This is a genomic window from Nocardia sp. NPDC049526, from assembly GCF_044465765.1.
Lineage (GTDB): Bacteria > Actinomycetota > Actinomycetes > Mycobacteriales > Mycobacteriaceae > Nocardia.
Genome location: NZ_JBITMA010000012.1, coordinates 197007 through 241684 on the forward strand (window position 1 = coordinate 197007; position 44678 = coordinate 241684).

Genomic DNA, 44678 nt, shown 5'->3' on the forward strand with positions numbered 1-44678 from the left:
CGGCGCTGGTTCGATGTTGGGCGGGCTCGCCCTATTACTCGCGTCTTCCTGGGATGACCTGCAGCGGATCGGCCGCATCGTCATCTTCGGGCTGGTGTCGGTCGGTCTCGCTCTCGGCGGGATCGCGCTGGCCGGTGGCATCGCCGGATTGTTCACGCGTACAACGGTTGCGCGCACATCCCGCTCGCGGCTCGCCACGGTGCTCTTCGCGCTCGCATCCGTATCGGTTGCCGTGACGGTGGGGTCGATCTTCGAAGGCGGCAACTCCGACAATGCCTTCGTCTGCGCATGTATCGCGGGTCTTGTGGTGGCCGTACTCGGTTACTCGGCCTTGCCATCGGTCATCGGCATCTTCGCCGCGGCCTGGTACAGCGTTGTTCTGGTCCTGGTGGTGCTCGACGAGGTCTTCGATGTCGAGGAGGTCTGGGTCGGCGTCGGCCTGCTCGCCCTCGGCGGGATCTGGTTCGCGCTCACCGGGTTCGGCTTGATCGTCGAAAACTGGTCGGGATATGTCGTCGCGATCCTCATCGCGGACGCGGGTGCGGTGACCCTCGACACCAGTCCGGGGCACTGGGGGTTCGTACCGACCGCGCTGGTAGCCGTCGTTTGTTTTGTCCTGTATGCGACCCAACGTTCGACGATCCTGGTGATCGGCGGCAGCGCGACGTTCGCGCTCGCCGTCGGCATGGCGGTCGCCACTCGGTTCGATGGCGAAGTCGGGGTAATGGTCGCGATCGTGATTGGTGGCGCGGTGGTGCTCGCCGTCGGCGCACTACTGCTCACCCGCTCCTCGAAGCCCTCCGCCTGACATGCCGTCCATCGCTGGACCCGCAGGCTGGTGCGTACCAAGGGCTGAGCTGCATGAATTGCGCCCGCCGCATCGCGCCGTCGGTGACTGCCCACTGCTCACGGAGTCCTCCGCCTGACCGCAGCCGGTCCGGCTGATTGCTCGGTGGTTGCCGTGGGATGAGTCACACTGCCTATATTTACTTGGACATCCAACTATAGGATGTCTATAGATCGCGCGATGCGCGGCGTCCACTACAAGAACAGGACTGGCATGGTTCGCGAACTCACTCACTACATCGGCGGACAACATGTCGCCGGGGCCTCGGGCAACTTCGCCGATGTCTTCGATCCGAATACCGGCCAGGTGCAGGCGCGGGTGCCGCTGGCGAGTAAGTCCGAGGTCGATGCCGTCATCGCGAATGCGGCCGAGGCGCAGCAGGTGTGGGCCGCGTTCAACCCGCAGAAGCGGGCCAGGGTGCTGATGAAGTTCCTGACGCTCGTGCAGGACGAGATGGATTCCCTTGCAGCGCTGCTGTCTGCCGAACACGGCAAGACCATCCCCGACGCCAAGGGTGATATCCAGCGCGGTATCGAGGTCATCGAATTCGCGGCGGGTATTCCGCATCTGCTCAAGGGTGAGTACACCGAGAGCGCGGGCACCGGCATCGACGTCTACTCGATGCGTCAGCCGCTCGGTGTAGTCGCGGGCATCACCCCGTTCAACTTCCCGGCCATGATTCCGCTGTGGAAGGCCGGACCGGCGCTGGCGTGCGGAAATGCCTTCGTGCTCAAGCCGTCCGAGCGCGACCCCTCGGTGCCGCTGCGGCTGGCCGAACTGTTCCTCGAGGCGGGTCTGCCCGCGGGCGTGTTCAATGTGGTCAACGGCGATAAGGAAGCCGTCGACGCGATTCTGCACTCGCCGACCGTCAAGGCCGTCGGCTTCGTCGGCTCCACCCCGATCGCGCAGTACATCTACGAGACCGCGACCGCGAATGGCAAGCGCGCACAGTGCTTCGGCGGTGCCAAGAACCACGCGATCGTGATGCCGGACGCCGACCTCGACGATGTCGCCGACCAGCTCATCGGCGCGGGCTACGGCTCGGCGGGCGAGCGCTGTATGGCCATCTCGGTTGCCGTGCCGGTCGGCCAGGAGACCGCGGATCGCCTGCGCGAGAAGCTGATCGAGCGGATCGCCAAGCTGAATGTCGGGCGCTCCGACGATGCCGGTGCCGATTTCGGCCCACTGGTCACCAAGGATGCGCTCGGCCGGGTCGAGAATTACGTCCAGATCGGCGTCGATGAGGGGGCCGATCTGGTCATCGATGGCCGCGGCCTCGCGGTCGACGGCGGCGAAGGCGGGTACTTCACCGGCGCAACGCTTTTCGACAATGTCACCCGGGAAATGCGGATCTACAAGGAAGAGATCTTCGGCCCGGTGCTTGCGATCGTGCGGGCCAAGGATTACGACGAAGCGCTGGCCCTGCCCAACGAGCACGAATACGGCAATGGTGTCGCGATCTTCACCCGCGACGGCGATACCGCACGGGATTTCGCCGCCCGCGTACAGGTCGGCATGGTCGGCATCAATGTGCCGATTCCGGTGCCGATCGCGTATCACACCTTCGGCGGCTGGAAGCGCTCCGGATTCGGCGATCTGAACCAGCACGGTCCGGATTCGATTCGCTTCTACACCAAGACCAAGACCGTTACCCAGCGCTGGCCGTCCGGGCTGAAGGACAGCAACCACTTCGTCATTCCGACGATGGACTGAATAGCCCACGGACGGGAGGTCGACGATCGTGTTCGCGCTGAATGACGACGAGCGCGCCATTACCGAAATGGCGCGCGACTTCGCCGACGAGTACCTCGCCCCGAACGCCCTGGAATGGGATGAGCAGAAGCACTTTCCAGTGGATGTGCTGCGCAAGGCGGGTTCGCTCGGCATGGGGGGCATCTATATCGGCGAGGATGTCGGTGGCTCCGGACTGCGCAGGCTCGATGCCGTGCGCATCTTCGAACAACTGGCCACCGGCTGCCCCGCCATCGCGGCGTATATCTCCATCCACAACATGGTTGCCTGGATGATCGATAACTACGGCAATGCCGAGCAGCGCAACCATTGGCTGCCCCGGCTGACCTCGATGGAATGGCTCGGCAGCTACGCGCTCACCGAGCCGGGCGTCGGATCGGATGCGGCAGCCTTGAGTACCAAGGCCGTTCGCGACGGTGACGACTACTTGCTCACCGGGGTAAAGCAATTCATCTCCGGCGCGGGCAGCACCGACGTGTACGTCATCATGGCTCGCACCGGCGATGCGGGTGCGCGCGGGATTTCGGCATTCGTCGTTCCGGCCGACACCCCGGGAATTTCCTTCGGTGCCAACGAGAAGAAGATGGGCTGGAATGCCCAGCCCACTCGTCAGGTGATTCTGGAAAACGCCAGGGTGCCCGCCGCCAATATGCTCGGCGTCGAGGGCAATGGCTTCCGCATTGCCATGAACGGGCTCAACGGCGGGCGACTCAATATCGCCGCCTGCTCGTTGGGTGGCGGCCAGGCGGCGCTCGAGAAATCCGTGGCGTACCTGGCTCAGCGCAAGGCATTCAACAGCCGACTGCTGGACAACCCGGCATTGCAATTCCAGCTCGCGGATATGCGTACCTCGCTGGAGGCGGCGCGGACCCTGCTGTGGCGGGCCGCGGCCGCGCTGGATGCCGATGCCGACGACAAGGTCGAATTGTGCGCCATGGCAAAGCGATTCACGACCGACGCCGGATTCGAAGTCGCGAATAAGGCGCTGCAAATGCACGGCGGTTACGGATACCTGGCCGAATACGGCGTGGAAAAGATCGTCCGCGATCTGCGGGTGCACCAGATCCTGGAGGGCACCAACGAAATCATGCGGGTGGTCGTCGCCCGCTCGGTGGTAGGAGCAGCATGACCGAATCCGAAGTTCTCATCGATAAGCGCGACGGACTCGGTCTGATCACGTTGAACCGGCCCAAGGCCATCAATGCGCTGAATCATCCGATGGCCCTTGCTATTTCCGCCGCACTGCAGGTGTGGGCGGATGACGACGAGGTGCGCACCGTCGTCGTCACCGGCGCGGGGGAGCGCGGGCTCTGCGCGGGCGGCGATATTGTCGCCATCCACCGTGACGCGACCGCACTGAATGGTGGCTCCCCGGCCGGTGCCGCCGATGCGGATTCGGCCACCGGCATGTTCTGGCGCGACGAGTACATCCTCAATGCCCTGATCGGCCGCTACCCGAAGCCGTATGTGGTGGTCATGGACGGCATCGTGATGGGTGGCGGCGTAGGTCTTTCCGGCCACGGCAGCCACCGTATCGTCACCGAGCGCTCCAAGATCGGTATGCCGGAGGTCGGCATCGGCTTCATTCCGGATGTCGGTGGCACCTACCTGCTCGCCCGCACGCCGGGCGAAATCGGCACGCACGTCGCACTGACCACCGCGCGGATGAGCGCCGGTGACGCCATTGCCGCGGGTTTCGCCGATTACTACGTGGCCTCGGAACATATTCCGGCACTGCTGGAAACGCTGCGGACCGAGTCCGCCGAGATCGCCATCGCCAAATTCGCCACGGACGCACCGGAATCCGAGCTGGTCGCCCAGCAGGACTGGATCGATGGCTGCTACAGCGCCGACACCGTCGAGGAGATCGTCGATCGGTTGCGGACGCACGGGTCGCCGGAGGCTGCCAAGGCGGCGACCGAACTGCTCGCTAAATCGCCCGTGGCACTGAAGGTGACGTTGCGTTCGCTGCGTGCGGCCCGTGCCGCGAACAGCCTCGAGGCGGTGCTGAACGAGGAGTACCGGGTGTCCATCGCCGCGCTGGCCTCGCACGATCTGGTCGAAGGCATCCGCGCGCAGGTGATCGATAAGGACCGCAATCCGCGGTGGTCGCCCGCGACGCTCGCCGATGTCACCGCCGAGCAGGTCGACGCGTACTTCGTCGAATTGGGCGATAAGGAACTGGGTTTGGAGGCAAACAAGTGACGAAGAAGATCGGTTTCCTCGGCCTCGGCCATATGGGCGGGCCGATGGCCGCGAATCTGGTCGAGGCCGGATATGACGTGCTGGCGTTCGATCCGGTCCCCGCCGCACAGGAGCAGGCGCGCAAAGACGGTGCCACCGTGGTGGATTCGGCCACTGCGGCCGCCGCGGGGCGCGATGTCGTGATCACCATGCTGCCCAATGGCAAGCTCGTCCTCGACGTCTACGCCGATCTGCTCTCCGCCGCGGATCCGGGCACCCTGTTCATCGACTGCTCCACCATCGATGTCGCCGACGCCAAGGTGGCCGCTGCCCGTGCCGTCGATGCGGGTCATCGTGCACTGGACGCCCCGGTCTCCGGTGGTGTCGCGGGTGCCGCGGCGGGCACGCTCACCTTCATGGTCGGCGGCACCGAGGCCGACTTCGCCGATGCGTTCGACGTGCTCGAGGTGATGGGCGGCAAGGTCGTGCACTGTGGTGGCTCCGGTGTCGGCCAGGCCGCGAAGATCTGCAACAACATGCTGCTCGGCATTTCGATGATCGGCCTGTCCGAGGCCTTGGTGCTGGGCGAGAAGCTGGGCCTGAGTCACCAGTCGTTCTTCGATGTGGTCTCGACCGCATCCGGCCAGAGTTGGGCGCTGACCAGCTACTGTCCGGTTCCGGGTCCCGTGCCGACCAGCCCCGCGAACAACGACTACCAGCCCGGTTTCGCCACCGCATTGATGACCAAGGACCTGGGCCTGGCCGCGAATGCCCTGCGCGATAACGACGTCGACGGCCAGCTCGGCGTGCTCGCCGCCGAGATCTACACCCGGTTCAACCAGTCGCAGGCCGGTAAGGACTTCTCCGCTATCGTCACCGATATCCGTGACCGTTCCGATCAAGAGGGTGTCTGAAAAATGGATGCATCGCGAAGCGATTCCGTGGGCAGTGGTGGTCGGGCGGCGGGAGAACCCGACTTCGAGACGATTCTGCTGGAGCGCAAGGGCCGGGTCGGCTGGATCACGCTGAACCGCCCGAAGGCGCTGAACGCGCTGAACGCGCAGGTCCTCGACGATGTCATCGCCGCGCTCGACGAACTCGAGCACGATGACGCGATCGGCGCCGTCGTCATCACCGGTTCGGAGCGGGCCTTCGCGGCCGGTGCCGATATCAAGGAGATGCAGCCCAAGTCGTACATGGACATGTTCATGAACGACTACTTCGCCCGCTGGGACCGGCTGGCACAGTTCCGCAAGCCCACCATCGCCGCCGTCGCCGGTTACGCCCTCGGCGGTGGCTGTGAGCTGGCCATGATCTGCGACATCCTGCTCGCCGCCGACAACGCGAAATTCGGTCAGCCCGAAATCAAGCTCGGCGTCATCCCGGGCATCGGCGGCTCGCAGCGCCTGACCCGCGCCATCGGCAAGGCCAAGGCCATGGATCTGGTGCTCACCGGTCGAAATATGGATGCCGAGGAGGCAGAGCGCGCCGGCCTCGTATCCCGCATCGTGCCCGCCGCAGAACTGCTCGATACCGCACTCGAGGTCGCCGAAACCATCGCCTCGATGTCGTTGCCGGTCACCATGATCGCCAAGGAAGCCGTGGACCGCTCCTTCGAAACCACCCTCGCCGAGGGCCTGCGCTTCGAACGCCGAGTCTTCCACTCGCTCTTCGCAATCGACGATCAGAAGGAAGGTATGAGCGCCTTCGTCGAGAAGCGTCCGGCGAAGTTCACCAACAGCTAGCGTTGCCAGCGCTGACGCATAGCACTGTGCCCGGCCGAGTGAATCTCGGCCGGGCACAGGTGTATTCGATCAGCGGCGGCCACGTCGCCGGAACGACTGCGACAGATCCGCCGTGGCGAACGCGACCGGCGCGCTGCCATCGACGCTGTACCGGTACAGCGCCGTCTGGTAGATGCCCGACAGCGCGGACACGATAACCCCGGTCGCCATGAGCCATGCGATGCCGAGCGCGATCACTGCCAGCCCGGCGACCGCATCCGTACCCGTACCGAGCATCAGGAATCCGACGAACATCACCAGAATGCCCGGCAGGGCGAACAGCAAGCCGAACAATCCGAGCCCGGCATTGCCTGCCAGATTCTCCCCCCAGGTCCGCTTCAGAGCCGCCGACGAATCCTTCACCGCCGCAACCACATTACGATCCTCCAGCACAATCTTCGGCAACACCAAGAACGTCACCACCTGCCATGCCGTCCCAGCGATAGCGGCCAAGATCATCCCGAGAAACGGCACCCGATCCTGCAGCCACCGCAACGCCTGCGACACCGTAGCCGAAATCACCGCCCACACCAGAATCTGCGGCGATCGCGCCCCCGCCGCCCGCAGCCCCTCGGCCACATCGGGGTCCCCACCCTGCAACGCAACATTCGCCTGCGAGATCAATGCCGCATTGAAGAAAATCGTGACGAACGCAGAGACCAGATACATCAGCCCGAACAGCACATAGGTCATCGTCGATGACTTGTGCCAGACATCATTGGCAATGATCGGCACAATGAATGTCGCGGCCACCAGGACGCTCGCGACCGCCGAGAACACCGGAAAAACCGCCAATTCTTTACGTGACTTCAGTACCGCAGCCGACGTCTTGAACATCTGCCACGAGGTTGCGAACGCCATTCCTACCTCCAAGACCATCCGATCGATTGCGTCCACAATCGGTCGAGCCCCCTAAGAACCCCTTGCTGACTCCTTAAAAGGCGCCGTCAGTCCTCGCATTCCAGGTCACGACCTCGCCCAGGTTGCACGTTCTGTGCGATATGCGTGACCGTCAGCGGCAGGCGATCAGCGAGTAGGAGGCTATGACGTGGCGCAGCCCGAGGAGATTCTCCAGGGCGCTCGCAACCAGGTTCAGTTGAAGGACGTCACTGGGATTCCCGCGACTTCGACGGGGGTCGGCGCGTTGACACCACCGGGTGGCTGAGCGGCACTGTGGTCCATGGCGAGCAGTCCGGCGATCGTCGCGCCCAATGCGATCGTAACCGCAACGGCGGCAATGAGTTTGCGGCGGCCGGTGGTGGTCGGCACCAATGAACCGGTCAGCGCTCCGCTGCGTAAGCGCGCCATGCGCACATCGCCGTTGGGACGTTCCGCGGCAAGCAATACCGCCCCGCGGGCCGAAACGTATTCGGGCTCCTCGTCGTAGATGACCGGGAGTTCGATCATTTCGGACAATTCTTCGCGGATATCGGGGTTGCGGGTGCAGCCGCCCAGCAAGATCAGAGCTTCCGGTTGGATGCCGGTTTCCTCGATCAGTTGGCGGACGAATGATGCGGAGTGGTGGATGCCCGCGGCGCACAGTTCGGCTAGGTCGCTGCGGGTGACTACGGCGCGTCCGCCGGAACTGGTGTCCATGGCGGTGATTACCCGAGCGCTGCTGAGTTCTTCGCGATGCCTGCGGCTGGTGAGTTTGTCGGTGAGTACACCGCCGCGGGCCAATTGCCAGCGCAGCAGTGCGTCGTAGCCGTCGCCGCCGAGTACCGTGCTGTGTTTGCTGGACAGGATGGTGTCGGTGCGGCAGTCGGCGTGGGTGATGGTCAGGCCGGAGCTGCCGAGGTCGTAGAGGATGACCGAGCCGGTGGTGGGCAGGCATCCGGTGAAGCGCAGGTAGCGCAGCTGGGCCAGTGGTTCGTCGACGATGGTGAGCCGAGTGCGGCCCGCGGTGGTGCGGATGACGTCGGCGTGCAGCGGGCAGCGGCAGGTCACGGCGGTTCCGGTGATGAGTTCGTCGCGCCGGTCGGCGGCCGCGCGCATCTGGCGGATCGCCTCGAAGACCGGTTCCTCGACCCCACCACCCGCCCGACGCGGCACCTGGCATCGATCGATCGGGGGGAGATGCGGCTGATCGGAATGCGTCAGCATCGCGCGGGCACCACCAGCGCCCGCCGATACCCCCAAGACCAGCACCATGGATTCCATGGTGGACCCTTTCGCCTCTGCTGCCAAGAAGACGGGGCGGGAAATTCGCTAGTTGGATGCCAGACCGTTACCGGGCGATCGTCCGCGCAGTGTAAAGACCGACCGGTTGGGGTTTTTGGCTACTGCTCGTGCGCCGACCATCGGGCCGGCTCATCGCCGGTGTCGAAGTCCCCTGCGGCATGGCGAAATTCCGCGAGCAGCTGCAGCAGCGTGTGCAGCCGATCCGGCGGAAGGCCGGGAATCGAGAAGACTTTCGCGTTGAGTTCCTTGGTTGCCTCGGCGACCAATTCCCTTCCGGCGGAGGTGATTTCGATCAGAGTGGCACGTCGATCGCTGGGGTGCGGCACCCGCTCGACGAGCTCGGCTGCTTCGAGTCGATCGACGGTATTCGTCACGCTGGTCGGGTGCACTTGCAGTCGCGCACTGGCCTTCGCCATGGGCAGTGCACCCGTCTTGCTGAAAGCAAGCAGCATGAGAAGTTCATAGCGAGAGAATGTCAGACCGGTCGGTTTCAGGGCTTCGTCCACCCGAGCCATCACGATTTGCTGGGCGCGAACCAGTGAGGTCACCGTCGCCATTCCGTCGGCGAAATCGCCCCAGCCGTGGCCGACCCATTGACGATGGGCCTCCTCGATCGGATCAATCGGAAGTGGACGTGGCCGCGACATGGTCTTGATCATTCCACGTTCCGCCGCCGCTCCGGATCTTCTCCCGATGGGTGAGCGCCGCAGCAGTCACATTCCGGAGATTCGGGCGTCATCAGTTCGGATCACACTGAGTGCAAACGTGGGCATTCCGATGCGGCGACGGCAATATTCATTGTGAGGCGGGCGTGGCTGAGTGGTTGAGGCAACGGTCTGCAAAGCCGTTTACGCGGGTTCAATTCCCGCCGCTCGCTCCAAAAATGAGGGTGCCTTCGCCGGCGACTGCTTGCTGGTCGCTCGCAATGGTCTGCCATGGTGCCCGGCCCGGTGACACGCCACCGCCGGGTCGGGTGTCCGTGGTTCAGGCCGCGTCATAGGCCACGGCGTTGCCGAGCACCTCCAGACGGACGCGCTCGCCCGCGGTAGGCGCCGCAACGCTGGCCCGGCGTACCCGCACCGGATCGACATCGCCGTCGAGCGCGATGGTCAGCATCACATCCGCCCCGCGGAACTCCACATCGTGCACGATCCCACTACTCGCCTCGCTATCCGAAACCACCTGCGCTACAAGCTGTTCCGGACGGATCATGATGGTCGTCGACCCGGTCGGCGCGGACTTCTGTACCGGAACCCGGCCGAGCGCGCATTTGGCCACATCGCCGTCGACCACCGCATCGAGCAGCACACAATCACCGAGGAATTTGGCGGTGAACAGATCGGTGGGCGCGGCGTAGACCTCTTCCGGTGCGCCGACCTGGGTGAATACCCCCTCGCGCATGACCGCGACCTGTTCGGCGAAGCAGAGCGCTTCCTCCTGGTCGTGAGTGACCAAGATGCTGGTCATGCCTGCCGCCCGCAGCGTCTCGGCAACGGCCTGCCTGGTGGTGGCTCGTAGCCCGGCATCGAGTGCGCTGAACGGCTCGTCCAGCAGCATCACATCGGGTTTGCGGGCAAGAGCACGCGCGAGCGCCACGCGCTGCTGCTGGCCGCCGGAGAGCTGATGGGGGCGCCGGTCGGCGTAGGACGGATCGAGCGAGACCATCTCCAGCAGCTCGTTCACCCGATTCCGACCGCGCCGCCGTCCGCAGAATCCGTTGTGCAGACCGTAGGCGATGTTCTGACCGACGGTCAGATGCGGGAACAGCGCGCCGTCCTGCGCGACGTAACCGACATTGCGCCGCTGCGGCGGCACCGAAAACCGGTCGCGGGTCACGGTTTCCGTACCGATCGCGACCGAACCCGTATCCGGCGCCTCGAATCCGGCGATCACCCGCAAGAGCGTGGTCTTTCCGCACCCCGATGAGCCGACCACCGCGGTCGAACTGCCGTTCGGCACTTCGAGATCGATCCCGCCGAGTACCCGGTGGTGGCCGAATGTCTTCGAAACGTCCGCCACGACAAGCCGACTCATAACCCGGCCGCCTTCCTGGATTGGGTGAACAGCAGATACGTCACCGGCACGGCCGCGACGATCATGATGAGTGCATAGGGCGCGGCCGCGGCGTAGTCCAATTCGCCCGACAGCGACCAGAATCGCATCGCCAGTGTGCGAGTTCCGCTGGGCGCCAACAGCAATGTCGCGGTCAATTCGGTCGCCACCGCAACGAATACCAGCGCACCGGCGGAGGCCGCGGCGGGCGCGGTCAACCGCAGCGTGACACGCAGGAAGGTGATCGGCCCCGACTGACCGAGCGAGCGCGACACTTCCTCCAGCCCGACCGGCACCTGCGCCAGCCCGGCCCGCACGCTGACCAGCGCCCGCGGCAGAAACATCAGCACATAGGCGGCTACGACCATGGTCACCGTCTGATAGAGCGGCGGCGCCCACCGAATGGTGACCGTCACCATGGCCAGCGCGATCACAATGCCCGGCAGCGAACTCGTAATGTAATTGGCGCCCTCCACCATTCGGGCGAAGGCCGATGTCGAGCGCACCGCAATCCAGGCCACCGGGAATGCGCACAGCGTGGTGAGCAGCGCGGCCATCGCCGCAAGGGCGATGGTCTGTCCGAGCGCCGTGCCGATCTCGGTGTAATCCCAGACCTGCGCACCGCCGATGCGCAGCCAGCGCACTATGGTCCACAGCGGCACGCCGATCGAGCCGACGACCACCGCGGCCAAAGCAACCAGAACCGGAATCATGCTGGGCCCCAACGCAATCCGGGCAGCCGCCCGAGGCGCACCGCTGCCGATCCTGGCGTAACGCGCCTTACCGCGTGCCCCCGCCTCGGCCGCGAGCAACACCAGACAGCACAGCACCAGCACACCGGCCAGCATGCTGCCCGCCGGACCGGCGAAACTGGATTGATACTGCTCGAAGATCGCGGTCGTGAAGGTGTCGAACCGGATCATCACGAATGCGCCGTATTCGGCGAGCAGATGCAGCGAGATGAGCAGTCCGCCGCCGAGAATCGCCAATCGCAACTGCGGCAGGACGATTCGGCTGAAGACCGCGACCGGACCGGAACCCAGCGCACGCGCCGATTCCTCCACTGCCGGATCGAGACGGCGCAGTGTGGCCGCCGCGGGCAGATACACCAGCGGGAAATACGACATGGTGGAGATCACCACACCCGCCCACAGCCCGTGCATGGTCGGGAAGACGCTGACCCAGCCGTAGCTGTTCACGAATGCGGGCACAGCGAGTGGTGCCGCGAATACCGGCCCCCACCACGCCGCGCCCGGCACATTCGTCCGCTCCACCACCCAGGCCAGTCCGACTCCCAGCACCACACAGATCGGGACGGTGACGATCACCAGCCCGACCGTATTGCGCAGCAGATCACCGACTCTCGGGCGGAAAACCAATTCCGCCGCCTCGTGCAGACCGGTGGAGAAGACGGTGGACACGATGTAGCCGAGCGGCACGAACGTCGCCGCCACCAATAGCAGCGCGACGGTCGTGACGAGTGGCCCGGGTCTTCCGACCCGGGGTGCGGCGACAGCGGTCCGGACGGCCATGACTAGAGCAGACCCGCCTCGGTCATCAGCGCCGTCACCTTCTTGGCATCGAGCTTGCTCGGATCGACGGCCGGCGCCTGCAACGAGGCCAGCGACGGCAGTGCCGGATTGGCCGCGACATCACTGGCGACCGGGTACTCCAACGAGGTGCCGTCGCGCAGGATCTCCTGGCCGGCCTTGGAGGTGATGAACTCCAGGAACTTCTGCGCCGACTCCTGCTTTTTGCTCGACTTCAGCACGCCGCCACCGGAAACCGAGACGAAGGCGCCCGGATCCTGGTTCTTGAAGTAGTGCAGCGCGGTGTGGCCGCTGCTCTCCTTGGTGTTGGCCTGATCGCGGTACCAGTAGTAGTGGTAGATCACGCCGCCGTCGGGCTGACCGGAGTCGACCGCCTTCATGGTGGCGACATTGTTCGGGAATGCGGTGGCGTTGTCCTTCATGCCCTTGAGCCATGCCTTGGTGGCGTCCTCGCCCTCGAGCGCGAGCAGCGCCGCCACGATGGCCTGGAAGTCGGCGCCGGAAACGCCCGCGCCCCAGCGGCCCTTCCACTGCGGCTGCGCCAGATCGAGCAGCGACGCGGGCAGCTGGTCGGCCGCGATCCTATCCTTGTTATAGACGAAAACCGTTGAGCGGGCGGCGATCCCGGTCCACTTCCCGGTGGATGGGCGGAACTGCGCGGGCACCTGGTCCAGCGTCTTCTTATCGACATCGGCGAACAGTCCGGCATTCTCCACCAGCGCCATGGCGGGGGAGTTCTCGGTCAGGAAGACATCGGCGGGGGAGGCCGCGCCCTCGGCGACCAACTGGTTGCCGAGTGCGGTGTCACCGCCCTGACGCAGCGTGACCTTGATGCCGGTCTCCTTGGTGAACGCGTCCACCCATTCCTTGGTCAGGGATTCGTGCTGGGCGTTGTAGACGGTGATCTCGTTCTTGTCGTCCGAGGAATTCGAACAGGCCGTCACGCCGAGCGCCGCGACAGCGACAGCCAGCGCTGCGGAAATCGCTTTCCATCTGATCGACATGTTCGAGTCCTTCCGACGTGCAAGGTTCCACTTCATATGATGAGGCTTACCTAAGCAAGATACCGCGTCCGAACTGGGGCGACGGTATCGGTACGGCTGCGACGGCGGCCCGGTCAGGACAGGCCCGAGAAGTCCCGCAGCACAACGTGATTGCGGTCGGTGAAGGTGCCGAGCGTGTAGTCCGGCAGCAGGCCGAAGTATTCGCCCCGGGTGGTCGCACTCCAGCGGCGGGCGGCCGCGGTGCGGGTCTTATAGAAGTTGATCATGTACCCGCCCTCGAACAGGCGCAGCAGGCTGTAGCCGCCCGGATACTCCTTGACCGCGGCGACTTCGAGGAATTCCACCGCGGCACCGGTGTCGGGCCGGGTGCGACGGTTGCGGTGGGTATGGCCACTGTGCTGCAGGAATACGCCGGGGACGCGCTCGTAGAGCGTCTGGAGTTCGATGCTGTCCGGGCGGTTGAGGACGAAACCCGGTCCGGCGGTATTGGTCAGACCGGATTCGATGGTCACCGGGTGATGTCCGAAGACCAGCGTCGGGCGGTCCGGATCTTCGCGAAGCAGCTCGCCGAGCCGGTCGAATTGCGGGCGTTCGATGCTGCCGCCCGAACCGTCGAGTTCGCTGGTGTCCAGGCCGATCAGCCGCAGGCCGCCCAACTCGTGCCCGATCAATTGCTGGCGCGGATTGAATTGCTCTGCCCAGCAATCGTAACGATCCGCAGGTGCGGGGATGCAGCTCTGATATTCCGAGCCCATGTGCGGACGGTCGTGATTGCCACGCACGGCGAGGTAGTCGCGGCCCTGTGCGCCCCAGGCGTCCAGGTGCCTGCGAACCGAGCGCGATTGCTCCGGCTTTGCCTCGGCGGTGAGATCGCCCGCGATGAGCAGGACGTCGGCGGCGCGGTCGGGGCGGCGCAGGTCATCGAGCATGGCCGCGAGCATTACCTCCGGGTAGGGCGGCAGGCCGGGCTCCTGCCGGAAACCCGGCGGCAGGTTGTCGACGACGAGGCCGCTGACCTGCTCGCCGTAGTGCACGTCATTGGCGAGTGCGACGGTGCGCAGCGGACGGCCGGGCGGCGGTGTCAGGGTGGTGAATTCGCCGCTGGATTCCGGACTTCCGGGAATGCGAGTGGCCAGCGAGAGCGCGGGGACAGCGCGGACGCCGTTCGACCATGCCTCGAATCGGTAGGGACGGCCTGGTTCGAGACCGTCGATCTCCGCATAGTGGAACGGGGTGCGCTCGTCCTCGGCATAACAGGTGGCCGGCGATGAATCGGCAGGACCCAGGCGCACTTCGGCGTCCGTGTCGACCGGCAGCAGTCGGCCGCTCGGATCCGGGGCCACCGTCGTCCAGGTGAGAATCACCGATCGATCGGTGACCGTGACGACCTCCAGATCGGTCGCGAAGAGCGGATTCGGTTGGGCCCGAACCGAACCCGGGTCCGCGAGGCTCGCGAGCGTGGCCAGCCCGATGGCGCTGAGGAAGGTCCGGCGCGACGGTCCGCAGCAGCTCATCCGACGAGATTACGTCAGTTCTTACCCGACTCCGCCGAGCAGACCTTCCACGTCCCGTCTTCCTTGCGTAGGTGTTCGGTGGTGCCCGTATCGGTATCCGGGGTCTCACCCGGGAGGGTCAGCGTGAGTTTGCCGGTGATCCGGGCCGTCGCACGGTCACCAGTGATGACGATGTCATCGATCTTGTCGATATCGACCTCGACCTTGGCGGTATCGAATTCCTTCCTCTGCTCCTCGGACAGCGTGTCGAATTCGGCACGGTCGGCCGCGCACGTCTTGGCGGCCGCGGCGGCGAACCCGTGCGACCCGAGCGTGTCGTAGAAGTCGTGGATGGCCACCTCGATCTTCTTCTCGTCCGAGGCGAGCGGCGTCTTGCCCTGCACGGTCAGCACCACGCCCGCGGCGACCGCACCCGCTATGACGAGCACCAGTACCAACAGGCCGATGATCAGCCCGGTCCTGCGCTTCTTCGGCGGCGGATACCCCGGCTGCTGATAACCGCCAGGCGGCGGATACCCCTGCTGCGGTCCATATCCCGGACCACCCGGCGGCGGATAACCACCCTGCTGCGGATATCCCGACCCACCCTGCTGCGGATAGCCATACGGCTGCTGCCCCGGCCCCTGCGGCGGCTCTCCGAACGGCGGTTGCCCACCCGGTGGATATGTCATCGTCCCGTCCTCCCGCTCACCCCAACTGTGTGTGAGATTACGGCAACTCGGACCACCACGACCGGACACCGATCAGTATCGGTTTTCGTAGATCTGATCATGTATCCGGCCGAGCCACCATCCGTCGATCAACGGGCACTACGAAAACTGAGTTCCGCGAAAGACCGGGCGGCTGCCGGTAATTCAGTGCTGACCGGCGAACTCACGGATGAGTGCGCCGGTGCTGTCGGGCTCTTCGACCATCGGCGTGTGGCCACAGTCGAGGCTCTCGATCCGAATGCCCGGGACGCGGCGGTAGTCCTCGAAAGAGTTCGGCTGCCAACGCTTGTCCTGAGCGCCGTAGAGCACCATGGCCGGCACGCCGAGGTCGGTGAGCCGGTCCGGTTCGGTCCGTTCCCGCAGGTAGTCATCCGACGCGGTGGAGGTCGCGGTGAGACTGCGGTAGGTCATGCCGCGCAGGTCGGCGACGAACTGGTCGGGGATCCGCACGTCCCGGGTGAACGCGGAGCTCATGGCTTGCCGGAGAACGACGTCCGGGAGCAGCGGCCACAGCGGCTGCCCGATCGCCGGAACGAACAGCAGGTTACCGACCGGACCGTTGTCGGTGACGGCGTCCAGGCGCGGTCCGGAGTCGATCAGCATGATCGCCGACACCAGGCCGTGGCGCTGTTCGGCCAGCGAGGTGGCCACGTAGCCGCCGGAGGAATGCCCGACGACGACCGCCTGGCGCACGCCCAGCTGGTCGAGCACGGCCCCGACTCGGCTCGCCTGTTCGGATGTGCTGTAGCCGCTGTCGGGTTTATCGGACTTGCCGTGGCCGAGCAGGTCGATGCGCACGACGTACAGGTCCCGCAAGGCGGGCAGCACCGCATCCCAGTAGGCGGTCGATGCGCCGAGCCCGTGCAGCAGCACCAGCGCGCGAGCGCCGGGTGTTCCGTCGGCGACGACGTGGATGTCTCCGCCCGGCAGGTGCACCATGTGCTCGTGCGAGCCGTCGGTCTCGGCGTTCGCTGCGCCCGTCGTATTGCCGGTGAGCACGGCGACCAGGACGGTGGCGATCAGCAGCCCGATATTCCGCCACCGATTCGGTCCTGCGGCGGCAGTGGTTTCGTCCACGGTTCCTCCTTCGATTGGTTGGTACGCCACCACGTTCGGGCACGACAACGGGTCGCGTATTGAAGAAATGTCAGCGTCCGCGGCTGCTCATACAATCGACGTGTGCCTTGGGACATCGCGCGACCGGCGCGGCCACCCGCCCTGCGCGGCGTCGACATGGCCGGATTTCATGTTCACGGGGACGGCCCGGAGCAGGTGCGTGTCATTCCGCATCCGGCGGTCACAGTGATCGTCGAGTTCGGCGAGTGCAGCTTCGAGGTCCGCGACTCGACGGGCCGCAGCCATTCGGGCAGCCTGACCCTCGGCCTCGCCGGCACCGCGCTTCCGGTCCGCGTCGACGCCGTCGAATGCGTCCAGATCCGCCTGGAACCGGTTGTCGCCCAGGCCATCCTCGGCCTCCCGCCCAGCGACCTGGGCGCAACCATCATCGGCCTGGACGAGCTCTGGGGTCGCGAGGCAGTGTGGCTGCGCGAGCGCCTGCACGAGACACCGAGGTGGGCCGACCGATTCGCCCTGGTCGACGCCGCGCTGTCCACGCGGTCCAGGCACGACCACCGCGTCGACCCGGAGGTCGCCTGGGCATGGCGCCAAATCAAGCTCAGCCACGGCCGATTCCGCGTCGAGCACCTCGCCGCCGAGCTGGGCTGGAGCCGCCAACGACTGTGGTCACGCTTCGGCACCCAAATCGGCCTGACCCCCAAACGCGCCGCCAAACTGGTCCGCTTCGACCACGCCGTCCACCGCCTCGTCCAAGGGCACTCCCCCTCCCGAGTAGCAGCAGACACCGGCTACGCCGACCAATCCCACCTCCACCGCGACATCCGCGAATTCACCGGCGCACCCCCCACTTCCGCAGCCACCGAACCCTGGCTCACAATCGACGACCGAGCCTGGCCGTCGACCACAGCGACGTAATCCGACACGACATTCGAGCACTACCGCCCAGACTCCCCGAGGTATCGCCGGCGGTGATTGCGGCATGGCTGAGGCACGCTGATGCCAGTGTCACAGCGAGGATCTACGCCTATTCGCAAGACGATGCCCCGCGGGATGCGGCAAAGACACGAAGTCGTGTCATCGGATGTCATCCATGCGAGCTGACTTGGCGGCATGAAAAAAGGCTCTGACCGGAATGTACTGGTCAGAGCCTTTGCATCGGTGCCCTCGGCAGGATTCGAACCTGCGGCCTTCTGCTCCGGAGGCAGACGCTCTATCCCCTGAGCTACGAGGGCGGGATAGGTTTCGAACGGTGCCGGTGGCGGCGGCCGTTCGGGCGGGGCCAAGCGTATCGCATTGCGGGGCGTCCGCCAAAAAGTGTGTCGGGCCGGGGAGTTTCGGGTCCCGGCCCGACACGATGGATCAGTTCTGCGGCAGTGGTTTCGCGTTGCGGGCGGTCAGCATGGTGGTTATGAGTTGTGCTTCGCCCTGCTGGGTGGTCGCCATGGCGGCCGCGAGTGTGCGCACCGCGGTGGTTTCGGCGTGCTGGGCGGCGTATTCGGTCATCGAGAGTCCGCCCTGATGGTGGCGCAGCATCAGTTGCAGGAACATCGTGTCCAGTGTGGGACCGGTGGCCTGGCGTAGCGCGGTCACCTCCGCGGTGGTCGCCATGCCCGGCATGGAAGCCGACGGGCCGGACATTGTGTGGTCGGTGGTAGCGCCGGAATGCGAATGGCCCGGCTGTTCGGTCATCCAGCCCATATATCCGTCCACATTCTGGTTCGGTTTACCCCACATCTGCAGCCAGCCCTGCATCCGGCCGATCTGTTCCTGCTGGGTGGTCAGAATGTCGTAGGCCAGCCTGCGCACATCGTTGTCGGTGGAACCGATGAGCGCGATACCGGCCATTTCTATGGCCTGCGCGTGGTGTGCCGACATGTCCTGGCTGAATCCGATATCGACCGCGCCGGGATCGGGTTCGCTATTGCCGTCCAGCGGCAGCCGGGCCAGCACGCCGACCGCGAAGCCGATCAGCAGGATGCCGATCGCACCGAGCACCAGCAGCGGAGTGCGCTGCCGCCGCGCCTGCGCGGCCAAACCCGTGGAATCGTTCGCCAAGTCCGGCTCGATTTCGGTATCCACGGGCATCTACTGACCTTCCGTCGGCTGGGTCGGAATTCCGGTTGGCACGCCGGGGATATTCGGCACGCCCGGAATGCTCGGCATACCGGGCAGACCACCCGAGGCGCCGCCGAGTTCGGTCTGGTCCTGCGACAGGCCCTTGCCGTCCATCGGCACCGCATCCGGTCCGGGCGGCGTCGGGTCGTACGGCGTCGGGTTGTTCGCGTCGAACGCGGGGTTCGAGCAGCTCGCGCCCACCTCGGGGTAGGCGTATTGGTTCGCGCGCAAGGCTGTGATGAACTGGTTGACCCGCTTGTCGTCGGCGCTGTCCAGCTTCAGCTGATGCCCCCACGACTGCAGCGATATCGCCGAGGTCAGTCCGGGGAACGGCGACATCAACGTGAACGGCTTACCTTCGACCTTCTGCTTCAGCGTGTCGATGCCCGCCGCGTCGACCTTGTCGGGGTTGTAGGCGATCCACACTGCACCGTGCTCGAGCGAATGCACCGCGTTCTCGACCCGGACCGGCTTGCTGTAGACCACGCCCATGCAGTTCGCCCAGACCTGATCGTGCGGACCACCGAACGGCGGGGTCTGGTCGTACGCGACGCGCTGAGTTCCCGCGACGTGCAGTCCCGCCGGGTAGTCCTTCTTGGTCACCCCGGCGATCTGATCCGACGGATCCTTCTTCTGCGCACTCGGCGTGAATTTCTCGAGTTCGGCCTTGTCCCGATACTTCGGCACCAGGCTGAACGCGAGCGCACCGATCAATGCGATGATCACCAAGGCGGCTCCGATGACCAACCAGGGGATCTGGCGCTTCTTCAACGGGCCCTTGCCCATGGGAACCTTGCCGCCGCCTTTCTTCCGCGACGGTGCGACCTTCCCTGCGGCCCGGACGGCCTTGGCCGATTTGGCGCTCGTGCTGCTCGGCATAGCTCGCTGTGCTCTTTCCACGTATTGATCCACGGTGCTGGGTGGTTGCGGAGGGCTCCGCCGAGGTGCCCACTCGAGGCGTACACCTGCCCAGACCATAGGATAGAGACTCGTGACTCCAGCTGACCTTGCAGATCTCCTTCGCGCGACCGCGGCGAAGGTGCTTGTCGAACGTGGACTGGACCCTGCGGTCCTGCCCGACGAGGTCAACGTGGAGCGCCCCCGTAATCCGGAACATGGCGACTATGCCACGAATGTGGCCATGCAGGTAGGTAAGAAGGCCGGAACGAATCCGCGCGAGTTGGCGACCTGGCTGGCCGAGGCACTGGCCACCACGGACGCCATCGATGTCGCCGAGGTCGCCGGTCCCGGCTTCCTCAACATCCGGCTCGCCGCCTCCGCTCAGGGCGCGATCCTGCAACAGGTATTGACCGCGGGTGCCGCCTACGGCACCTCGGACACCCTGAAGGGCACCCGGATCAATCTGGAATTCGTGTCGGCCAATCCGACCGGTCCGGTGCATCTCGGGGGCACCCGCTGGGCCTCCGTCGGTGATGCGCTCGGCCGCATTCTTGCCGCGCAGGGCGCCGAGGTGACCCGCGAGTACTACTTCAACGACCACGGCGCGCAGATCGACCGCTTCGCGAAATCCCTGGTCGCCGCCGCTACCGGCGCGCCGACCCCGGAGAACGGCTACGCGGGTGAATACATCGGCGAGATCGCCGCCGAGATCGTGGCCGGGCACCCCGAGGCGGCGACCCTGCCGGAAAACGAGCAGCTCGAACTTTTCCGTGCCGAGGGCGTCGAGTTGATGTTCGCCCATATCAAGGAATCGCTGCACGAATTCGGCACCGATTTCGACGTGTACTTCAACGAGAGTTCGCTTTTCGAATCCGGTGCGGTCGAACAGGCCGTCACCAAGCTCAAGAATTCCGGCGATCTCTACCAAAAGGACGGGGCCTGGTGGATCGCCAGCTCCGAATACGGTGACGATCAGGACCGCGTCGTTCTCAAGAGCGACGGCAATGCCGCCTATATCGCCGGTGATATCGCCTACTTCCAGAACAAACGCTCGCGCGGCTTCGATTTGTGCATCTACATGCTCGGTGCGGACCATCACGGCTATATCGGCCGTTTGAAGGCCGCCGCGGCCGCCTTCGGCGATGATCCGGCCACCGTCGAGGTACTCATCGGACAGATGGTGAATCTCGTCAAAGACGGTGTGGCCGTGCGCATGTCCAAGCGTGCGGGCACCGTCGTGACCCTCGACGATCTGGTCGAGGCCATCGGCGTCGACGCCTCCCGGTACTCGCTGGTGCGCAGCTCGGTGAACTCGAGCATCGATATCGACCTGAACCTGTGGACCAACCAGAGCAACGAAAACCCGGTCTACTACGTGCAATACGCGCACGCCAGGACGGCGTCCATCGCGCGCAACGCCGCCGAATTCGAATACGACACGGTGACACCGGATTTCGGTCTGCTCACCGCCGATGAAGAGGGTGAACTCATCCGCACCATCGGCGAATACCCGCGCGCCGTCGCCAGCGCCGCGAGCCTGCGCGAACCGCACCGCGTCGCACGGTATCTGGAGGAACTGGCCGGTGCCTACCACCGGTTCCAGACCAATAAGAACCTGCGCGTACTGCCCCTCGGCGACGAACCCGTCACGCCGACCAATGCCGCCAGGCTGGCCCTGGCCAATGCCACCCGTCAGGTGCTGAGCAACGGCCTCGAGCTGCTCGGCGTTAGTGCACCGGAGCGAATGTGAGTGTTCACCCGGCCGGTCCTCGGCATGCAGATATTCCACACGCACCCAGCCTTGCGGAGCGTCCGAGCGATCCCGAGCAGATGATCGATCTGCCCGCGAATGTATGGCCGCGCAACGCTTCTCGCGATGCCGAGGGCGTCGTGCACCTGGCCGGTGTGCCGGTGCACGAGCTCGCCGAGCAGTTCGGCACTCCACTGTTCGTGGTCGACGAGGACGACTTCCGTTCCCGCTGCCGCGATATGGTCGCCGCCTTCGGCCCGGACGCGCGAGTTCACTACGCCTCCAAGGCATTCCTGTGCGGTGAGATCGCCCGCTGGATCCGCGACGAGGGCCTTTCCCTCGATGTCTGCTCCGGCGGCGAACTGGCCGTCGCACTGCACGCGGGCTTCCCCGCGAACCGAATCGCATTGCACGGCAACAACAAATCGGTCGCCGAACTGGCGACCGCGGTCGAGGCCGGCGTCGGGCATGTGGTGGTCGACTCGCTGATCGAGATCGAGCGCCTGGAGGCCATCGCGGGCCACGCGGGAGTCGTCCAGGATGTGCTCGTCCGCGTCACCGTCGGCGTGGAAGCCCATACCCACGAATATATTTCGACCGCACACGAGGATCAGAAGTTCGGCTTCTCGATCGCGGGCGGCGACGCCATGGAAGCGCTCGCTCGCGTCTTCGAGGCCGATAATCTCCGGCTCGTCGGTCTGCACAGCCACATCGGTTCGCAGATCTTCGAAATCGATGGCTTCGAGATCGCCGCGCGCCGCATGCTCGGCCTGCTGCGCGAGGCCATCGACAAGTTCGGAATCGAGCGCACCGCGCAGATCGCCACACTGGATCTCGGTGGCGGACTTGGCATTTCGTACCTGCCCAATGACGATCCGCCGCCGCTCGACGAATTCGCCGCGAACCTGCGCAAGCTGGTCGCCACCGAGGCGAGCCGCGCCGGACTGCCCGAGCCCAAGATCGCCGTCGAACCCGGCCGCGCCATCGCCGGACCGGGCACCGTCACCCTCTACGAGGTCGGCACCATCAAAGACGTCTCGCTCGACGGCGGACTGCGCAGGCGCTATGTCAGCGTCGACGGCGGCATGAGCGATAATATCCGCCCCGCGCTGTATCAGGCCGACTACGACTGCCGCCTGGTTTCGCGCTCCTCCGACGCCGCGCCCGTGGTCGCGCGGGTCGTCGGAAAGCATTGCGAGAGTGGGGATATCGTCATCCGCGATACATGGATGCCCGCCGATGTCGGCCCCGGCGATCTGGTCGCCGTCGCCGCGACCGGCGCGTACTGCTACTCGATGTCCAGCCGGTACAACCAGCTGACTCGGCCGGCGGTCGTCGCGGTGCGGGGCGGTGTGCCGCGTCTCATTCTGCGCCGGGAAACGGTGGCGGATCTGCTCAGCCTGGAGGTGGAATCATGACGGACGCAGCGAAGTTCGGTGTATGGGGAACTGATCGTCCGATCGGAGTCGCGGTCCTCGGGATGGGCAATGTCGGCACCGAGGTGGTGCGGATTCTGCGCGACCACGCCGATGACCTGCGTGCGCGCGTCGGCGCGCCGGTGGTGCTGCGCGGTGTCGCCGTGCGCAACCTGGAAGTCGACCGCGGTATCCCGGCCGAATTGCTGACCACCGACGCCGACTCGCTGGTCGCCCGCGAGGATGTCGATCTGGTGGTCGAGGTCGTCGGCGGCATCGATCCGGCCCGCCGCCTCATTCTGGCCGCGCTCAACGCGGGCAAATCCGTGGTGACCGCCAATAAGGCACTGCTGGCCGACTACACCGGCGAGCTCGCCGCCGCCGCCGAGCGCAACCGCGCCGACCTGTATTTCGAGGCCGCGGTCGCCGGCGCGATTCCGGTGGTGCGCCCGCTGATCCAGTCGCTGTCCGGTGACCGGGTGAACAAGGTCGTCGGCATCGTCAACGGCACCACCAACTTCATCCTCTCCGCGATGGACGAGACCGGCGCGGACTACGCGGTAACCCTCAAAGAGGCGACCCGCCTCGGCTATGCGGAGGCCGATCCGACCGCCGACGTCGAGGGTTACGACGCCGCCGCCAAGGCCGCGATTCTGGCCTCGCTGGCCTTCCACACCCGCGTGACCGCGGCCGATGTGTACCGCGAGGGCATTTCCAAGATCACCGCCGAGGATCTGGAGACCGCCTCCGCACTGGACTGCACGGTCAAATTGCTCGCCATCTGCGAGCGGGTCGGCGCGGGTCCGGGCGAACCGAGCCCGGAAGAGGGCGGCAAGGAGCGCGTCTCGGTGCGCGTCTACCCGGCCCTCATTCCGCGCAAGCACCCACTGGCCGCGGTCACCGGCGCGTTCAACGCGGTGGTCGTCGAGGCGGAGAACGCCGGTCGGCTGATGTTCTACGGCCAGGGCGCGGGCGGTGCCCCGACGGCGTCGGCGGTACTCGGCGATCTGGTGATGGCGGCGCGCAATAAGTTCTTCGGTGGCCGCGCTCCGGGCGAGTCGGTTTATGCTGAGCTACCGATCGCGCCGATCGGCGATACGCCCACGCGTTACCACGTGAACCTGCAGGTCGCGGACCGACCCGGGGTGCTGGCCAAGGTGGCGGGCGAATTCGCCAACCACGAGGTGAGTATCTCCACGGTCCGTCAGGAAGGACACGGCGAGGGTGCGCGCCTGGTCGTGGTCACCCACCACGCTTCGGAGTCGGCGCTCGCGGACACCGTCGCCGCCCTGGCGGATATGGAATCCGTCACATCCGTGACCAGCGTTCTGAGATTGGAAGGCACCAACGAATGAGTACGACCAGGGGACGGCAGACGGCGGAGCCGGCGGGGTGGGTGAGTACAGCCATTGCGCCGCAGGCAGGTGTGCACTCGCGGTGGCCGGGCCTGATCGCCGCGTATCGCGATCGGCTGGCCGGCGCCGCCGATTGGGACCCGGTCACCCTGTACGAGGGCGGCACCCCGCTGGTGCCTGCACCGCACCTCTCGCAGCTGACCGGCTGTGATGTGTATCTCAAGGTCGAGGGCCTGAATCCGACCGGGTCCTTCAAGGACCGCGGCATGACCATGGCCATCACCGACGCGAAGTACCGCGGGCAGAAGGCCGTGCTGTGCGCGTCCACCGGCAACACCTCGGCATCGGCCGCCGCGTACGCGACCCGGGCCGGGATGAGCTGTGCGGTGCTGATTCCGCAGGGCAAAATCGCCATGGGCAAGCTGGCCCAGGCCGTCATGCTCGGCGCGAAGATCATCCAGGTCGACGGCAATTTCGACGACTGTCTCGAGCTGGCGCGCAAGGTCACCGCGGAATTCCCGACCGTCGGTCTGGTGAATTCGGTGAATCCGGCCCGCATCGAGGGCCAGAAGACCGCCTCGTTCGAGATCTGCGACGTGCTCGGCAAGGCGCCCGACGTGCACGCCCTTCCGGTCGGCAATGCGGGCAATATAACCGCCTACTGGCGCGGTTACCGCGAGTACTACGCCGACGGCATCACCACCGGCCTGCCGCGCATGCTCGGTGTGCAGGCCGCGGGCGCCGCGCCGCTGGTCAACGGTGCCCCGGTCAAGGATCCGGAGACCATCGCCACCGCGATCCGGATCGGCGCGCCCGCGTCCTGGAACGGTGCGGTGGAGGCCAAGGAGCAGTCCGGCGGCGCCTTCCGCGCCGCCACCGACGAGGAGATCCTCGAGGCGTACCGGCTGGTCGCCGCGACCGAGGGTGTTTTCGTCGAGCCCGCGTCGGCGGCCAGCATCGCCGGCCTGCTCGCCGCGCGCAAGGAGGGTTGGCTGGATGCCGGGCTGACCGTCGTGTGCACGGTGACCGGCAACGGCCTCAAGGATCCGGATAACGCACTCGCGGGAATGCCGCAGGTGCAGGCGATTCAAGTCGACCCGATCGCGGTCGCCCACGAACTCGAGCTGGCCTGAGTTGAATTCGCGCGAAAGCCAACTGATGACGAGGACGCTGCCCGCCGGTCTGTCCGTGACCGCGCGGGTGCCCGCGTCCAGTGCCAATCTCGGCCCCGGATTCGATTCGCTCGGTATGGCTTTGGGCATCTACGACGAGATCGAGGTGCGCACTACCGATTCCGGCCTTACCATCCGAGTGGAGGGTGAGGGTGCCGACGATGTGCCATGGGGCCCTTCACATCTCGTGGTACGCGCGATCGAGCGCGGCCTGGAGGCGGTGGGCGTCTGGGCCGATGGTCTCGATGTGGTGTGCCGCAACGTAATTCCGCATTCGCGTGGTCTCGGTTCGTCGGCCTCGGCGGTGGTCGGAGGTCTCGCCGCGGGCTGTGGTCTCGCCGCGAAATTGGATCCGGCATTGGCCATCGGCAGTGACCAATTGGTCCAGCTCGCATCGGAATTCGAAGGTCATCCCGACAATGCCGCGGCCAGCGTGCTCGGCGGAATCGTGGTGTCCTGGACCGAAACCGCCGCGGACGCCGCAAGCGACGGTGCTGCGGCGCCCGATCACGGCCGCGTCTACCGTGCGGTGCGCCTCGATCCGCATCCCACGCTGCGTCCGGTGGTGCTGATTCCCGAAGAGCGCTCTTCGACCGCGCATACCCGCGGCCTGTTGCCCGAGGTCGTGCCGCATGGCGATGCCGCGTTCAACGTCAGCCGTGCCGCGCTCGCGGTGGTCGCCCTGACGCAACGTACCGACCTGCTCCTGCCCGCGACGGCCGATCGTCTGCATCAGACCCAGCGTGCGCCCGCACTGCCGCTGACCACCGAATGGATCGCCCGGCTGCGTGCGGCCGGGATCGCGGCCACGGTATCCGGCGCGGGGCCGACCGTACTGGCCTTGGGTACCAGCGAATTCCCCGCCGAACTCCGTGAACTCGCGGCCATCGACGGGCTCCGCGTCGTCGAGCCGGGACTTGCGGAAGGCGTCCAGGTCGACTGACGGCGCGTCTGCCTTGCCGAGGTTCCAGGTTGCCAGCTATCCTGAGCACGTCCGTACATCGTGCGCATCAGACGCCGGTGCTTCATCAGGGCAATCGCTCCAGCAGGCTCCAGGCTCGAGCCTCCAGGCCATGGGGGTGCTGCGTAGCTGCGCAACTGGAATGATCTTTCCCACCTTTCGGGAACTGGTGGCGAAGCCGCCGGTCCGGCGGGGCAGGTGATACGGCAAAAGCGCCGGTCCGAGCTTTGTGCTCGGCCCTCGCATCCGAGTCCGGCAGAACGCGCGGACTGCGGGACGAAACCCTCGAAACAGCACACGGCAATCGAGGGAAGGAAAGGATTTCCGTGACAGATACGGACCTGCTCGCGACACCCGGGGTGGATTCCAACCCGGCAGGGGACCGCGAAAGTGACTCCGGACAGATTTCGAAGATGAGCGAACAAACCGACGTCGCACGATCGGGGCTGACTGGAATGCTGTTGCCGCAATTGCGCGCGCTCGCGGGGGAGCTCGGTATCCGAGGCACCTCTGGAATGCGCAAAGGCGATTTGATCGCCGCCATCAAGGAAAATCAGGCCGGAAAGTCGGCGAAGGCGGAAAAGTCCGCGCGAGGCGAGGTGAAGTCCGATGCGGGCGCCGCCAAGGCGGCGCCGGTAAAGGCCGAGCAGGGCACCCTCGACGTGGCGCCCGTTGCTTCCGCGCCGGTGAAGGAGGCTCCCGCCCAGGCGAAGGAAGCGCCCGCGAAGGAGACCGTCGCCGAATCCGCCGCGCCGAAAGCTGCCGAGAAGTCGGCGGAGCCCAAGTCCGGGCAGGCACAGGCCGAGGCCGCGGCGTCGGAGACCACCGAGGATTCCGGTCGCGAGGCAGGTCAGCGCGGTCGCGGCAGGCAGCGTCGCGGTCGTGACCAGGCGCGCGCCGGTGGCGAGGCCGCTGTGGGCGAGGCCCGTGCTGACGAGCCCAAGTCGGACCAGGAGCAGGGCGAACGTCGCCGCGAGCGCAGCCAGGGCGGCGAGCGCAGCCAGGGCGGCGAGCGCAACCAGGGCGAGCGCAACAACCAGAACGGCAGTGCCAATGGCGGCCGTGGCGGCGAGGGCGGTGGCCGCAGCGATGCCAACCGTGGCGGTGACGAGGACGAGGGCGGTCGCGGACGGCGGGGACGTCGCTTCCGGGAACGTCGTCGTGGTCGCGACCGCGAGGGTGGCGCCGGTGGCGGTGAGGCCCGCGAGCTCGAGATCCGCGAGGACGACGTCTTGCAGCCGGTCGCGGGCATCCTCGACGTACTGGACAACTACGCCTTCGTACGCACCTCGGGTTATCTGGCCGGACCGAACGACGTCTATGTGTCGATGAACCTGGTCCGCAAGAACGGCCTGCGCCGCGGTGACGCGATCACCGGTGCGGTGCGCGCCCCACGCGACGGCGAGCAGAGCAACCAGCGCCAGAAGTTCGATCCGCTGGTGCGGCTGGATACGGTCAACGGTGGTGAGGTCGACGCCGCCAAGCGGCGCCCCGAGTTCAGCAAGCTCACCCCGCTGTACCCGAACCAGCGCCTGCGGCTGGAGACCCAGCAGAACAAGCTGACCACCCGCGTCATCGACCTGATCATGCCGATCGGTAAGGGCCAGCGCGCCCTGATCGTCTCCCCGCCGAAGGCCGGTAAGACGACGATCATGCAGGACATCGCGAACGCCATCGCCATCAACAACCCCGAGGTGTACCTCATGGTCGTGCTGGTCGACGAGCGTCCGGAAGAGGTCACCGATATGCAGCGTTCGGTGAAGGGTGAGGTCATCGCCTCCACCTTCGACCGTCCGCCGTCAGATCACACCTCGGTCGCCGAACTCGCCATCGAGCGCGCCAAGCGCCTGGTGGAAATGGGCAAAGATGTTGTGGTGCTGCTCGACTCGATCACCCGATTGGGCCGTGCGTACAACAACTCCTCGCCCGCTTCGGGCCGAATCCTGTCCGGTGGTGTCGATTCCACTGCGCTGTACCCGCCCAAGCGGTTCCTCGGGGCGGCGCGCAATATCGAGAACGGCGGCTCGCTGACGATCATCGCGACCGCGATGGTGGAGACCGGCTCGACCGGTGACACGGTGATCTTCGAGGAGTTCAAGGGCACCGGCAATGCCGAGCTCAAGCTGGACCGCAAGATCGCGGAACGGCGCGTGTTCCCGGCCGTCGACGTCAATCCGTCCGGTACTCGTAAGGACGAGCTACTGCTCAGCCCAGACGAGGCGGCGGTGCTGCACAAGCTGCGCCGCGTACTGTCCGGCCTGGACTCGCACCAGGCGATCGATCTGCTGATCGACCGTCTGAAGAAGTCCAAGAACAACCTCGAGTTCCTGATGCAGGTCAGCAAGACCGCGCCGGGCGCGCTCGACGAATGAGTGAACGGGGACTCCGCGGAGGCGGGGTCCCCGTGCTTTTTGCGCAAACGTCGCAGCTGATTTCGCGGGCACATGGGTAACTCGCCGGGTACGCCGAGAACTGAGGTTCACTGCCCGCCGCCGGTCCGCCGTGGTGGTCTCCACGTACATGACGTCCGGCAAAAGGCGCGCGGGGGCGGGCGAGCGCCCGTTCGGCGTTCTCGGGCTGAAGAATGCGAGACCTATGCCTGCCGCGCCCGTGATCATGAAGGCCAGGATGATCGCGGTCGTGACGGCCGGGCTACCGCTGTTCGCGGCGGTAGTGGCCGGGTCGAACTGGGCGGCAGTGGGCTTCGTGTATGCGTAGGTGTCCGGGCGATCCGGAGTGGTAAACCAGCCGACCGCGACAGTGAGAATCAACGAAACGAATACCGCCAGTGCAACGCGGCTGTTCACAGGGTTCTCCTTTCTGTCTCGGCACGCCGATGTGCATCAGGCCTAAATTCTATGAACAGTGATGTTCGTATCCACGAGTAGCGGACTACCCGAATTAAGGGTTCCGTAAGAACACGATCAACGCGTGCCGCTAGTTCAACTGGCAATAAGACTCGGGGACTACCTAGGGGCGGGAACAAAACCGGGGGCCGGAGGCGTTTTGGGAGCGTAACCGCCGTTCTGGCATACTGAGCGGTCGTTGCGTCTGCTCCGACGAGCAGGCCTCCCGCCTAAGTCGGCTCCGGTTCACGTCCTCGCGATCTGCGCGGGCGACCCGGCGGCCAATATCGAGAGGACACCCATGAAGGCAGGAATTCACCCGGCGTATGTCGAGACCACGGTCGTCTGTGGTTGCGGCAACACCTTCCAGACTCGCAGCACCAAGGAGTCGGGACACATCACCGTCGAGGTCTGCTCGCAGTGCCACCCGTTCTACACCGGCAAGCAGAAGATCCTCGACACCGGTGGTCGCGTGGCCCGCTTCGAGGCTCGCTACGGCAAGCGTGCCGGCAAGAAGGCCGACGCAAAGTAGCTTCCTCGCCGACGCCCGGTCCTGCACTGCAGGCCGGGCGTCGGCGCTTTTGTGGGGCCAGTACGGATAACGAGAGGAAGCACCGTGACGCAACCGTCCGCGATCGATGACATTCTGGCCGAGCACGCGGGCCTGGAGACGCAGCTCGCCGATCCGGCGCTGCACAACGATCCGGGTGCCGCGCGCCGGGTCGGCAAGCGGTTCGCCGAGCTGGCTCCGATCATGGCCACCTACAACAAGCTGAAGTCCGCCCGCGAGGATCTCGCCGCCGCGCAGGAACTCGCGGCCGACGACGCGTCCTTCGCCGCCGAGGTGCCGGATCTGGAACAACAGGTCACCGAGCTGGAGCAGACCCTCGCGGACCTGCTCGCCCCGCGCGACCCGCACGACGGCGACGATGTGGTGCTCGAGGTGAAATCCGGTGAGGGCGGCGAGGAATCGGCGCTGTTCGCCTCGGATCTGGCCCGGATGTACGTCCGCTATGCCGAGCGGCATGGCTGGAAGGTCGAGATTCTCGATGTGAACATCTCCGACCTGGGCGGCTACAAGGACGCGACCATCTCCATCAAAAGCCGCGACGCCGCGCGCGACGGTGTCTGGTCTCGCTTCAAATTCGAGGGCGGCGTGCACCGCGTCCAGCGGGTTCCGGTGACCGAATCGCAGGGCCGCATCCATACCTCGGCGGCCGGTGTACTGATCTACCCGGAGCCCGACGAGGTCCAAGAGGTGCAGATCGACGAATCGGATCTGCGCATCGACGTCTACCGCTCCTCCGGCAAGGGGGGCCAGGGCGTCAACACCACCGACTCGGCGGTCCGCATCACCCATCTGCCCTCGGGCATCGTCGTGACCTGCCAGAACGAGCGCTCCCAGTTGCAGAACAAAGCCCGTGCCATGCAGGTGCTCGCGGCTCGACTGCAGGCGCTCGCCGAGGAGCAGGCCGATCAGGAAGCCGCGGCCGGCCGGGCCTCCCAGATCCGCACCGTGGACCGTTCCGAGCGCATCCGCACCTACAACTTCCCGGAGAACCGCATCACCGATCACCGCATCGGCTTCAAGGCGCACAACCTCGACGCCGTACTCGACGGTGATATGGACGCACTCCTGGATGCCCTGGGCAAGGCGGATCGCGAAGCCCGAATGGCCGCGGAGTAATCGAGTCCTGACCCCTGGATCTTCGATCCGCGGCCCGCGATGCGAGTCTTCGAGCACCTACGACCGGCAAAAGAAGAGGCTGACGAGCCCATGACGCGAGTTGCTTTGCGCCCCGCCATCAACAAGGCAGTGGAAACTCTGCGGACGGCGGGTGTGCACAGTCCGCAGGCCGACGCCGAACATCTGGCCGCCCACCTGCTCGGTGTCGAGCGGACCAGGCTGGCGCTCACCCCGCTGGTCGCGCCGGAACTCCTCGAGGACTATCGAGCCCTGGTGGACCGGCGCGCGCAGCGTATTCCGCTGCAGCACCTGACCGGCACCGCGGCGATCGGCGAAATCGAACTCGCGGTCGGCCCCGGCGTCTTCGTGCCGCGTCCCGAGACCGAGTTGCTGTTCGCCTGGGCATTGGCGCAATTGGAGGCGCTGCCGCACGATCACACACCGGTCGTCGCCGATCTGTGCACCGGTTCCGGTGCGCTGGCGCTTGCCATTGCCCAGGCCCGCCCGGATGCGGACGTGCACGCGATCGAAATCGATCCCGCGGCCCTGCAATGGGCGCGACGCAATGCCGACCTGCGCATTGCCGAAGGCGACACCCCGATCACCCTGTACGCCGACGATGTCACCGACCCGAATCTGCTCACCGAATTGAACGGTGCGGTCGATCTCGTCGTCGCCAATCCGCCGTACATTCCCGAAGGCGCCGAACTCGATCCCGAGGTCGCCGATCACGATCCGCATCTGGCCCTCTTCGGCGGTCCGGACGGGCTGGACGTCATCCGTCGGATGATCCCCACCATCACCCGTCTGCTGCGTCCCGGCGGCTCCTGCGCCATCGAACACGACGACACCAACGGCTCCGTTCTCGCCGCTCTGCTGGCCGAACAGGGTGACTTCACCGACATCGTCGAGCATCCGGACCTCGCGGGTAAGCCCCGCTTCGTCGCCGCGACGCGTGCTTGACCCGGTGACCGTCGGATCGAACCAACCCCGCCGATGGTGGCATCGAGTGGCACGCGTGACAGGATGGTGGCCGTGAGTACCGTCTACGACTGCGCGGATCCCGACTCGCGCGCCGCCGGACTGACCGCGGCCACCAGTGCCCTGAAATCCGGTCGGCTGGTCGTATTGCCGACCGATACCCTGTACGGCCTGGCCGCCGACGCGTTCGATTCCACCGCGGTGAGCGATCTGCTCGCCGCCAAGCGGCGTGGTCGCGATATGCCGGTACCGGTGCTGGTCGGCTCCTGGCACACCATCGACGGTCTGGTGTTCTCGGTGCGCCCGCAGGCTCGCGAGCTGATCCGGGCATTCTGGCCCGGTGGGCTGAGTCTTGTTGTGCAACAGGCGCCTTCGCTCGCTTGGGACCTCGGTGACACCCGTGGCACGGTCATGCTGCGGATGCCGCTGCACCCGGTCGCGCTGGAACTGCTGCGCGAGGTCGGACCGCTTGCGGTCTCCAGCGCCAATGTCTCCGGACAGCCGCCCGCCAAGACCGCCGCCGAGGCGCGCGATCAGCTCGGCGATCTGGTCGGCGTCTATCTCGACGGCGGCCCGGCCGAACACGCGGTCGCGTCCACCATCGTCGACCTCACCGCCGATCAGCCGCGGATCCTGCGCGCGGGCGCGGTACCGGTCGGCGATATCGCCGATGTGCTCGGAATGTCCCCGGAGGCGCTGACCAGCGTCGCGACGCGGTGACCTCGGGACGCAGTGATCGTATGGCGGATCAGATAAACGGATGATCGGTTCGGGTGCGGTAGTTCCTTTGCGCGAGCTGCTGCTCGTGCTTCTCATCTCGGGCACGGTGACCTTCCTGGCCACCGGCGGAATTCGGGTGCTCGCCATCGCCTTCGGCGCGGTGGCGGTGCCGCGCGAGCGGGATGTGCACGTCAAACCGATTCCGCGAATGGGCGGCGTCGGCATGTACGTCGGGGTGGTCGCAGCGGTACTGTTCGCGCACCAATTGCCCGCGCTGCGAAGGGGTTTCGATTACGCGCCGGATATTCCGGCGGTACTGGTGGCGGCCACCCTCATCGTGCTCGTCGGCATCGTCGATGACCGCTGGGGATTGGACGCGCTGACAAAATTCGCAGGTCAGGTCACCGCCGCCGGTGTGATGGCGGTGATGGGCCTGAGCTGGTACGTCATCTACAACCCGTTCAACGACACGACAGTGGTGCTGGACGCGCTCCAGGGCGGCCTGGTCACGGTCGGCATCACGGTGACGCTGGTCAACGCGATGAATTTCGTCGACGGACTCGACGGTCTCGCGGCCGGATTGGGTCTGATCTGCGCGGGTGCGGTCTTCGTATTCACCGTCGGCCTGCTCTACAGCCAGGGCGGTTCGGTCGACACATATCCGCCTGCCCTGCTCGCCGCCGCGCTTGCGGGCGCGTGCATGGGATTTCTGCCACACAACTTTTCGCCCGCCCGGATATTCATGGGTGATTCCGGTTCGATGTTGATCGGGCTCATGTTGGCCGCGGTGTCGACGGGCGCCTCGGGCCGAATCAATTTGGCGGGCTACGGACCTCGCGATATCGTCGGTCTGCTTTCGCCGCTGCTGCTCGTCGGTGCGGTGATGTTCATTCCGGTATTGGATCTGCTGTTGGCGATCGTGCGCCGCGTTCGGGCCGGTGTGAGTTTCTCGACACCGGACAAAATGCACTTGCATCACCGGCTGTTGCAGATCGGACATTCGCACCGTCGCGTTGTGCTGGTGATCTATTTGTGGGTCGGTGTGCTCGCCTTCGGCGCTGTCGGCACTTCGTTGATCCATGATCGCCGGATTGTGGTGTTGATGATGGCGGGCGGACTGGTTTTCGCGCTGGTGGTGACCGCCATACCGGGCCTGCGGCGCAAGGAGCCCGCGGATTCGTAAAGCAAGGCCCAGGTAAAGTTCGAGTCGTGAGTCTCACTAACCCCGTCCCCGGTCCCGACGCCCCGCTGAAGGCGGCGCTGCGCTACGGCGTAATCGGTTTGGCCGTGTTGGTGGTGGTTTCGATGGCCATCGCCTCGGCCGTCGCTGGCCTGTCCGGACTCTGGGGCGCACTGCTCGGCGCGGCCATCGGTGGCGGCTTCATTCTGACCACCGCGGCCGTCGTGCTGTTCGGCGCGAAGCTGCCGGCGAGCACCGCGGGCCTGGTCATGCTGGTGAGTTGGGTGGGCAAGCTGCTGGTCGCGATGATCGTGATCGCGGTGCTGCAGCGGTTCGACTTCTACGACCGGATGGCACTGTTCCTGACCGTGGTCGGGTCCTTGCTCATCGTTCTCGGCGCGGAGACGTATGGCGTTCTGCGACAGAAGGTTCCGTACGTAAACATACCGACCGGTGAGTCCGATTTGCCCTCTGCGCAGCAATAATCGCCCCCACCTACACGCTGTCGTAGATAACTTGGTAAAGTGTTGGTAAGCAAGCGACCAAGCGAGGGGGGATCACCGAGATCTCGCCGAGTGGCAGCTATGCTTACTGCCGTGCCGGGCTCCGAGGGGTTCCGGTTCTGCATGTCGACGAATGTCGCCGACACTACGTACAGACGCCCATGCGGATTGCCGCACAGCTGCTGACGAATTTTCGAGCCGACCTGAGTCGACCCAATTGATCGTCAATGTCCGATCGAACCGCGGGAATGACCGTACCCGCGGCCCGAACACGGGAGAGAACGCTGAGCGTCACCACTTTGGCGGGCGAGTTCCACGCGCCATCGCTGTCCGACTTCTTCCCTCCAGCAGTGCTGTTCGAGGGTACGCCGTTCGAACTCGACCGTTTGATGCTGATCCGGCTGTTGATGACCGCCGTTCTGGTGCTCGTCATGGTGCTGGCATTCCGCAATCCTCGCATCGTCCCGCGCGGTCTGCAGAACATCGCCGAAACCGGTCTGGTCTTCGTCAAGGATCAGATTGCCGAAGAGGTGCTCGGTAAAGAATCCGGTCGCAAGTACCTCCCGTTGATCGCGACGATCTTCTTCACGGTTCTCTTTCTCAACTTCTCCGGCATCATTCCGGGGCTGAACATCTCGTCGAACGCCCGAATCGGCATGCCGCTGGTGCTGGCCCTCATCGCGTATCTCGCGTTCAACTTCGTGGGTATCAAGAAGTACGGGTTCGTCACCTACATGCGCAGCAGCATCGTCGTTCCGAATGTTCCGCCCGCATTGCACGTGTTGCTGATTCCGATCGAGTTCGTCTCGACGTTCATCCTGCGTCCGTTCACGCTGACCGTGCGACTCATGGCGAATATGCTGGCCGGCCACATCATGCTGGTGCTGTTCTTCAGCGCCACCTGGTTCTTCCTGTTCGACGCCGCGGCCTGGATGAAGGTGTTCTCGCCGTTCTCGCTGCTGGCCGGACTCGGGTTCACGCTGTTCGAGATGCTGGTCATCTTCCTGCAGGCCTACGTTTTCGCCCTGCTGACCGCCGTCTACATCGGACTCGCACAACACGCTGATTCGCACTGACCGAACACCTACCGGATATCTGCTACACCTCGCCGACCGGCGGGTGAGCAAAAGAAAGGGAATGGAAGACTCATGAGCCTCGCGTACCTGGCCCAGGAAGCCGCGACCACGTCGGAGAAGTTCAAGGGCTTCGGCGCCATCGGCTACGGCCTGGCCGCCATCGGCCCGGGCATCGGCGTGGGCATCGTCGTCGGTAAGGCCATCGAGGGTATTGCCCGTCAGCCCGAGCTGCAGGGCACCATCCGCACCAACATGTTCCTCGGTATCGCGTTCACCGAGGCCCTCGCCCTGATCGGCCTTGTGGCCGGCTTCATCTTCTGAGATTGCTATGAGCACGCTTTCTTTGCTCGCGGCGGAGACAGGGGAGGACATCAATCCCCTTATCCCCGAGACCTACGACATCGTCTGGTCGGTGGTCTGCATTGCGATCATCGGCGTCATTTTCTACAAGTACGTCATCCCGCGCCTCATCAAGGTGTTGGATGAACGTGCGGACAAGATCGAGGGTGGAATCCAGCGGGCCGAGGCCGCGCAGGAAGAAGCCCAGCTGACGCTGCAGCAGTACCAGCAGCAGTTGGCCGACGCCAGGCTCGAGGCCGCGCGCATCCGTGAGGACGCACGCACCCAGGGCCAGCAGATCCTCGCGCAGATGCGCGCGGAAGCACAGGCCGAAAGCGACCGCATCGTCGCTGCCGGTCACAGCCAGCTGGAAGCACAGCGCCAGCAGATCCTGACCGAGCTGCGCGCCGAAGTCGGCAAAACTGCCGTCGATTTGGCCGAAAAGATTATCGGACAGTCGGTTTCGGACGAAGCTAAGCAAGCGGCATCGATCGACCGGTTCCTGTCCGAACTCGATCAGTCGGATGCCGGCATCGGGGTCGGAAGGTAGCGACGCGAAAGTGAGAAGCATGTACGCAGCGAGCCGCGAGGCAAGCTCCCGGGCACGGGAGGCACTTCGGGCCGCTCTGACCGGAAGCGACAGTGTTGCGGCCACGACGGGGTCGGAACTGTTCGCCGTTGTCGCCGTGCTGGATGACCAGCGTTCGCTGCGTGTTGCGCTCGCGGACGTGTCGGTGCCCGGCTCGGTGCGCGCCGAACTCAGCGAGCGGGTCTTCAGCGGCAAGGTCAGCCCCGCCACCTTGGCGGTGCTGACCACCGCGGTGGCCCAGAACTGGTCGCGCACCGCCGATTTGGTCGACACCCTGGTGTTGCTCGGCCAGGAGGCGTTGCTGGAGTCCGCCGCCGACAGCGGACGACTCGGGGCGGTCGAGGACGAATTGTTCCGGCTCGGCCGGATCATCGGCGACAATCCCGAACTCGAGCAGGCACTTTCGGATCGTGCGAAGCCCGCAGCGGCCAAGCGTGAACTGATCGACCGGCTGCTCGCGGGCAAGACCGAGACCATCACCCAGACCCTGGCGGATCAGGTGGTCACCCGGTCGACGAATATCGGCGGCGCGTTCGGCGAGCTGTCCGATCTCGCGGCCGCGCGGCGCGATCAGATCGTCGCGCATGTGCGTGCCGCGGTCGCGCTGACCGACCAGCAGCGCGACCACCTCGGGGCGTCGTTGCAGCGCATCTACGGCAAGCCGGTCACGGTGCACGTGCAGGTCGATCCGAGTCTGCTGACCGGCGTCGTGGTGCAGGTCGGCGACGACCTGATCGACGGCAGCGCCACCGGCCGCTTGGCACGGCTGCGTCGGGCTCTGGCCTGACGATCCACCTCCCCCGACATCCAGACCAGACAGCGAGAGCAGGAAGACTATGGCGGAGCTGACGATCTCCACCGATGAGATCCGTAGCGCGATCGAGAGCTACACCCAGAGCTACACCCCGGAAACCTCCATCGAAGAAGTCGGTGTTGTCACCGACTGCAGTGACGGCATCGCGCACGTCAGCGGCCTGCCCTCGGCGATGGCCAATGAACTGCTCGAATTCCCGGGTGGTGTGCTCGGCGTCGCGCTGAACCTCGAGGACCGTGCGATCGGTGCGGTCATCCTCGGCGAGTTCGCGGAAATCGAAGAGGGCCAGCAGGTTCGCCGCACCGGCGACGTGCTCTCGGTCCCCGTCGGTGACAAGTTCCTCGGCCGCGTGGTCAACCCGCTCGGCCAGCCGATCGACGGCCTGGGCGAGATCGAGGCCGAAGAGCAGCGCGTGCTGGAGCTGCAGGCCGCGACCGTGCTGCAGCGTCAGCCGGTCGAGGAGCCGCTGGCCACCGGTATCACCGCCATCGACGCCCTGACCGCGATCGGTCGTGGTCAGCGTCAGCTGATCATCGGCGACCGCAAGACCGGTAAGACCGCGGTCTGCATCGACGCGATCCTGGCGCAGAAGGCGAACTGGGAAACCGGCGACCCGAACAAGCAGGTTCGCTGCATCTACGTCGCGATCGGCCAGAAGGGTTCCACCATCGCGGGCGTGAAGACCGCGCTGGAATCGCACGGTGCGATGGAGTACACCACCATCGTCGCGGCCCCCGCCTCGGACTCGGCCGGCTTCAAATGGCTTGCGCCCTACACCGGTTCGGCGATCGGCCAGCACTGGATGTACCAGGGCAAGCACGTCCTGATCGTGTTCGACGACCTGACCAAGCAGGCCGAGGCGTACCGCGCCATCTCGCTGCTGCTGCGTCGTCCGCCGGGCCGCGAGGCCTACCCGGGTGACGTCTTCTACCTGCACTCGCGTCTGCTGGAGCGTTGCGCGAAGCTGTCCGACGAGATGGGCGCCGGCTCGATGACTGGTCTGCCGATCATCGAGACCAAGGCCAACGACATCTCGGCGTTCATCCCGACCAACGTCATCTCGATCACCGACGGCCAGGTCTTCCTCGAGTCCGACCTGTTCAACAAGGGTGTCCGTCCGGCGATCAATGTCGGTACCTCGGTCTCCCGTGTCGGTGGCGCCGCCCAGACCAAGGGCATGAAGAAGGTCGCCGGTTCGCTGCGTCTGGAAATGGCGCAGTACCGCGAGCTGGAGGCGTTCTCCGCCTTCGCCTCCGACCTCGACGCCGCGTCGCTGGCACAGCTGGAGCGCGGTGCCCGCTGGGTCGAGCTGCTCAAGCAGGACCAGTACTCGCCGGTTCCGGTCGAGGACCAGATCGTCTCGATCTTCCTGGTCGACGCCGGCTACTTCGACTCGGTTCCGGTCGCCGACATCCGGCGCTTCAACGTGGAACTGCTCGAGGATCTGCACCGCAGCGCGGCCGACGCCTTCAAGTCGATCCAGGGCGGCAAGGTTCTCGACAACGAGAACGGCGATGCCATCAAGGCGGCCACCGACAAGTTCAAGCAGGGCTTCCTCGCTTCCGACGGCTCGCGCGTCGTGAACGAGGCCGCCGCCGGTGAGCTCGACCACGAAGAGGTCGAATCGCTGTCGGTGACCCGCAAGCACGTCGAGAAGTAATCGAGAGCTAGCTGATGCGCTATTCGATTCTGGTGAATGAAGGGAGTGTGAACCGCTGATGGCAAGCTTGCGTGAATTGCGCTCCCGCATTCGTGGTGTGAGTTCGATCAAGAAGATCACCAAGGCACAGGAGCTGATCGCGACCTCGCGAATCTCCAAGGCCCAGGCCAGGGTTGCGGCCGCGAAGCCGTTCGCCGAGGAGATCACCAAGGTTCTCGGCGAACTCGCGAGTGCGTCGACGAATCTGTCGCACCCGCTGCTGACCGAGCGGGCCAACCCGCGCCGCGCCGCCGTCCTGGTGATCACCAGTGACAGCGGCATGTGCGGTGGCTACAACTCCAACGTGCTCAAGCGCGCCGAGGAGCTCATGGTCACCCTGCGTGGCGAGGGCAAGGAGCCGGTGCTGTACGTGATGGGCAATAAGGGCCTCACGTACTACACCTTCCGGAATCGGCCGGTGGTCAACGCGTGGACCGGGTTCTCCCAGCAGCCGAAGTACAACGATGCCACGGCCGCGTGCCACCACCTGGTGGACGCGTTCATGGCGGGCTCCGAGGCTGAGGTTCCGGCCCCGAACGGGGCGGGCAATATCGAGGGCGTCGACGAGTTGCACATCGTGTACACCCGTTTCGTCTCGATGCTGACCCAGACCCCCGAGGTGCGTCGCCTGGCGCCGATCCAGGTCAGCTATGTCGACGAAGACTACGACATGGGTGAGGACAGCTTCACCGACTCGCCGACCGCGGAACTCACCGCGCAGTACGAGTTCGAGCCCGATGCCGATGTGCTGCTGGCGGCGTTGCTGCCCAAGTACATCAACACGCGCATCTACTCATCGTTGCTCGAGGCAGCGGCATCCGAGTCCGCGGCTCGGCGCACCGCAATGAAGGCAGCCACCGACAACGCCAACGAACTGGCCAATGTGCTTACCCGGCAGGCGAATTCGGTGCGGCAGGCCCAGATCACGCAGGAAATCAGCGAAATCGTCGGCGGCGTGAACGCGCTGGCTTCGAGCTCGGACCGCGACTAAAGGCGCAGGAAGAGAAAAATGACCGCAGCAGTCACACAAGAGAGCCGGACCGGCGCGAAAACAGGTCGCGTCGTCCGCGTCATCGGCCCCGTCGTGGACGTCGAGTTCCCGCGGGGTTCCATCCCCGAGCTGTTCAACGCTCTGCACGCCGAGATCACCCTGACCTCGGTGGCCAAGACCCTGACCCTCGAGGTCGCCCAGCACCTCGGTGACAACATCGTGCGCACCATCTCGATGCAGCCCACCGACGGTCTGGTCCGTGGCGCCACCGTCACCGACACCGGCAAGCCGATCTCGGTGCCCGTCGGCGACATCACCAAGGGCCACGTGTTCAACGCCCTCGGCGACTGCCTCGACACCCCGGGTCTCGGCCGCGACGGCGAGCAGTGGGGCATCCACCGCAAGCCTCCGTCATTCGACCAGCTCGAGGGTAAGACCGAGATCCTGGAGACGGGCATCAAGGTCATCGACCTGCTGACCCCGTACGTGAAGGGCGGCAAGATCGGTCTGTTCGGTGGTGCCGGTGTCGGCAAGACCGTTCTGATCCAGGAGATGATCACCCGTATCGCGCGGGAGTTCTCCGGCACCTCGGTGTTCGCGGGCGTCGGTGAGCGCACCCGTGAGGGCACCGACCTGCACCTGGAAATGGAAGAGATGGGCGTCCTCCAGGACACCGCCCTCGTCTTCGGCCAGATGGACGAGCCGCCGGGCACCCGTATGCGCGTCGCGCTCTCGGCCCTGACCATGGCCGAGTACTTCCGCGACGTGCAGCACCAGGACGTGCTGCTGTTCATCGACAACATCTTCCGGTTCACCCAGGCCGGTTCCGAGGTATCGACCCTGCTCGGCCGCATGCCCTCGGCCGTCGGTTACCAGCCGACGCTGGCCGACGAGATGGGTGAGCTGCAGGAGCGCATCACCTCGACCCGTGGTCGGTCCATCACCTCGCTGCAGGCCATCTACGTGCCCGCCGACGACTACACCGACCCGGCCCCGGCGACCACCTTCGCCCACCTCGATGCGACGACCGAGCTCTCCCGCCCGATCTCGCAGAAGGGCATCTACCCGGCCGTCGACCCGCTGACCTCGACCTCCCGCATCCTGGAGGCCTCGATCGTCGGTGCGGAGCACTTCCGGGTCGCCAACGAGGTGAAGCGGATCCTGCAGAAGTACAAGGAACTGCAGGACATCATCGCCATTCTCGGCATGGACGAGCTCTCCGAAGAGGACAAGGTCCTCGTCGGCCGGGCCCGTCGTCTGGAGAAGTTCCTCGGCCAGAACTTCATCGTGGCCGAGAAGTTCACCGGCCAGCCGGGCTCCGTGGTGCCGCTGACCGACACCATCGAGGCGTTCGACCGCGTCTGCAAGGGCGAGTTCGACCACTTCCCGGAGCAGGCGTTCAACTCCTGCGGTGGTCTCGACGACGTCGAGGCGGCCGCGAAGAAGATCGCCGGAAAGTAGTCACCCATGGCGGAGATGTCAGTTGATCTGGTCGCCGTCGAACGTTTGCTCTGGTCCGGCCAGGCCACGTTCGTCAGCGCGCAGACCACCGAAGGTCAGATCGGCATCATGGCGGGTCACGAGCCGCTGCTCGGCCAGCTGGTCGAGGGCGGCATCGTGAGCATCGTGCCCACCGAGGGTGAGCGGATCACCGCGGCGGTGCACGGTGGGTTCTTCTCGGTGACCGCCACCTCGGTCCGGGTGCTGGCCGAATCCGCGGAGTTCGCCGATGAGATCGACGTCGAGGCGGCCCGACGGGTGCTGGCCGACGCCGATGCCTCCGAAGAGGCGAGGATCGCGGCCCAGGGCCAGGTGCGCGCGGTCGAAGAGGCGAAGGCGTAGTACCGCACCAGGATTGGGTACGACCCGATAGCACGGCGCTGTCGGCGGCGAAGTTATTCGCCGCCGACAGCGCCGTTTCCGGCTTCGAACGTTCAAAGACAAGGCCCGGCCATTTGTAAACTCGGGGCCGTGGTTGAATGGCCGCACGCGGTGTGAGCATCAGGCCCGGAGGCGGTAGCCTGCGTAACCACGGAGGGCCTGCGAACACCGCCAATCGAATACCGTGTCGTCGACACGGCGGCGGAACGAAGGGACGAACGGCATTGCAGACCGGGATGGTTCTCCTGATCATTCTGGTGCTCACGCTCGTTCTATTGGCGTTGGCCTCCACCTATCGGCTGATCATGTTGCGCCGCGGCGGCACCGCCGCGATTCTGCGGGTGCTGCCCGCGCGCGGCGGTCAGGGGTGGCGGCACGGCCTGATTCGATATGACGAGGATCGACTCGTCTTCTACAAGCTCTCCAGTCTGAAACTGGGCCCAGACTCCACCATTCGACGCCAGGGCATCGAGATCGGTGATCGGCGCGGCCCGCGTGGCGATGAATACGACATCATGACCGACGAGATCGCGGTGACCGCGGTTTCCGATAATGACGGCAATTACGAATTGGCCTTGGACCGCGGCTCACTGGCCGCCTTCCTCTCCTGGGTCGAATCCCGGCCCTCGGATCGCACCCGTCGGCTGCCCGGACTCTAGGCTGAACTCGTGAATGTGCACCTGACGCGGATCTATACGCGGACCGGCGACGACGGGACGACCGGTCTCAGCGATTTCTCGCGGGTGGCCAAAACCGATCCGCGGCTGGTCGCCTATGCCGACTGTGACGAAACGAACGCCGCCATCGGTGTAGCCGTCGCGCTCGGTGACCTTGCCCCGGAGTTGCTGAAGGTATTGCGCCAAGTGCAGAACGATCTGTTCGATGCGGGCGCGGATCTTTCGACCCCGGTGGTCGAGGAGCCGAAGTATCCGCCGCTGCGCATCACCCAGCCCTATATCGACCGTCTCGAAGCATGGTGCGACGAATTCAATGCCGATCTGCCCGCACTGAATTCGTTCATTCTGCCCGGCGGTACGCCGCTGGCCGCCCTGCTGCACACTGCCCGTACAGTGGCGCGGCGGGCGGAGCGTTCGGCATGGGCCGCGGTGCAGGCGCAGCCGGACGATACGAATATCCTTCCGGCGAAGTACCTGAACCGCCTCTCCGACCTGCTGTTCATCCTCAGCCGTGTCGCCAACCCAGGCGGTGACGTGTTGTGGAAGCCTGGTGGCGAACAAGGTGGTTCGTGAACTGTCCGATCCGCACCGACACGCGCAAAAGTTGCTGGACACCCCGAAAGTCGTCCCAGCTACCTGGATATAACCCCGGCACTGCTACCACCGGCCCGCAACGCAACTATCCTTTGCACCAACAGTGCGCCGAATACGCGGAGAGGCGGCATGGAACGGTTTTTGGTTACTGGCGGGAATCGACTCGTCGGTGAGGTCGCGGTCGGGGGTGCGAAGAACAGCGTCCTCAAGTTGATGGCGGCTGCATTGCTGGCCGAAGGCATGACCACCATTACGAACTGCCCGGACATCCTCGATGTGCCGTTGATGGGTGATGTGCTGCGCGGCCTCGGCTGCGACGTCACGATCGACGGGTCGGTCGTCACGATCAACACGCCTGCGGAGCCCAAGTACCACGCCGATTTTCCGGCGGTTACGCAGTTCCGCGCTTCGGTCTGTGTGCTCGGTCCGCTGATGGCGCGGTGTAAGCGCGCCGTTGTCGCCCTGCCCGGCGGTGACGCGATCGGTTCGCGGCCATTGGATATGCATCAGGCGGGTCTGCGTCTGCTCGGCGCGACCAGCGAAATCGAGCACGGTTGTGTGGTCGCGCGCGCGGACGAACTACAGGGTGCGCGGATCAGGCTGGACTTTCCCTCGGTGGGCGCGACCGAGAACATCCTCATGGCGGCCGTGCTGGCCGAGGGGGAGACGGTCATCGATAACGCGGCCCGTGAACCCGACATTGTCGATCTGTGCAACATGCTCGTTCGGATGGGTGCGCGGATCAGCGGCGCGGGTACCTCGGTGCTCACCATTCAAGGGGTCGAGCGGCTCGAGCCGACGACGCACCAGGTGATCGGCGACCGAATCGTGGCCGCGACTTGGGGGATCGCCGCCGTGATGACCATGGGCGATGTCCGGGTCACCGGTGTGAACCCCAAGCATCTGTCCCTTGTGCTGGACAAGCTGCGTTCGGCCGGTGCGCGTATTTCGTTCGAACCGGACGGTTTCCGGGTGATCCAGGCTGATCGGCCGCGCGCGGTGAATTTCTCGACGCTGCCTTTCCCCGGATTCCCGACCGATCTGCAGCCGATGGCGATCGGTCTGGCGGCGATTGCGGACGGCACCTCGATGATCACCGAGAACATCTTCGAGGCACGGTTCCGTTTCGTGGAGGAGATGATCCGGCTCGGCGCCGACGCGCGGACGGATGGGCATCATGCGGTGGTGCGCGGAATTCCGCGGCTGTCGAGTGCGCCGGTGTGGTCGTCGGATATTCGGGCCGGCGCCGGATTGGTACTCGCCGGTCTGGTTGCCGATGGCACCACCGAGGTGCACGACGTCTTCCATATCGACCGCGGCTACCCGAATTTCGTCGAGCAGCTGCAGGCGTTGGGTGGTCAGGTGGAGCGAGTCGGCGCCGCGGATTGATCATGTGAACGGAAGGCGACGATCACCTCTTGCCGAAAACCGTTCCTGACCAGGCGATTTGACATCGTGCACACCGACACGTAACTTTATTCGAGTCAGAGCGACACGGACACCGACCCGGGGCCCACGCGCTGAGCCGAAAGGCTGGGCGAAGGACCAGGGAAACGAGGTAGGACGTTGAGCGCCTGGCGATCACACTAGCTCGAACGAGACCCCGATTTTGAATCAGGTTCACGGCTGAGCTAAGCTGGATAAGTTGCCTCACCGATCGACCGGGGTCAAACCCGCTAGATGGTGTGTGCGTGTGTTCTTTGAGAACTCAATAGTGTGTCGATGAATGTCAGTGCCAAATATTATTTTGGTTCCGGCTCCTCAAACCCCCGTTTGGG

General features: G+C 65.4%; 42 protein-coding genes and 2 tRNA genes (1 of these 44 only partly in view). 32 read left to right on the forward strand and 12 right to left on the reverse strand.

Features of this window, described 5'->3' with window-relative positions:
• From ACIBW7_RS32840 to ACIBW7_RS32865, 6 genes are all read left to right on the forward strand, one after another.
• Positions 1 to 808, forward strand: the 3' portion of a protein-coding gene (locus ACIBW7_RS32840; RefSeq protein ID WP_397053154.1) for a DUF2157 domain-containing protein. It extends 158 nt beyond the left edge of the window; 808 of the gene's 966 nt are visible here — the last part of the coding sequence; the start codon falls outside the window, past its left edge; its stop codon occupies positions 806 to 808.
• Positions 809 to 1060: 252 nt separating this feature from the next.
• Entirely contained in the window at positions 1061 to 2560 is a 1500-nt protein-coding gene (locus ACIBW7_RS32845; RefSeq protein ID WP_397053156.1) for a CoA-acylating methylmalonate-semialdehyde dehydrogenase, read from the forward strand.
• A 28-nt stretch (positions 2561 to 2588) separates the two neighbouring features.
• A complete protein-coding gene (locus ACIBW7_RS32850; RefSeq protein ID WP_397053158.1) occupies positions 2589 to 3728 on the forward strand; it encodes an acyl-CoA dehydrogenase family protein in 1140 nt (379 codons plus the stop codon).
• Entirely contained in the window at positions 3725 to 4804 is a 1080-nt protein-coding gene (locus tag ACIBW7_RS32855; protein WP_397053160.1) for an enoyl-CoA hydratase/isomerase family protein, read from the forward strand. Before ACIBW7_RS32850 ends, ACIBW7_RS32855 begins: the two co-directional genes overlap by 4 nt.
• Positions 4801 to 5697 (forward strand): 3-hydroxyisobutyrate dehydrogenase, encoded by an 897-nt coding sequence (gene mmsB, locus ACIBW7_RS32860; RefSeq protein ID WP_397053162.1) that lies wholly within the window; start codon positions 4801 to 4803, stop codon positions 5695 to 5697. Before ACIBW7_RS32855 ends, mmsB begins: the two co-directional genes overlap by 4 nt.
• Before the next feature lie 3 nt (positions 5698 to 5700).
• On the forward strand, positions 5701 to 6528 hold the full coding sequence (locus ACIBW7_RS32865; RefSeq protein ID WP_397053164.1) for an enoyl-CoA hydratase: 828 nt from the start codon (positions 5701 to 5703) through the stop codon (positions 6526 to 6528).
• A gap of 69 nt (positions 6529 to 6597) precedes the next feature.
• Here ACIBW7_RS32865 and ACIBW7_RS32870 read toward each other — a convergent pair whose 3' ends face one another.
• The 3 genes from ACIBW7_RS32870 to ACIBW7_RS32880 form a co-directional block, all read right to left on the reverse strand.
• On the reverse strand, positions 6598 to 7428 hold the full coding sequence (locus ACIBW7_RS32870) for a DUF6159 family protein (RefSeq protein ID WP_397053166.1): 831 nt from the start codon (positions 7426 to 7428) through the stop codon (positions 6598 to 6600).
• 231 nt (positions 7429 to 7659) lie between these two features.
• Positions 7660 to 8718 carry an Hsp70 family protein gene (locus tag ACIBW7_RS32875; protein WP_397053167.1) on the reverse strand — a complete coding sequence of 353 codons (1059 nt, stop codon included), beginning with the start codon at positions 8716 to 8718 and terminating at the stop codon, positions 7660 to 7662.
• A gap of 128 nt (positions 8719 to 8846) precedes the next feature.
• Entirely contained in the window at positions 8847 to 9395 is a 549-nt protein-coding gene (locus tag ACIBW7_RS32880; protein ID WP_397053237.1) for a MarR family winged helix-turn-helix transcriptional regulator, read from the reverse strand.
• 158 nt (positions 9396 to 9553) lie between these two features.
• On the opposite strand from ACIBW7_RS32880, the gene ACIBW7_RS32885 reads away from it, so the two are divergent.
• A tRNA-Cys gene (locus ACIBW7_RS32885) sits at positions 9554 to 9628 on the forward strand.
• 104 nt (positions 9629 to 9732) lie between these two features.
• Here ACIBW7_RS32885 and ACIBW7_RS32890 read toward each other — a convergent pair.
• From ACIBW7_RS32890 to ACIBW7_RS32915, 6 genes are all read right to left on the reverse strand, one after another.
• Complete coding sequence (locus ACIBW7_RS32890) at positions 9733 to 10782, reverse strand: ABC transporter ATP-binding protein (protein ID WP_397053169.1); 1050 nt, start codon at positions 10780 to 10782, stop codon at positions 9733 to 9735.
• Entirely contained in the window at positions 10779 to 12332 is a 1554-nt protein-coding gene (locus ACIBW7_RS32895; RefSeq protein ID WP_397053172.1) for an ABC transporter permease, read from the reverse strand. The genes ACIBW7_RS32890 and ACIBW7_RS32895 overlap by 4 nt, the downstream gene beginning before the upstream one ends.
• Before the next feature lie 2 nt (positions 12333 to 12334).
• Positions 12335 to 13354 (reverse strand): iron ABC transporter substrate-binding protein, encoded by a 1020-nt coding sequence (locus ACIBW7_RS32900; protein WP_397053174.1) that lies wholly within the window; start codon positions 13352 to 13354, stop codon positions 12335 to 12337.
• Positions 13355 to 13467: 113 nt separating this feature from the next.
• Complete coding sequence (locus tag ACIBW7_RS32905; protein ID WP_397053176.1) at positions 13468 to 14868, reverse strand: metallophosphoesterase; 1401 nt, start codon at positions 14866 to 14868, stop codon at positions 13468 to 13470.
• Between the two features lie 14 nt (positions 14869 to 14882).
• On the reverse strand, positions 14883 to 15539 hold the full coding sequence (locus tag ACIBW7_RS32910) for a hypothetical protein (RefSeq protein ID WP_397053178.1): 657 nt from the start codon (positions 15537 to 15539) through the stop codon (positions 14883 to 14885).
• Between the two features lie 183 nt (positions 15540 to 15722).
• Positions 15723 to 16655, reverse strand: a complete 933-nt coding sequence (locus tag ACIBW7_RS32915) for an alpha/beta fold hydrolase (protein ID WP_397053180.1) — start codon at positions 16653 to 16655, stop codon at positions 15723 to 15725.
• Positions 16656 to 16757: 102 nt separating this feature from the next.
• Between ACIBW7_RS32915 and ACIBW7_RS32920 the strand changes: the two genes are divergently transcribed.
• Complete coding sequence (locus ACIBW7_RS32920; protein WP_397053182.1) at positions 16758 to 17570, forward strand: helix-turn-helix domain-containing protein; 813 nt, start codon at positions 16758 to 16760, stop codon at positions 17568 to 17570.
• A gap of 244 nt (positions 17571 to 17814) precedes the next feature.
• Here ACIBW7_RS32920 and ACIBW7_RS32925 read toward each other — a convergent pair.
• The 3 genes from ACIBW7_RS32925 to ACIBW7_RS32935 form a co-directional block, all read right to left on the reverse strand.
• A tRNA-Arg gene (locus ACIBW7_RS32925) sits at positions 17815 to 17887 on the reverse strand.
• A gap of 127 nt (positions 17888 to 18014) precedes the next feature.
• Positions 18015 to 18740: a DUF305 domain-containing protein gene (locus ACIBW7_RS32930; protein WP_397053184.1), complete on the reverse strand. Its 726-nt coding sequence runs from the start codon at positions 18738 to 18740 to the stop codon at positions 18015 to 18017.
• Entirely contained in the window at positions 18741 to 19649 is a 909-nt protein-coding gene (locus tag ACIBW7_RS32935) for a DUF3105 domain-containing protein (RefSeq protein WP_397053186.1), read from the reverse strand.
• A 112-nt stretch (positions 19650 to 19761) separates the two neighbouring features.
• Between ACIBW7_RS32935 and argS the strand changes: the two genes are divergently transcribed.
• The 24 genes from argS to murA all read left to right on the forward strand — a co-directional run bounded on the left by argS (position 19762) and on the right by murA (position 44289).
• On the forward strand, positions 19762 to 21420 hold the full coding sequence (gene argS / locus ACIBW7_RS32940; RefSeq protein WP_397053188.1) for an arginine--tRNA ligase: 1659 nt from the start codon (positions 19762 to 19764) through the stop codon (positions 21418 to 21420).
• Positions 21417 to 22838 (forward strand): diaminopimelate decarboxylase, encoded by a 1422-nt coding sequence (lysA, locus tag ACIBW7_RS32945; RefSeq protein ID WP_397053190.1) that lies wholly within the window; start codon positions 21417 to 21419, stop codon positions 22836 to 22838. The genes argS and lysA overlap by 4 nt, the downstream gene beginning before the upstream one ends.
• Complete coding sequence (locus ACIBW7_RS32950) at positions 22835 to 24190, forward strand: homoserine dehydrogenase (protein ID WP_397053192.1); 1356 nt, start codon at positions 22835 to 22837, stop codon at positions 24188 to 24190. Before lysA ends, ACIBW7_RS32950 begins: the two co-directional genes overlap by 4 nt.
• A gap of 41 nt (positions 24191 to 24231) precedes the next feature.
• Positions 24232 to 25323: a threonine synthase gene (gene thrC / locus ACIBW7_RS32955; protein ID WP_397053194.1), complete on the forward strand. Its 1092-nt coding sequence runs from the start codon at positions 24232 to 24234 to the stop codon at positions 25321 to 25323.
• A gap of 25 nt (positions 25324 to 25348) precedes the next feature.
• Positions 25349 to 26305 carry a homoserine kinase gene (gene thrB, locus ACIBW7_RS32960; protein WP_397053196.1) on the forward strand — a complete coding sequence of 319 codons (957 nt, stop codon included), beginning with the start codon at positions 25349 to 25351 and terminating at the stop codon, positions 26303 to 26305.
• A 344-nt stretch (positions 26306 to 26649) separates the two neighbouring features.
• A complete protein-coding gene (gene rho, locus ACIBW7_RS32965) occupies positions 26650 to 28695 on the forward strand; it encodes a transcription termination factor Rho (RefSeq protein ID WP_397053198.1) in 2046 nt (681 codons plus the stop codon).
• A gap of 223 nt (positions 28696 to 28918) precedes the next feature.
• Positions 28919 to 29041, forward strand: a complete 123-nt coding sequence (locus ACIBW7_RS32970; RefSeq protein ID WP_397053200.1) for a hypothetical protein — start codon at positions 28919 to 28921, stop codon at positions 29039 to 29041.
• 429 nt (positions 29042 to 29470) lie between these two features.
• Complete coding sequence (rpmE, locus tag ACIBW7_RS32975) at positions 29471 to 29701, forward strand: 50S ribosomal protein L31 (protein WP_062982643.1); 231 nt, start codon at positions 29471 to 29473, stop codon at positions 29699 to 29701.
• An 84-nt stretch (positions 29702 to 29785) separates the two neighbouring features.
• Positions 29786 to 30856 carry a peptide chain release factor 1 gene (gene prfA, locus ACIBW7_RS32980; RefSeq protein WP_397053202.1) on the forward strand — a complete coding sequence of 357 codons (1071 nt, stop codon included), beginning with the start codon at positions 29786 to 29788 and terminating at the stop codon, positions 30854 to 30856.
• A 90-nt stretch (positions 30857 to 30946) separates the two neighbouring features.
• Positions 30947 to 31819: a peptide chain release factor N(5)-glutamine methyltransferase gene (gene prmC, locus ACIBW7_RS32985; RefSeq protein WP_397053204.1), complete on the forward strand. Its 873-nt coding sequence runs from the start codon at positions 30947 to 30949 to the stop codon at positions 31817 to 31819.
• 72 nt (positions 31820 to 31891) lie between these two features.
• Positions 31892 to 32557: an L-threonylcarbamoyladenylate synthase gene (locus ACIBW7_RS32990; protein WP_364355032.1), complete on the forward strand. Its 666-nt coding sequence runs from the start codon at positions 31892 to 31894 to the stop codon at positions 32555 to 32557.
• 40 nt (positions 32558 to 32597) lie between these two features.
• On the forward strand, positions 32598 to 33740 hold the full coding sequence (locus ACIBW7_RS32995; protein ID WP_040687108.1) for a glycosyltransferase family 4 protein: 1143 nt from the start codon (positions 32598 to 32600) through the stop codon (positions 33738 to 33740).
• Between the two features lie 26 nt (positions 33741 to 33766).
• Positions 33767 to 34222, forward strand: a complete 456-nt coding sequence (locus tag ACIBW7_RS33000) for a hypothetical protein (RefSeq protein ID WP_397053206.1) — start codon at positions 33767 to 33769, stop codon at positions 34220 to 34222.
• Positions 34223 to 34467: 245 nt separating this feature from the next.
• On the forward strand, positions 34468 to 35316 hold the full coding sequence (gene atpB, locus ACIBW7_RS33005; RefSeq protein ID WP_245567032.1) for a F0F1 ATP synthase subunit A: 849 nt from the start codon (positions 34468 to 34470) through the stop codon (positions 35314 to 35316).
• Between the two features lie 72 nt (positions 35317 to 35388).
• Positions 35389 to 35637 carry an ATP synthase F0 subunit C gene (locus tag ACIBW7_RS33010; protein WP_040687112.1) on the forward strand — a complete coding sequence of 83 codons (249 nt, stop codon included), beginning with the start codon at positions 35389 to 35391 and terminating at the stop codon, positions 35635 to 35637.
• A 7-nt stretch (positions 35638 to 35644) separates the two neighbouring features.
• Positions 35645 to 36205 carry a F0F1 ATP synthase subunit B gene (locus ACIBW7_RS33015; protein WP_040687114.1) on the forward strand — a complete coding sequence of 187 codons (561 nt, stop codon included), beginning with the start codon at positions 35645 to 35647 and terminating at the stop codon, positions 36203 to 36205.
• A gap of 19 nt (positions 36206 to 36224) precedes the next feature.
• The gene (locus ACIBW7_RS33020) at positions 36225 to 37031 is read left to right on the forward strand and encodes a F0F1 ATP synthase subunit delta (protein ID WP_397053208.1); all 807 of its coding nucleotides are present in this window, start codon (positions 36225 to 36227) and stop codon (positions 37029 to 37031) included.
• Between the two features lie 49 nt (positions 37032 to 37080).
• The gene (gene atpA, locus ACIBW7_RS33025; RefSeq protein ID WP_387294045.1) at positions 37081 to 38718 is read left to right on the forward strand and encodes a F0F1 ATP synthase subunit alpha; all 1638 of its coding nucleotides are present in this window, start codon (positions 37081 to 37083) and stop codon (positions 38716 to 38718) included.
• Positions 38719 to 38776: 58 nt separating this feature from the next.
• On the forward strand, positions 38777 to 39748 hold the full coding sequence (locus ACIBW7_RS33030; protein ID WP_397053210.1) for a F0F1 ATP synthase subunit gamma: 972 nt from the start codon (positions 38777 to 38779) through the stop codon (positions 39746 to 39748).
• Positions 39749 to 39766: 18 nt separating this feature from the next.
• The gene (atpD, locus tag ACIBW7_RS33035; protein ID WP_063047772.1) at positions 39767 to 41209 is read left to right on the forward strand and encodes a F0F1 ATP synthase subunit beta; all 1443 of its coding nucleotides are present in this window, start codon (positions 39767 to 39769) and stop codon (positions 41207 to 41209) included.
• Between the two features lie 6 nt (positions 41210 to 41215).
• Positions 41216 to 41590 (forward strand): F0F1 ATP synthase subunit epsilon, encoded by a 375-nt coding sequence (locus ACIBW7_RS33040; protein ID WP_397053213.1) that lies wholly within the window; start codon positions 41216 to 41218, stop codon positions 41588 to 41590.
• 275 nt (positions 41591 to 41865) lie between these two features.
• Positions 41866 to 42288 (forward strand): DUF2550 domain-containing protein, encoded by a 423-nt coding sequence (locus ACIBW7_RS33045; protein ID WP_040687141.1) that lies wholly within the window; start codon positions 41866 to 41868, stop codon positions 42286 to 42288.
• A gap of 9 nt (positions 42289 to 42297) precedes the next feature.
• Positions 42298 to 42879: a cob(I)yrinic acid a,c-diamide adenosyltransferase gene (locus ACIBW7_RS33050; protein ID WP_397053215.1), complete on the forward strand. Its 582-nt coding sequence runs from the start codon at positions 42298 to 42300 to the stop codon at positions 42877 to 42879.
• A 150-nt stretch (positions 42880 to 43029) separates the two neighbouring features.
• Positions 43030 to 44289, forward strand: a complete 1260-nt coding sequence (murA, locus tag ACIBW7_RS33055; RefSeq protein ID WP_397053217.1) for a UDP-N-acetylglucosamine 1-carboxyvinyltransferase — start codon at positions 43030 to 43032, stop codon at positions 44287 to 44289.
• Positions 44290 to 44678: the final 389 nt, after the last annotated feature.

Excerpts from the sequence above, each read along its gene's own strand:
- ACIBW7_RS32935 (WP_397053186.1), bottom strand. The coding sequence starts at position 19,649 with ATGCCGAGCAGCACGAGCGCCAAATCGGCCAAGGCCGTCCGGGCCGCA.
- ACIBW7_RS33040 (WP_397053213.1), top strand. The coding sequence starts at position 41,216 with ATGGCGGAGATGTCAGTTGATCTGGTCGCCGTCGAACGTTTGCTCTGG.
- ACIBW7_RS33045 (WP_040687141.1), top strand. The coding sequence starts at position 41,866 with ATGGTTCTCCTGATCATTCTGGTGCTCACGCTCGTTCTATTGGCGTTG.
- ACIBW7_RS32970 (WP_397053200.1), top strand. The coding sequence starts at position 28,919 with ATGCCTGCCGCGCCCGTGATCATGAAGGCCAGGATGATCGCGGTCGTG.
- ACIBW7_RS33010 (WP_040687112.1), top strand. The coding sequence starts at position 35,389 with ATGAGCCTCGCGTACCTGGCCCAGGAAGCCGCGACCACGTCGGAGAAG.
- ACIBW7_RS33015 (WP_040687114.1), top strand. The coding sequence starts at position 35,645 with ATGAGCACGCTTTCTTTGCTCGCGGCGGAGACAGGGGAGGACATCAAT.
- thrB (WP_397053196.1), top strand. The coding sequence starts at position 25,349 with ATGACGAGGACGCTGCCCGCCGGTCTGTCCGTGACCGCGCGGGTGCCC.
- ACIBW7_RS32900 (WP_397053174.1), bottom strand. The coding sequence starts at position 13,354 with ATGTCGATCAGATGGAAAGCGATTTCCGCAGCGCTGGCTGTCGCTGTC.
- prmC (WP_397053204.1), top strand. The coding sequence starts at position 30,947 with ATGACGCGAGTTGCTTTGCGCCCCGCCATCAACAAGGCAGTGGAAACT.
- ACIBW7_RS32910 (WP_397053178.1), bottom strand. The coding sequence starts at position 15,539 with ATGACATATCCACCGGGTGGGCAACCGCCGTTCGGAGAGCCGCCGCAG.
- ACIBW7_RS32870 (WP_397053166.1), bottom strand. The coding sequence starts at position 7,428 with ATGGCGTTCGCAACCTCGTGGCAGATGTTCAAGACGTCGGCTGCGGTA.
- ACIBW7_RS32950 (WP_397053192.1), top strand. The coding sequence starts at position 22,835 with ATGACGGACGCAGCGAAGTTCGGTGTATGGGGAACTGATCGTCCGATC.
- ACIBW7_RS32890 (WP_397053169.1), bottom strand. The coding sequence starts at position 10,782 with ATGAGTCGGCTTGTCGTGGCGGACGTTTCGAAGACATTCGGCCACCAC.
- rpmE (WP_062982643.1), top strand. The coding sequence starts at position 29,471 with ATGAAGGCAGGAATTCACCCGGCGTATGTCGAGACCACGGTCGTCTGT.
- ACIBW7_RS33030 (WP_397053210.1), top strand. The coding sequence starts at position 38,777 with ATGGCAAGCTTGCGTGAATTGCGCTCCCGCATTCGTGGTGTGAGTTCG.
- ACIBW7_RS32865 (WP_397053164.1), top strand. The coding sequence starts at position 5,701 with ATGGATGCATCGCGAAGCGATTCCGTGGGCAGTGGTGGTCGGGCGGCG.
- ACIBW7_RS32855 (WP_397053160.1), top strand. The coding sequence starts at position 3,725 with ATGACCGAATCCGAAGTTCTCATCGATAAGCGCGACGGACTCGGTCTG.
- atpD (WP_063047772.1), top strand. The coding sequence starts at position 39,767 with ATGACCGCAGCAGTCACACAAGAGAGCCGGACCGGCGCGAAAACAGGT.
- ACIBW7_RS32880 (WP_397053237.1), bottom strand. The coding sequence starts at position 9,395 with ATGTCGCGGCCACGTCCACTTCCGATTGATCCGATCGAGGAGGCCCAT.
- atpA (WP_387294045.1), top strand. The coding sequence starts at position 37,081 with ATGGCGGAGCTGACGATCTCCACCGATGAGATCCGTAGCGCGATCGAG.
- ACIBW7_RS32845 (WP_397053156.1), top strand. The coding sequence starts at position 1,061 with ATGGTTCGCGAACTCACTCACTACATCGGCGGACAACATGTCGCCGGG.
- ACIBW7_RS32875 (WP_397053167.1), bottom strand. The coding sequence starts at position 8,718 with ATGGTGCTGGTCTTGGGGGTATCGGCGGGCGCTGGTGGTGCCCGCGCG.
- atpB (WP_245567032.1), top strand. The coding sequence starts at position 34,468 with ATGTCCGATCGAACCGCGGGAATGACCGTACCCGCGGCCCGAACACGG.
- murA (WP_397053217.1), top strand. The coding sequence starts at position 43,030 with ATGGAACGGTTTTTGGTTACTGGCGGGAATCGACTCGTCGGTGAGGTC.
- ACIBW7_RS32995 (WP_040687108.1), top strand. The coding sequence starts at position 32,598 with ATGATCGGTTCGGGTGCGGTAGTTCCTTTGCGCGAGCTGCTGCTCGTG.
- ACIBW7_RS32930 (WP_397053184.1), bottom strand. The coding sequence starts at position 18,740 with ATGCCCGTGGATACCGAAATCGAGCCGGACTTGGCGAACGATTCCACG.
- ACIBW7_RS32895 (WP_397053172.1), bottom strand. The coding sequence starts at position 12,332 with ATGGCCGTCCGGACCGCTGTCGCCGCACCCCGGGTCGGAAGACCCGGG.
- ACIBW7_RS33020 (WP_397053208.1), top strand. The coding sequence starts at position 36,225 with ATGTACGCAGCGAGCCGCGAGGCAAGCTCCCGGGCACGGGAGGCACTT.
- ACIBW7_RS32905 (WP_397053176.1), bottom strand. The coding sequence starts at position 14,868 with ATGAGCTGCTGCGGACCGTCGCGCCGGACCTTCCTCAGCGCCATCGGG.